The sequence below is a fragment of the Alloyangia pacifica genome (assembly GCF_003111685.1).
Classification (GTDB): Bacteria; Pseudomonadota; Alphaproteobacteria; order Rhodobacterales; family Rhodobacteraceae; genus Salipiger; species Salipiger pacificus_A.
On the sequence record NZ_CP022189.1, the window covers coordinates 1,004,142 to 1,061,069 of the forward strand.

53 protein-coding genes (2 of these 53 running past the window's edge) are annotated in these 56,928 nt (G+C 66.8%); 45 read left to right on the forward strand and 8 right to left on the reverse strand.

From position 1 onward, the window contains the following. The 7 genes in view from CEW88_RS04875 to CEW88_RS04905 are tightly spaced (at most 9 nt apart) and all read left to right on the forward strand, a layout consistent with a single transcriptional unit that may run on beyond the window. Nucleotides 1-553, forward strand: the 3' portion of a protein-coding gene (locus tag CEW88_RS04875) for a phage protein Gp27 family protein (RefSeq protein WP_108964940.1). It extends 2 nt beyond the left edge of the window; 553 of the gene's 555 nt are visible here — the last part of the coding sequence; only part of the start codon is in view: it crosses the left edge, with 1 base visible at nt 1; the stop codon is at nt 551-553. After that, on the forward strand, nt 550-849 hold the full coding sequence (locus CEW88_RS04880) for a DUF6527 family protein (protein WP_108964941.1): 300 nt from the start codon (nt 550-552) through the stop codon (nt 847-849). Before CEW88_RS04875 ends, CEW88_RS04880 begins: the two co-directional genes overlap by 4 nt. Beyond that, the gene (locus CEW88_RS04885) at nt 849-1,028 is read left to right on the forward strand and encodes a hypothetical protein (RefSeq protein ID WP_108964942.1); all 180 of its coding nucleotides are present in this window, start codon (nt 849-851) and stop codon (nt 1,026-1,028) included. Before CEW88_RS04880 ends, CEW88_RS04885 begins: the two co-directional genes overlap by 1 nt. Next, a complete protein-coding gene (locus CEW88_RS04890) occupies nt 1,028-2,677 on the forward strand; it encodes a terminase large subunit domain-containing protein (RefSeq protein ID WP_108964943.1) in 1,650 nt (549 codons plus the stop codon). Before CEW88_RS04885 ends, CEW88_RS04890 begins: the two co-directional genes overlap by 1 nt. 1 nt (nt 2,678) lies before the next feature. Further along, a complete protein-coding gene (locus tag CEW88_RS04895) occupies nt 2,679-4,325 on the forward strand; it encodes a DUF935 domain-containing protein (RefSeq protein WP_108964944.1) in 1,647 nt (548 codons plus the stop codon). After that, a complete protein-coding gene (locus CEW88_RS04900; protein ID WP_108964945.1) occupies nt 4,318-5,139 on the forward strand; it encodes a phage head morphogenesis protein in 822 nt (273 codons plus the stop codon). Before CEW88_RS04895 ends, CEW88_RS04900 begins: the two co-directional genes overlap by 8 nt. A gap of 9 nt (nt 5,140-5,148) precedes the next feature. Continuing rightward, entirely contained in the window at nt 5,149-5,661 is a 513-nt protein-coding gene (locus tag CEW88_RS04905) for a phage virion morphogenesis protein (protein WP_108964946.1), read from the forward strand. A gap of 22 nt (nt 5,662-5,683) precedes the next feature. Here the strand turns inward: CEW88_RS04905 and CEW88_RS24435 are convergent, their stop codons facing one another. Further along, nucleotides 5,684-6,052: a hypothetical protein gene (locus CEW88_RS24435; protein WP_159099557.1), complete on the reverse strand. Its 369-nt coding sequence runs from the start codon at nt 6,050-6,052 to the stop codon at nt 5,684-5,686. A 621-nt stretch (nt 6,053-6,673) separates the two neighbouring features. Here CEW88_RS24435 and CEW88_RS04915 point away from each other — a divergent pair. The 24 genes from CEW88_RS04915 (at nt 6,674) to murD (ending at nt 32,002) form a co-directional block, all read left to right on the forward strand. After that, nucleotides 6,674-7,705 carry a phage protease gene (locus tag CEW88_RS04915; RefSeq protein ID WP_159099558.1) on the forward strand — a complete coding sequence of 344 codons (1,032 nt, stop codon included), beginning with the start codon at nt 6,674-6,676 and terminating at the stop codon, nt 7,703-7,705. Beyond that, a complete protein-coding gene (locus tag CEW88_RS04920) occupies nt 7,702-8,136 on the forward strand; it encodes a hypothetical protein (RefSeq protein WP_108964949.1) in 435 nt (144 codons plus the stop codon). The genes CEW88_RS04915 and CEW88_RS04920 overlap by 4 nt, the downstream gene beginning before the upstream one ends. Before the next feature lie 21 nt (nt 8,137-8,157). Continuing rightward, nucleotides 8,158-9,051, forward strand: a complete 894-nt coding sequence (locus CEW88_RS04925; protein WP_108964950.1) for a Mu-like prophage major head subunit gpT family protein — start codon at nt 8,158-8,160, stop codon at nt 9,049-9,051. Nucleotides 9,052-9,066: 15 nt separating this feature from the next. Further along, nucleotides 9,067-9,579 carry a hypothetical protein gene (locus tag CEW88_RS04930; RefSeq protein ID WP_108964951.1) on the forward strand — a complete coding sequence of 171 codons (513 nt, stop codon included), beginning with the start codon at nt 9,067-9,069 and terminating at the stop codon, nt 9,577-9,579. Between the two features lie 80 nt (nt 9,580-9,659). Then, nucleotides 9,660-10,088: a gp436 family protein gene (locus tag CEW88_RS04935; protein WP_108964952.1), complete on the forward strand. Its 429-nt coding sequence runs from the start codon at nt 9,660-9,662 to the stop codon at nt 10,086-10,088. After that, entirely contained in the window at nt 10,088-10,519 is a 432-nt protein-coding gene (locus CEW88_RS04940; RefSeq protein ID WP_108964953.1) for a phage tail terminator protein, read from the forward strand. Before CEW88_RS04935 ends, CEW88_RS04940 begins: the two co-directional genes overlap by 1 nt. After that, entirely contained in the window at nt 10,516-10,656 is a 141-nt protein-coding gene (locus CEW88_RS24715; protein WP_193989055.1) for a hypothetical protein, read from the forward strand. Before CEW88_RS04940 ends, CEW88_RS24715 begins: the two co-directional genes overlap by 4 nt. After that, the gene (locus tag CEW88_RS04945; protein WP_108964954.1) at nt 10,657-11,595 is read left to right on the forward strand and encodes a phage tail tube protein; all 939 of its coding nucleotides are present in this window, start codon (nt 10,657-10,659) and stop codon (nt 11,593-11,595) included. It begins immediately after the preceding gene. A gap of 19 nt (nt 11,596-11,614) precedes the next feature. Then, nucleotides 11,615-11,923, forward strand: a complete 309-nt coding sequence (locus CEW88_RS04950; RefSeq protein WP_108964955.1) for a hypothetical protein — start codon at nt 11,615-11,617, stop codon at nt 11,921-11,923. A gap of 56 nt (nt 11,924-11,979) precedes the next feature. Next, complete coding sequence (locus CEW88_RS04955) at nt 11,980-12,276, forward strand: DUF1799 domain-containing protein (protein WP_254694440.1); 297 nt, start codon at nt 11,980-11,982, stop codon at nt 12,274-12,276. A 1-nt stretch (nt 12,277) separates the two neighbouring features. Next, on the forward strand, nt 12,278-14,875 hold the full coding sequence (locus tag CEW88_RS04960) for a phage tail length tape measure family protein (protein WP_159099559.1): 2,598 nt from the start codon (nt 12,278-12,280) through the stop codon (nt 14,873-14,875). Beyond that, nucleotides 14,872-15,294, forward strand: a complete 423-nt coding sequence (locus CEW88_RS04965; protein WP_108964958.1) for a hypothetical protein — start codon at nt 14,872-14,874, stop codon at nt 15,292-15,294. Before CEW88_RS04960 ends, CEW88_RS04965 begins: the two co-directional genes overlap by 4 nt. After that, nucleotides 15,291-15,815, forward strand: a complete 525-nt coding sequence (locus tag CEW88_RS04970) for a hypothetical protein (RefSeq protein WP_108964959.1) — start codon at nt 15,291-15,293, stop codon at nt 15,813-15,815. The genes CEW88_RS04965 and CEW88_RS04970 overlap by 4 nt, the downstream gene beginning before the upstream one ends. Nucleotides 15,816-15,928: 113 nt before the next feature. After that, nucleotides 15,929-16,216, forward strand: a complete 288-nt coding sequence (locus tag CEW88_RS04975; protein ID WP_302664669.1) for an NlpC/P60 family protein — start codon at nt 15,929-15,931, stop codon at nt 16,214-16,216. Further along, entirely contained in the window at nt 16,209-19,550 is a 3,342-nt protein-coding gene (gene gpJ / locus CEW88_RS04980) for a TipJ family phage tail tip protein (protein ID WP_108964961.1), read from the forward strand. The genes CEW88_RS04975 and gpJ overlap by 8 nt, the downstream gene beginning before the upstream one ends. A gap of 12 nt (nt 19,551-19,562) precedes the next feature. Then, nucleotides 19,563-21,791, forward strand: a complete 2,229-nt coding sequence (locus CEW88_RS04985) for a hypothetical protein (RefSeq protein WP_159099560.1) — start codon at nt 19,563-19,565, stop codon at nt 21,789-21,791. 933 nt (nt 21,792-22,724) lie between these two features. Then, complete coding sequence (mraZ, locus tag CEW88_RS04990; protein WP_108964963.1) at nt 22,725-23,243, forward strand: division/cell wall cluster transcriptional repressor MraZ; 519 nt, start codon at nt 22,725-22,727, stop codon at nt 23,241-23,243. 3 nt (nt 23,244-23,246) lie between these two features. Continuing rightward, nucleotides 23,247-24,236, forward strand: coding sequence for a 16S rRNA (cytosine(1402)-N(4))-methyltransferase RsmH (gene rsmH / locus CEW88_RS04995; protein ID WP_108964964.1), 990 nt, complete (start codon nt 23,247-23,249; stop codon nt 24,234-24,236). Further along, nucleotides 24,236-24,592, forward strand: a complete 357-nt coding sequence (gene ftsL / locus CEW88_RS05000) for a cell division protein FtsL (RefSeq protein ID WP_108964965.1) — start codon at nt 24,236-24,238, stop codon at nt 24,590-24,592. Before rsmH ends, ftsL begins: the two co-directional genes overlap by 1 nt. Next, the gene (locus tag CEW88_RS05005; RefSeq protein WP_108964966.1) at nt 24,589-26,382 is read left to right on the forward strand and encodes a peptidoglycan D,D-transpeptidase FtsI family protein; all 1,794 of its coding nucleotides are present in this window, start codon (nt 24,589-24,591) and stop codon (nt 26,380-26,382) included. Before ftsL ends, CEW88_RS05005 begins: the two co-directional genes overlap by 4 nt. 69 nt (nt 26,383-26,451) lie before the next feature. Next, nucleotides 26,452-27,945: a UDP-N-acetylmuramoyl-L-alanyl-D-glutamate--2,6-diaminopimelate ligase gene (locus CEW88_RS05010; protein WP_108964967.1), complete on the forward strand. Its 1,494-nt coding sequence runs from the start codon at nt 26,452-26,454 to the stop codon at nt 27,943-27,945. Beyond that, nucleotides 27,942-29,372, forward strand: a complete 1,431-nt coding sequence (locus CEW88_RS05015; RefSeq protein ID WP_108964968.1) for a UDP-N-acetylmuramoyl-tripeptide--D-alanyl-D-alanine ligase — start codon at nt 27,942-27,944, stop codon at nt 29,370-29,372. The genes CEW88_RS05010 and CEW88_RS05015 overlap by 4 nt, the downstream gene beginning before the upstream one ends. Before the next feature lie 18 nt (nt 29,373-29,390). Beyond that, on the forward strand, nt 29,391-30,473 hold the full coding sequence (gene mraY / locus CEW88_RS05020; RefSeq protein ID WP_108964969.1) for a phospho-N-acetylmuramoyl-pentapeptide-transferase: 1,083 nt from the start codon (nt 29,391-29,393) through the stop codon (nt 30,471-30,473). Between the two features lie 125 nt (nt 30,474-30,598). Beyond that, nucleotides 30,599-32,002: a UDP-N-acetylmuramoyl-L-alanine--D-glutamate ligase gene (gene murD / locus CEW88_RS05025; protein WP_108964970.1), complete on the forward strand. Its 1,404-nt coding sequence runs from the start codon at nt 30,599-30,601 to the stop codon at nt 32,000-32,002. A 21-nt stretch (nt 32,003-32,023) separates the two neighbouring features. Here murD and CEW88_RS05030 read toward each other — a convergent pair whose 3' ends face one another. Continuing rightward, nucleotides 32,024-32,692, reverse strand: coding sequence for a hypothetical protein (locus tag CEW88_RS05030; RefSeq protein WP_108964971.1), 669 nt, complete (start codon nt 32,690-32,692; stop codon nt 32,024-32,026). 68 nt (nt 32,693-32,760) lie between these two features. Beyond that, complete coding sequence (locus CEW88_RS05035; RefSeq protein ID WP_108967553.1) at nt 32,761-33,939, reverse strand: NAD(P)/FAD-dependent oxidoreductase; 1,179 nt, start codon at nt 33,937-33,939, stop codon at nt 32,761-32,763. Nucleotides 33,940-34,104: 165 nt separating this feature from the next. Here CEW88_RS05035 and CEW88_RS05040 point away from each other — a divergent pair, with 165 nt between their 5' ends. The 13 genes from CEW88_RS05040 to recN all read left to right on the forward strand — a co-directional run bounded on the left by CEW88_RS05040 (nt 34,105) and on the right by recN (nt 48,821). Continuing rightward, a complete protein-coding gene (locus CEW88_RS05040; RefSeq protein ID WP_108964972.1) occupies nt 34,105-35,271 on the forward strand; it encodes a peptidoglycan glycosyltransferase FtsW in 1,167 nt (388 codons plus the stop codon). A 156-nt stretch (nt 35,272-35,427) separates the two neighbouring features. After that, nucleotides 35,428-36,630: a UDP-N-acetylglucosamine--N-acetylmuramyl-(pentapeptide) pyrophosphoryl-undecaprenol N-acetylglucosamine transferase gene (locus CEW88_RS05045; RefSeq protein WP_108964973.1), complete on the forward strand. Its 1,203-nt coding sequence runs from the start codon at nt 35,428-35,430 to the stop codon at nt 36,628-36,630. 32 nt (nt 36,631-36,662) lie between these two features. Next, on the forward strand, nt 36,663-38,060 hold the full coding sequence (gene murC / locus CEW88_RS05050; RefSeq protein ID WP_108967555.1) for a UDP-N-acetylmuramate--L-alanine ligase: 1,398 nt from the start codon (nt 36,663-36,665) through the stop codon (nt 38,058-38,060). A 13-nt stretch (nt 38,061-38,073) separates the two neighbouring features. Next, nucleotides 38,074-38,301, forward strand: coding sequence for a hypothetical protein (locus CEW88_RS05055; protein ID WP_108964974.1), 228 nt, complete (start codon nt 38,074-38,076; stop codon nt 38,299-38,301). Between the two features lie 58 nt (nt 38,302-38,359). Beyond that, nucleotides 38,360-38,605 carry a DUF2484 family protein gene (locus CEW88_RS05060; protein ID WP_108964975.1) on the forward strand — a complete coding sequence of 82 codons (246 nt, stop codon included), beginning with the start codon at nt 38,360-38,362 and terminating at the stop codon, nt 38,603-38,605. Nucleotides 38,606-38,656: 51 nt separating this feature from the next. Next, nucleotides 38,657-39,586: a UDP-N-acetylmuramate dehydrogenase gene (gene murB, locus CEW88_RS05065; RefSeq protein ID WP_108964976.1), complete on the forward strand. Its 930-nt coding sequence runs from the start codon at nt 38,657-38,659 to the stop codon at nt 39,584-39,586. A gap of 207 nt (nt 39,587-39,793) precedes the next feature. Further along, nucleotides 39,794-40,708 carry a D-alanine--D-alanine ligase gene (locus CEW88_RS05070; protein WP_438839470.1) on the forward strand — a complete coding sequence of 305 codons (915 nt, stop codon included), beginning with the start codon at nt 39,794-39,796 and terminating at the stop codon, nt 40,706-40,708. Continuing rightward, nucleotides 40,696-41,616 (forward strand): cell division protein FtsQ/DivIB, encoded by a 921-nt coding sequence (locus tag CEW88_RS05075; protein WP_108964978.1) that lies wholly within the window; start codon nt 40,696-40,698, stop codon nt 41,614-41,616. Before CEW88_RS05070 ends, CEW88_RS05075 begins: the two co-directional genes overlap by 13 nt. Next, nucleotides 41,616-42,947, forward strand: coding sequence for a cell division protein FtsA (gene ftsA, locus CEW88_RS05080; RefSeq protein WP_108964979.1), 1,332 nt, complete (start codon nt 41,616-41,618; stop codon nt 42,945-42,947). The genes CEW88_RS05075 and ftsA overlap by 1 nt, the downstream gene beginning before the upstream one ends. Nucleotides 42,948-43,329: 382 nt before the next feature. Beyond that, nucleotides 43,330-44,985, forward strand: coding sequence for a cell division protein FtsZ (gene ftsZ / locus CEW88_RS05085; protein WP_108964980.1), 1,656 nt, complete (start codon nt 43,330-43,332; stop codon nt 44,983-44,985). 267 nt (nt 44,986-45,252) lie between these two features. After that, nucleotides 45,253-46,173, forward strand: coding sequence for a UDP-3-O-acyl-N-acetylglucosamine deacetylase (gene lpxC, locus CEW88_RS05090; protein WP_108964981.1), 921 nt, complete (start codon nt 45,253-45,255; stop codon nt 46,171-46,173). A gap of 113 nt (nt 46,174-46,286) precedes the next feature. Next, on the forward strand, nt 46,287-47,141 hold the full coding sequence (locus CEW88_RS05095) for an outer membrane protein assembly factor BamD (RefSeq protein WP_108964982.1): 855 nt from the start codon (nt 46,287-46,289) through the stop codon (nt 47,139-47,141). Between the two features lie 27 nt (nt 47,142-47,168). Next, nucleotides 47,169-48,821, forward strand: a complete 1,653-nt coding sequence (gene recN, locus CEW88_RS05100) for a DNA repair protein RecN (protein ID WP_108964983.1) — start codon at nt 47,169-47,171, stop codon at nt 48,819-48,821. Between the two features lie 216 nt (nt 48,822-49,037). Here recN and CEW88_RS05105 read toward each other — a convergent pair whose 3' ends face one another. Beyond that, entirely contained in the window at nt 49,038-52,118 is a 3,081-nt protein-coding gene (locus CEW88_RS05105) for a valine--tRNA ligase (protein ID WP_108964984.1), read from the reverse strand. Between the two features lie 789 nt (nt 52,119-52,907). After that, nucleotides 52,908-53,111, reverse strand: a complete 204-nt coding sequence (locus CEW88_RS05110) for a DUF1127 domain-containing protein (RefSeq protein ID WP_108964985.1) — start codon at nt 53,109-53,111, stop codon at nt 52,908-52,910. Nucleotides 53,112-53,358: 247 nt separating this feature from the next. On the opposite strand from CEW88_RS05110, the gene CEW88_RS05115 reads away from it, so the two are divergent. Next, entirely contained in the window at nt 53,359-54,423 is a 1,065-nt protein-coding gene (locus CEW88_RS05115) for an Mrp/NBP35 family ATP-binding protein (protein WP_108964986.1), read from the forward strand. 132 nt (nt 54,424-54,555) lie between these two features. On the opposite strand, the gene CEW88_RS05120 is transcribed toward CEW88_RS05115, so the two are convergent. The 3 genes in view from CEW88_RS05120 to CEW88_RS05130 are tightly spaced (each overlapping or abutting the next) and all read right to left on the reverse strand, a layout consistent with a single transcriptional unit that may run on beyond the window. Beyond that, nucleotides 54,556-55,674: a DNA polymerase III subunit delta' gene (locus tag CEW88_RS05120; RefSeq protein ID WP_108964987.1), complete on the reverse strand. Its 1,119-nt coding sequence runs from the start codon at nt 55,672-55,674 to the stop codon at nt 54,556-54,558. Continuing rightward, nucleotides 55,671-56,321 carry a dTMP kinase gene (gene tmk, locus CEW88_RS05125; RefSeq protein WP_108964988.1) on the reverse strand — a complete coding sequence of 217 codons (651 nt, stop codon included), beginning with the start codon at nt 56,319-56,321 and terminating at the stop codon, nt 55,671-55,673. The genes CEW88_RS05120 and tmk overlap by 4 nt, the downstream gene beginning before the upstream one ends. Further along, nucleotides 56,318-56,928 carry the 3' portion of a D-alanyl-D-alanine carboxypeptidase family protein gene (locus CEW88_RS05130; RefSeq protein ID WP_108964989.1) on the reverse strand. It continues 589 nt past the right edge of the window, so only the last 611 of its 1,200 coding nucleotides appear in the window; its start codon lies beyond the right edge, outside the window; the stop codon is at nt 56,318-56,320. Before CEW88_RS05130 ends, tmk begins: the two co-directional genes overlap by 4 nt.

Below are 56,928 nucleotides of genomic sequence, written 5' to 3' on the forward strand. Positions count from 1 at the left end.
GCCGGTCCCCGCCAAACTGGACCTCATGCCCGAGGAGCTGCGCACCTGGTTGCGTGAGGCGCTGGAAGCCCGCGGCTTCGGCGACATTGTCTCGGTCACCGAGGAGTTAAACTTCCGGCTGCAGGAGCAGGGGCTCGAGCTCAGCGTCGGCAAGACGGCCGTCGGCAAGTTTTCCAAGGCCCTGAAGGACCAGCGCGAGGCCTTCTCGCTCGCCGAGACGCTGCTTTCCGACATGGACATCGAGGCCGAGGGCGAGATGCACAAGGTCCTCATGCAGATGATCGCCACCTCCGCCGTCCACATGATGCAGGCCGTGCGCGAAGACGACGGACACCTCGAGCCCAAGGACCTGATGAACCTCGGCCGCATGCTCAAGGACCTCATGTCGAGCTCGGGCATGCGCGAGAAGCTTCTCGCCGACGAGCGCGCCCGCGTCTCGCGCCTGGCGAAAGAAGAGGCTGCCGAGAGCATCGAACAGAACGCTCGGCAACTCGGGCTCACCGCCGCGACGGTCGCGGGCATCAAGTCGCAAATCCTCGGAGTGCAAGCATGATCCGCGCCATCCATTTTGCCGACATCGGCGAGTTCCGCAAAGGTCGCGTGTCTGGCAGCGTGCTTTTCACCAACCACGTGGATCACCCGAACGAGCAGGGCACGCTTCTCTTCTTCTGCCCCTGCGGCTGTGGCGCGCAGAACCGGATCACCGTCGGCGAGGGTTTCAAGCCGAACATCCACGCGCCGTCCTGGCACTGGGATGGAAACCGCGTTGATCCGACCTTGAAGCCCTCTGTCAACGTGGAGGGCCACTGGCATGGCTGGCTGCGCGGCGGCTACTGGGAGGTCTGCTGATGCGGCGCATGTTCCAGAGTCTCGCGGCCTTCCTGATCTCCGATCACGCGCCGATCCGCCCGAGCTTTGCGCCGCGGCGCGCGGAGCCTCGGGTCACTGATCCCGCCAAGCGCAAGGCGCGCCAGGCGCAGAAGCGGGCGCGGAAAATCACGCGCTATTCACGCAAGCGGGGCAAGTGATGGCGGAAGCTCTCACCGACGCCGAATGGGACGAGCTGCGGGCCGAGAGCCGGCAGACGCTGCCCGAGGCACTCGACGCATCGCGCGGACTTCCGGCCGTGCTCCTGCGCTACCAGGCGAAGCTACTCGCCACCACGGCGGTCACCCAGCTGGTGGTCTGCGAGAAGTCGCGCCGGATCGGGATGACCTGGGCGGTGGCGGCCGACGCCACGCTCACCGCCGGCTCGCAGCGCGCGGCCGGGGGCATGGATGTGCTCTACATCGGCTACAACCTCGATATGGCGCGCGAGTTCATCGACACCTGCGCCATGTGGGCGCGGGCCTTCATTCCCGCGGCCTCGGGCGTCGAGGAGTTCCTCTTCAAGGACCAGGGCGAGGGCGGCGAGGACAAAGACATCAACGCCTTCCGGATCAAGTTCGCCTCCGGCTACGAGATCGTCGCGCTGACCTCCAAGCCGCGCTCGTTGCGCGGTCGCCAGGGCTTTGTCATCTTCGACGAGGCCGCGTTCCACGACGAGCTCGCCGAGCTGCTGAAGGCCGCCATGGCGCTGCTGATGTGGGGCGGCAAGGTGCTGGTCATCTCGACCCACGATGGCGCGGACAACCCCTTCAACCTGCTCGTGCGCGACATCCGCTCGGGCGAGCGCGCGGGCGAGGTGGTCACGGTCACCTTTGAAGACGCCATTGAAGACGGGCTTTACGAGCGCATCGCCCTGACCACCGGTAAGTCGGACACCGCCGAGGCGAAGCAGGCGTGGATCGACAGCATCATGGCCTTCTACGGCCAGGACGCCGACGAGGAGCTGCACTGCATCCCCAAGGCGGGCTCTGGCGTCTGGCTCTCGGCCCCGCTGATCGAGGCGCGCATGACGGCCGAGGCCCCGGTGCTGACGCTCGAGCTGCCCGGCGACTACCTTCAGCGCACCGATGCCGACCGGGCGGAGCTGATGCGGCCCTTCATGGCTGAGCTCGAGGCGGCACTCTCGCTCCTGGACCTCGAGCCGCACTATGCGGCGGGCTTCGACTTCGCACGCGTGGCCGACCTCTCGGTGCTCTCGCTGCTCTCGATCGAGAAGAACCTGCATCGCCGCGAGGCGCTCTCCATCGAGCTGCGCAACGTGCCCGGCCAAGAGCAGATCGCCATCGTCGGCGACGTGCTCTCCTCCGTCCGGCCGCGGCTCCTGGGTGCGGCCTTCGACGCTACCGGCATGGGCTGGATCGTGGCCGAAGAGATGGGCCGGCGCTTCGGCCTCCGCGAGAACGAAGACAGCGGCGGGCTGATCTGGGCCATCAAGTTCTCCGAGGATTGGTATCGCCAGCACATGCCGCCGCTGAAGAAGGCCTTCGAAGACGGCACGCTCTGGCTCGGCCCAAGCGACGATCACGTCACCGACCTGCGCATCGTCCGCGAACTCCGCGGTGTGCCGCGCGTGCCGCCAGTGCGCACTGGCGAGAAGGGCCTGAAGCGCCACGGCGACTATGCCATCGGCCTTGCCCTGGCGCACTTCGCCAGCCGCATGCGCTGGGTTCAATACGACTACCGCGCGGTCAGCGCCCCGACCTCGGCCGGCGATGTGCCGGATGAAGCGTACGCGCCGCGCCCCTGGTACCGCCAGCCGCTCGGCGCTGGCCTGAGAGGAGGCATTTGAGATGGTGAACCGACCCCAGCTCGTCGACCAGTGGGGGCGCCCGGTGAAGCGTGCCGAGCTCCGTAAGGAGGTCTCAGCGCCGACACTCAGCGGCGTGCGCTCGCCCATCTCGGGCTATCCCGGTAACGGGCTCACGCCCGACCGTTTGGCGGTGATCCTGCGCGAGGCCGATGCGGGCGATCCGATCCGTTACCTCGAGCTCGCCGAGACGATCGAGGAGCGCGATCCGCACTACGCCGGCGTGATCGCGACCCGGAAGCGCTCGGTCAGCCAGGTGGAGATGACAGTCGAGGATGGCGGCGAGACCTCGCATGATCTCGAGATGGCGCAGATGGTGCGCGACTGGCTCGATCGGGACGAGCTCGCCGACGAAACCTTCCATATCCTCGACGCGATCGGGAAGGGCTACAGCTTCACCGAGATCATCTGGGATACGTCCATGGGGCAGTGGATGCCCGAGCGGCTCGAGTACCGCGACCCGCGCTGGTTCCGCTTCGCGAGGCACGATCTTTCCACTCCGATGATGATCGGGGAGACCGGCCAGGAAGAGGAGATGGAGGCCTTCAAGTTCATCCATGCTCGGATCGCGGCCAAGAGCGGCCTGGCGCTGCGCAGCGGTCTTGCGCGGCTCGCGACCTGGAACTGGATGTTCAAGGCCTACACCCAGCGCGACTGGGCGATCTTCACCCAGACCTATGGCCAGCCGATCCGCATCGGCAAGTACGGCCCGGGCGCCGATCAGAAGGATCAGGACACGCTTTTCCGGGCCGTGGCGAACATCGGCGGCGATTGTGCAGCGATCATCCCCGACAGCATGATGATCGAGTTCGTCGAGGCGAAAAGCATCGGCTCGTCGACCGACCACTACGAGCGGCGCGCGGACTGGCTCGACAAGCAGATCTCGAAAGCCGTGCTCGGCCAGACCGCCACCACCGACGCCGAGACCGGCGGGCTGGGATCGGGCAAGGAGCACCGCGAGGTCCAGAAGGACATCGAGACGGCGGACTGCAGGGCGCTGGCCGCAATCCTCAATCGCGATCTGATCCGGCCCTGGATCGATCTGGAGTACGGTCCGCAGAAGCGCTATCCTCGTCTTCGGATCGCCCGGCCTGAGCCGGAAGACCTGAAGGCCTTCTCGGACGCCATCGCGCCGATGATCGATCGGGGGCTTCGCGTGTCTGCCTCGGATGTCCTCGACAAGTTCGGGATGCGCGAGGCACCCGCGAGCGCCAAAATCCTCACTCCGATGGCGGCAACCGCCGCGCAGCCGCACCCTGAGACCGGCGGATCGGGCGCAGTGCCCCCGGAGAGCGCCGTTCAATACCCATTCAATACCCGACTCGGTCAGCCGGGACCACGCGCCCCCCTCCAGACCCAAACGCGCTCTACGGGCCTCTCAGAGCCTCTGGGGGTTTCGGTGGATCGGCTGCAGCAGGAGGCCGCGCCGGACATCGAGCGCATGCTCGAGCAGATCGAGGTGATGCTCGAGGCCGCAACCTCGCTCGATGAGGCCAAGGCCATGCTGCTCGAAGCCTATCCCGATCTCGAAAGCGATGGGCTTGCCGATCTCTTCGCCGAGGCCTTCCTCGCGGCGGAAGCCGGCGGGCGGGCTCTGATCGAGGCCGAGGCGGAGGAAGCTGATGGCTGAGCTCTCGGGCGTCTTCCGCCGGCCGTTCGCGCAGCAGGTCGCGGCCTTCCGGCTGCGGCTGCGCAACCTGGTATCGACGTCGCGCTGGGATGATCTGCGCAAGGGCCAGCACGATCGTGGCTTCATGGTGGCGGGCGCGCTCAAGGCCGACCTGCTGGCAGACCTCGCCACGGCGGTGGACAAGGCGATCTCAGAGGGCACCACGCTTGACGAGTTCCGCCGCGACTTCCGCGCCATCGTCGAGAAGCGCGGCTGGCACGGTTGGACCGGCGAAGGCACCGAAGTGGGCGAGGCGTGGCGCACGCGAGTGATCTACCGCACCAACATGCGCACCAGCTACATGGCGGGGCGCTATGCCCAGCTCACCGAGGGCAACTTCGCCCTCTGGGTCTACTTTCATGGCGGCTCAACCGAGCCGCGGCTCAATCACCTGGCATGGAACGGCATCGCACTCCCGCCGGATCATCCATTCTGGGGCGAGCGCTTCCCGCCGAATGGCTGGGGCTGCAGCTGCTACGTCTCGGGCGCCAGGACCGCCGCCGGCGTGCGGCGTCTGGGCGGCGATCCCGACAAGGCGCTGCCCGATGACTGGAAGTCGATCGATCCGAAGACCGGCGAGCCGCAGGGCGTCGGCAAGGGCTGGGGCTACGCACCAGGGGCGAACACGGTCGAGGAGATCATCAGGCTCGCGGGCGAAAAGGCTGTGGCGCTGCCTCCCGAGCTCGCGCGGCCCTTCCTGCAGGAGCTGCTGGAGCGGTTCGAGGACACTGAGCTGGCACGCGCCTTGCGCGAGCTTCTCGATCGGCTCGGGTAGGGAGGCGCAATGATCCGCGTCGATCTCACCACAAACGAAATCTCGGCCGCTCTGAAGCGCGTCTCGGACGCTCTCTCGGACCTGTCTCCGCTGATGCAGGATATCGGCGAGTACATGGTGAAGAGCACGAAGGATAACTTCGCCGATGCCGAGAGCCCGGACGGCAAGAAGTGGGCACCGCGCAAGCAATCGACGATGGACGCCTATGCCAGACGCAAGGACACGCCGGGTCCGACGCCGCTCATTGGCCCGACCAAATCCCTCTCCGGAACGATCAGCTACGAGGCCAGCGGCGACAGCGTCGAATGGGGCTCGAAGATGATCTACGCGGCGGTCCAGCAGTTCGGCGCCGAGGCGGGCGAGTTCGGGGCGCGTATGGGCGTGAACAAGAAGGGCCAGCGGTTCTTCATGCCGATCCCCTGGGGAAACATCCCGGCGCGTCCCTTCCTAGGAATAGGACGCGAACAGGAGCTAGAAGTCATGGAGTTGGTCGCTGAGCACCTTGCCAATGCGGCCCGCTGAAAAGGTCCTCGAAGATAGAGGGTTATTTGAATGACGGGGCGATGTATTCTGAGATCATCTGCTGTACAGTGTCTTGGTCGGCTTCGATGAATGCGCTGCGGATTATTTCCTGGACCTCTTCTGAATACGCTTCAGACAGGCTTGCTGGACGGGGGAAACCTTGGTCTTTGACTTCTAAGATCTCAAATATCGCTTCGTCAGTAAGTTCTAGTGAAGCGCTCAGCGTTTCTAGCGGCACTGTTGTGGTCGTGACCGCGGCGCAGATATCAAAACATGGGGGATCGGGTTCGAAAGGATATGGCGTACAAGGGCACTGCGGACCATCTTGAGCAAGAGAGCTCAGCGGGGCTAGCGAAACGGCAACCCCCAATATTGCTTGAGCGATTTTCAAAGGCCTTACTCCTCTGCGACTTCTCTAAAATACATCCACCAAAAGACGTAGAGCGCAAGCCAAACGGCCATGATCCCGACAGACCACTTAAGCCACAGAATCTGGCTTCCGAAATTCTCGTTGATGCTGCGATGAACGTGCGTCGCCGTGTCGCTGCCCACGTAGATCAGTGAAATGGCGTGCCTGGCCACAAGGTCACCATAGTAGATCGAGATCCCTAACAGAAACCAAGCTGGAACAAAGAGCATATATATACTTCGGCCTGCGGCTGACTTCGGAGAAACATGCGATGTGCCAATGACTGTTGCAAGTGAGCCCCCCAGCAATGCGAGAGCCCAAGTCGTGTGTTGGGCCGTGCTGTTCAAGATTGGCTCAAGTTGATCGACACTAATGTTCATTGGGAATCTCTGAATCACGAAATGAATTTCCAACTACGCGCGCTCATCTTGGCACGTTTCTCACAAAGTTCAACGGGGCGCTCATAAGGGCTGAGAATCGTCTTCACTTCGAGCATTGACGGCACTGCCGGGGCGGCGCAGGCTGCCCGCATAGAACCTCGGGTCTTACCCCGCACCACGCGTGCGAATGTATCGGATCGGCGTGCTTCGGCAATCTCGCCTCATGACCGATACCGTCCTCATTCCTCTCTCCGCGCTCGAACTTCCCGGGGCATCCGCCGCCGGGCCTGTCCCCGAGTGGATCCACCTGGTCCCGAAGGGCCGGTTCAAGGCGCGTGATGGCCGCGGCCCCTGGAGCTACCAGGACGCCGCCGCCACGATCGAGGAGAGCTTCCGCCGCAGGGCCAAGCTCCACGTCGATCTCAACCACTCCACCGAGACCGCCGCCAAGCTTGGGCTCGAGGCCCCGGCCGTCGGCTACATCACCGAGATGGAAGAGCGCGAGAACGGCATCTGGGGACGCGTCGACTGGACGTCGCGCGGCACCGAGCTGCTCAGCGATCGCGCCTATTGGGGCGTCTCTCCGGTCATCGAGTTCGACGAGCGCACGAGGGAGGTGCGGGCCATCGCGCGCGCCGCACTGACCAACGACCCCTCGGTCGCAAATCTCACACCGCTCAGCACGAAGGAGACGGACATGTTCCTGAGCAAGGTGGCCAAGTCGCTTGGCCTCTCCGAGGATGCCTCGGAGGAAGACGTTCTCGCCGCCCTGGAAAAGGCGAAGGACCCGACCGAAGTGCCGAACGAGGCACTCTCGACCATCGGCTCCGCCCTGGGCATCGAAGGCGAGGCGAGCCTGACCGCCATCCTCGCCACCGCCAGCGGCCTGCGGTCCGCCAGCACGGACCAGGGCCAGGCGCTCGCCGCGCTGCAGACCGAGGTCACCGAGCTGCGCGAGGGCAACAAGAAGCGCGATGCCGAGGCCTTCGTTGACCAGGCGATCCGCGACAAGCGCGTCGGCGTGAAGGCGTCCCGCGAGAACTACGTCGCGCTGCACATGGAGAACCCCCAGCGTGCCCGCGACCTGATCGCCGCCCTGCCGACGCTTGGCGCCAGCCCGACCTCGATCGAGCCGCCGAAGCCCGCCGACGGTCAGGCCGCGCTCAGCACCGAGCAGCGCCAGATCGCCGACCTGATCGGCGTCGATCCGGCGGCTATGCAAAAGACCCTTCGTGAAGAGGAGAGCCAGCAATGACCGCGCTGACCCAGGGCCGTCTGACGCCCCGCCGCGATGGCGACTACCGCGCCGGCGCGGTTGCGGCATCCACCACCATCTACCCCGGCGCCATGGTGATGCGCGACGCATCGGGCAACCTGGTCGAAGGCCAGACCGCCACCGGGCTCACCGGCGTCGGCGTGGCCGAGGCACTGGCGGACAACGCCGCGGGCTCGGCAGGCGATCTGACCGTGCGCTACCGCCCGGGCGTCTTCCACATGGCGAACTCGGCGAGCACCGACGAGATCGCTGCCGCCGACATCGGGGCCGTCTGCTACGCGGTGGACGATCAGACCGTGGCGAAGACCGACGGCACCTCGACCCGTTCCCCGGCCGGCATCGTCGATGACGTGGACGCCGGCGGCGTCTGGGTCCGCTTCGACGAAGCGCTCACCGGCGCCTTCGCCTGATCCTGACAGGAGACCACTTCCATGTTCATCACCTCTACCGCAGTTGCGGCGCTCCGGGCCGGGTTCAAAACCGAGTTCCAGCGCGCCCTGGGCGAAGCCCCCACGATGCGCGATCGCGTCGCGATGACGATCCGCTCGAACACCGGCGAGAACACCTACGGCTGGCTCAAGCAGATGAGCGGCATGACCGAGTGGATCGGCCCGCGTCAGATCGATGGCATGTCCGAGGCTGGCTACACGATCCGCAACAAGCACTTCCAGAAATCCGTGGAAGTGAACCGCAACGACATCGAAGACGACAACCTCGGCGTCTACACGCCCATGTTCACCATGATGGGCGAGGCGGCGGGCAGCTATCCCGAGCAGCTGGTGTGGAACCTGCTGAAGGCGGGCTTCGAGACCGAGTGCTGGGACGGCCAGAACTTCTTCGACACCGATCACCCGATCACCGGCGAGGATGGCGAGGAGACGGTCTTCTCGAACTCCGGCGGCGGCTCGGGCACGCCCTGGTTCCTGCTCTGCACCAACCGCGCGCTCAAGCCGGTCATCCTGCAGGAGCGCAAGCCGATCACCTTCACCTCGAAGGATCGCGACACCGACGACAACGTGTTCACCAACAACACCTTCGTCTACGGCGCGGACTGGCGTGGCAACGTGGGCTTTGGCGTGCCGCAGATGGCCTATGGCTCGAAGCAGACGCTCGACGCCACCAGCTACGGCGCGGCCTATGCGGCGGTCGAGGGCATGAAGGGGGATGGCGGGCGTCCGCTCGGCCTCAAGCCCAACCTGCTCGTCGTGCCGCCGAGCCTGCGCTCCGCCGCTCAGAAGCTGCTCAACTCCGAGTATGCCGCCGGCGGTGAGAGCAACGAGTGGAAAGGCACCGCCGAGCTGCTCGTCGTGCCCTGGCTCGCCTGATCCGAGGGCTGAGCCATGAGCGAGAAAACCCCTGAACGCATCGCCCTGGAGGAGACGGCCAAAGAGCTTGGCCTCTCCATCCCGGGCAACATCGGCGACGCGAAGCTCGCCGATCGCGTGGCCAAGGCGGAAGCCAAGGCCAAGAAGACGCCACCCCCGGCCGCTGTCACTCCGGCGGCATCGGGAGCGGCCCCGGCGGGGGAGAGGGACGGCCTCCCCGCCGGCACCGATCCTGCGGGCGCAGAAGCGCAATCCGATGCAGGCGAGGCGCAGCCCATGGTCCCTGACGCCCAGGCCGCAGCCACTGGCGAGCAAGCCGGTGACGACGAGCAGGCGCAGGAGCTGACCGAGCGCACCGAAGGGCGCGAGCTCGAGGTGATCGGCCCGCGCAAGGGCCGGTGGCGAGGCGGCCGTAAGTTCGGCCAGGTCCCGACCCGCATTCCGCTCGAGGAGCTGACCGATGCTGAGATCGAAGCCCTGATGGGCGATCCGGCCCTCGTCGTGCTCCTCCCCGACGTGGACGAATAATCACTGCTCTCCTGCCTCGGAGACACCTTCCCGGCGGCGCGATCCGTCACGTCGCCGGGCCTTTCTTCAGGAGCTGACCCTTGGCCTACACCACGCAAGCCGATCTGACCGAGCGCTACGGCGAGGCGATGCTGATCGACCTCACCGACCGGGGCGAGACCGCCACCGGCACCGTGGACGCTGATGTCGTGAACCGGGCCATCTCCGATGCCGATGCGCTGATCGATGGCTACCTCGCAGGGCGCTACATCCTGCCGCTCTCGGTAACCCCGGCGATCATCGGCACGATCTCCCGCCAGATCACCATCTGGAACCTCTGCATCTACAAGCCGGACGACAAGATCGCAGCCGACTACAAGGAAGCGATCCGCCAGCTGCAGCAGATCGCCGCCGGCACGCTCAAGCTCGATGCCGCAGGCGTCACCCCGGCCACCACCGGCAGCGCCGGCGCGCGGGTGACGGACCGTGAGCGCCCGATGACCGAGACGAGCCTCAAGGGGTTCATCTGATGATCGACGCGCTCACCGATCGGCTGACTGCCCGGGTGCCGGACCTTGCCGGCCGCATCGACGGCGCGGCCGAGTTCGCGGACCTGATGCAGACCAAGCGCCTCCCGGCCAGCGGCGTGCGCGCCTACGTCCTGCCGCTTGGCCTTGCCGGCCTCGCTGCCGACGCGGCCACCGGTGTCTTCCGCCAGAGCGTGCGCCGGGCGATCGCCGTGGTGCTGCTCACCCGGTCGGTGGATGCCGCCGGAGAACGCGCGCTCTCGCGCCTTGCGCCCCTGGTCGACGAGATCGTCGGTGCGGTGGCGGGCTGGGCGCCCGGCGACGAGACGGGCGTCTTCGAGCTGAGCCGCGCCAACATCATTCCGACCGACAGTGGCCTCTTGGGCTACCAGGTCGAGTTCACCATCGAAGACCAGCTGAGGATCACGCCATGACCGCGCCGAAACTCCCCAGCTCGGGTGGCAGCTACACCCGGGATGAGAAGGGCGAGCTGACGCTTGCCCAGGACCCGAAACCCACCACGGCCGCCAAAGCGGCAAAGGCGAAACCCGCCGCGAAAAGGGAGGCTTAAATGGCCCTGTACTTCCGCAAGAAGGTGCTGCTCGCCGCCATCGAGGCGAGCTATGGCTTGGACGAGGTTCCGACCGGCGCGGCCAACGCGATGCTGGCCTCGGAGATCTCGATCAACCCGATGGAGGGCTCGGACCTCGAGCGCGGCCACGACACGCCGTTCCTCGGCGCATCCGGCACCATCCCGACAGACCTGCACGCCACCATGACGTTCCGCGTCGAGTTGGCGGGCTCTGGCACCGCCGGCACCGCGCCGGCCTGGGGGCCGCTCCTCCGCGCCTGCGGCGTGGCCGAGACGCTGAACGCCAGCACCAGCGTGATCTACAACCCGATCTCGGGCGGCTTCGAGAGCGCCACGATCTACCTCAACATCGACGGCACCCTCTACGCCCTGGTCGGCGCGCGCGGCGATTGCAACATCACCGTCAATGCCTCGGCGATCCCGCAGCTGGAGTTCACCTTTACCGGCCTCTGGGTGAAGCCGGTCGCGGCCGCGCTGCCCAGTGCCGACTACTCGGCCTTCCTCAAGCCGCTCGCGGGCTCGAAGGCCAATACCCCGACCTTCACCATCGGCGGCACCAACCACGTGATGCGCAACTTCCGCCTCGGCCTCGGCAACGATGTCCAGGGCCGCTTCCTGATCGGCCCGGATGCCGAGCAGATCGTCATCGTGGACCGCAGTGACATGGTCGAGACGCAGATCGAGGCGGTCGCCCTGGCAACGCTCGATCCCTTCGCCCTGGCGCGCGACCAGGAGACCGTCGCCATCGCGCTGGCCCACGGCAAGACCGCCGGCAACATCGCAACCATCGACGTGCCCCAGGCACAGATGCAGCGCCCCTCGGGTCTGACCGAAGGTCAGGGCATCAAGGAATGGTCGCTCAACCTCGTGCCGCTGCCAGACGCCGGCAACGACCAGTGGACCCTCACCCTGACCTGACCCTGAAAGGAGCCGTCCCATGGCTTTCAAGATCGCAACCGAGCGCCGCTTCTCTGCACCTGTCCAGGTCCGCAGCGACGACTTTACCGCCCACTACCGGGTGCTGCCCGATGAAACCATCGCTGGCTTCGACTTCAACACGGCCGAGGGGCAGCGGGACTTCCTGCGCGCCTCTATCGCGGACCTCGAGGACGTGCTCGGTGAGGGCGATGCGCCGCTTGCCTACAGCGCCCAACTGCTCGAGCAGTTGCTCGGCTTCTCGGACGTCCGGCTCGCGCTGATGCGGTCCTACAACCGCGGCTACTTCGAGGCCAAAGCGGGAAACTGAAGTGGGCCGGGCGCGCCTGGGCGCTCGGCACGCTGGATGACGATGGCCGGGTCACGGTGGAGCTCAATAGCGACGCCGCCTTCTTCGGGATCGACCCGGCCGTTCTCCAGGCGGAGCCCGCACCCTCCGAGGCGGTCTGGGAAGAGCACACCGCCGTTGTGCAGGCGTTCCTCGCAATCCAGACGCAATGGAAGGTGCTGCCCCGCTTCGGCGATCGGCCCGTGTGGATCGGGCTCGATCACGGAGCGGCGGAGGCGGGCCTGAGGCTCGCCGGGATCGAGATGACCTCCGAGCAGTGGATGGAACTGCGGGTCATCGAGGCAGGCGCGAAAGCGGTATTGAACGGGGATTAAAGTGGCGCTCAGGTTCTTCGCACTCCTGCAGGCGGACGGCAAACAGGCCAAGGCCGAGGTCGATGGCCTGCGCGCTCAGACCGACAAGCTGACTGTCGCCCTGGACGAAGTGAGCGCCGAGGGCGCCGAGGCCAAGCGCGCCATCGATGACCTTGGCAGCAGCACGCGCACGACCACCACCAGCGTCACCGATCTTGGGTCCGAGACGAACAAGCTCGACACCGCGCTCGACAAGGTGACGGTCGATGGCAAGGCCACAGGCGATGCCATCCAGAAGATCGGCACCGAGACCCGGCAAACCACCTCGCTCTTTGCCCGGCTGCGCAGCTCTGCCTCCGCGACCTGGGCGCGCATCCGCGGCGGGGCGCAGGGGGCGGGCGACAGCACCAAGATCGCCGCCGGCAGCGTTGCCAACCTCACCGCGCAGTTCAACGACATCGGCGTCATGATGGCGGCGGGGCAGAACCCGCTGCAACTGGCGCTCCAGCAGGGCACCCAGATCAGCCAGGTCATCGGTCCGATGGGCGCGGGGGCGGCGGTGCGCGCGCTGGGCACGGCCTTCATGGGGTTGATCAATCCCGTGACGCTGATCACGGTTGGCACAATCGCCGCGGCGAGCGCCATGTCGAACTGGCTGACCAGTTCAAAGGACGAAGCCGAGTCGATGGAGGACGTGCTCGACCGGCTTGGCACCTCGATCGAGGACTTCGCCGATCTGTCGACGATGAGCCTCGACGACATGCGTAAGGCCTTCGGCAGCGCTGGGCAGGGTGCGCGGGAGCTGCACCGGGAATTGAAGTCCCTGGCTCTTGATAAGATGCTGCTCGACGCGTCAAAGGCGGGCGACAGTCTGGCCGATAGCCTCGACAGCGGAGTGCTGCGCCGGGCCTTTGCAGACAGCAACCGCAAACTGGCGCGCACCGGACGCGACCCGCTCCTCGACCAGATCAAGGCACAGATCGGTACTCTTGGCAGTGCCGATGGTATCGATCAGCAAATCGCCGCGGTGAAGACCCTGCAGGACACGCTGAAGGAAGCGGCCGGCGGGTTCGATAGCATGTCGATCGAGCAAAGGGCGCTCTACGACAGCCTGGCGAATATCCTGCCGACGCTGATGCGTATCAAGGCCCTCAGCTCAGCCATCCCGCAGGACGTCCGCGACCAGGCGGATGCGGCGGCGAAGGCCTATCTGCAGCGTCAGAAGGACACCGCCGAGGCGCAGTCGCAGCTCGACATCATGCGCGACCAGAACGCCGTTCAGCAGGCCTCGCTGCGCTATGGCGCGGACAGCGTCCAGGCCGAAAATGCCAAGGCGGATGCGGCGCGGCGGACGCTGGAAGAGCAGATTGCCGGTTGGAACGTCTCTGAGGACACGAAGAACGAACTGCGCGATGCGCTCGAGCACCAGCTCGACATGGAAGCCGCTGTTCGCAACACCGACCTGCTCGGCCTGTCGGATCAGGCACGACTGCTCGCCACCAACATGGGTATCGCTGCCGACGAGGCCGAGCGCTACAACGCCGCGCTGAACCAGAGCGCCGGCATGTCCGACGTGACGCCCGACGACGGCGGTCTCGGCTTCGGCGGTATCGGCTCGATCGAGGACCAGCAGAACTGGACCGGCTTCAACAACCTCGGGTACGGCAACCTCGACGGGCGCCCGCCGCGCAGCCGCACCGGCCTGCCGAAAGTGGACAAGAAGACCAAGACCCGGAAGGGCGGCAAGTCGGACCGAGATGCCGTCGCCGAGCTGATCGCCCGCGAGCAGGAAGAGCTCGACATCCTGCGCGAGATCGATCCCGTGCAGAAGGAGCTGATCCGCAACCGCGAAGTGCTGAAGGACGCCACCGAGGCCGAGCGCACGGCACTGGCCGAAGTCATCGGAACACGGATCGAGGAACAGGCGGCGCTCGACGACACCCAGGCGAAATACGATTCCTTCCGCAGCACCGGGGCGGATTTCTTCGCGGACATGGCGAAGGGCGGGGACGCGGCCACCGCCGCCGTCGCGCGCCTCGGCGACGCGCTGTATGACGCCGCGATGCAAGCGTTGCTCCTCGGGGAGGGGCCCTTCGCCTCGCTCCTCGGGGGCGGCGACAGCGGCGGTCTCATGGGCCAGCTCGCGAGCGCGATCGGGCTCGGCAAGGGCGCAGATGCGGGGGCAGCAGCTGCAGCCATCCCGGCGAACGCCGATGGCGGCATGCAGTATGGCCCTGGCGCCAGCCGCGCCGACAAGGGGCTCACCTGGATCAGCTCGGGCGAATTCATCGTCAACGCCCGGTCAACCTCCCGCCACCGGGCGCTGCTCGAGGCGATCAACTCCGGCAGCATGGGCAGCATTCCGGCCATGGCCAATGGCGGCATGTTCGGCGCCAGAGGTCGCACGGGCGCTGCTGGCCTCGCCGCGCCGGTGATCCAGACCCCGCCGGGCAAGCCGATGACCGCCAAGGTCGAAGAGGAGACCTTGCCCTCCGGCCAGCGCCGCGCCCGCTACGTGCTCTCCGATGCCGTCGCCGATGGCCTCACCGCGCCGGGCGGCAAGGGGCGCCGCACCATGCGCAACGCCTTTGGTCTGACCCCGAGGAGGCCGCGCCGATGAGTGTGCTTACTTGGCCCTCCAGCCTGCCGCGCCCGCTCCGGAGCGGTTACCAGGCGCAGAACGCCGATCCGCGCCTGCGCAAGCAGGCCGACGCCGGCCCGCCGGGCTTCCGTCGCCGCTATTCGAGCGTTGCGCGCGGGCTCTCGCTCTCGGTGGTGCTCTCGCGCTCCGAGAAGGCGCAGTTCGATCGCTTCTACGAGCAGGACGCCCGCCACGGCTCGCTGCCTTTCTGGATGCCGGACCCGGTCACCGACGGCTGGCCGATGCTCACCGAGAGCGGCGCCTACGTGCTGACCGAGAGCGGCCAGCCCATCTTGCTGTCGAAGCAGCTGCTCTGTCTCTTCGGGGATGAGCCGCCGGTCGAGACCATCCAGGGCATGAGCTTCACCATCGGGTTCTCGGTCTGGGTGATGCCATGAGACGCGTCTCCCTCAACGCCCGCACCGCCTTCGACGCGGCCACCACCTCCGAGGTCGAGGTGGTGCTCTTCCAGTTCGAGCACAGCGCGCTGCCCGCGCCGATCCGCATCTCGACGGACCCCACGGTGCGGCTCTCGGCCGACCCGCTCATGTACGGCACGCGCTCGACTTGGCTGGGGTCCAATCCCACCACCGAGCCCTTCCTCTTCGTGCTCGCCTCGGCCGAGCTGCCGGGCGACCAGGAGGACGCGCCGCCGGCGGCGCAGCTCGTCCTGGAGAACGTCGACAACCGCATCGCCGACCAGCTGCGCTCAGTGGTCCGCCGCGCGACCGTCCACATGGCGGTCGTCCTCGCCTCGAGCCCGAATGACGTCGAGGTCGAGTACCGCAACCTCAAGCTCATCTCGAGCGAGGGCGATGCCGGTGAGATCACCCTGCAGGTTTCCCGCCAACCCATCGAAGAGGAGGTGGTCCCCATGGACCGTTTCACCCGCGACCGTTTCCCGGGACTGCACCGATGAACTGGACCATCGACTATCTCGGCATCCCCTACGCCCAGGTCGGCCGCACCCGCGCTGGATGCGACTGCTGGGGCCTCGCACGCCTCGTCTAGCGCGACCTCCTGCAGGTCGAGCTGCCGAGCTACGCTGCCTCGGTCTGCGCCTCTGGCGCGGCCGACGTGGCGGCGCTGATCGGCGAGACCGCCGCCGCGCATCCGTGGCTCGAGGTGACCGAGCCGCTGCCGTTCGACCTGCTGCTCTTCCGCCGTGGCAGCTACGCCCAGCACCTCGGAATCTGCGTCGATCGGCATTGGATGCTGCACATGGATCGCACTGGCTCCAAGCTCGCGCGCCTCGCCGACAGCTACTGGGTTTCGCGGTCCCTGGGTGCATGGCGCCACGCGGAGGTGCGCAATGGCTGAAGCCGCCACCAAGCTGCTCTTCGCGCCAATTATCGACCCCGGCGCGGCCCGCCAGGAGCTTGAGATGCCTGCCGGCGGCACGCTTGCCGATGCGGTCAATCTGGCGCTGCCAGGGCACACCGAAGTGGACCGTGCGCAGCTGCGCGTCACGCTGATCAGCGAGGCCGGCGCCGCGCTGATCGATCCGCGCTACTGGGGGCAGGTTCGCCCCCGGCCGGGCGTGCGCGTGGTGATCCGCCTCGTGCCCGGCAGCGACGGGTTCCGGAGCGTGATGCTGGCTGTGGTGACCATCGCCGCCATCGCTCTCGCGCCCTGCATCGCGCCCATGATCGGGGTCACCAGCCAGCTCGGTGTCAGCCTGGTCGCCATGGGGCTCAACATGGTTGGCGCCGCCCTGATCAACTCGCTGATCCCGGTGGAGCCGGCTACCGAGCGCGATGCCACGCGCAACCGCTACACGCTCTCTGGCTGGCAGAACTCGATCCGGCGCGACGAGCCGGTGCCGTACCCCCTCGGGCATCACCGCTACGGCCCGCCCTTCGCGGCGACTTCCTATTCCCAGATCACCGGCGACGAGCAGGACGTCGTGGCGCTCTTTTGCTTCGGTTACGGACCACTCGACATAAGCGACATCCGGATCGGCGATACGCCGATCTCGGAGTTCCGGAACGTCGAATACGAACTGCGCGAGGGTAGGCCGGGCGACTATCCCGTCACGCTCTATCCGCGCCAGGTGATCGAGGATCCCGAGCAGGTAGAGCTGGTCCGCCCGCAGCCTCGAGATGACGCGGGCGAAATCATCGGCGAGGAAGGGGTGGAGACACCCGTCGTCCGCATGACAGCAGGGGGTGCCGAGAGCGTCTCGCTGGTGTTCTTCTTCCCCTCGGGCCTCATCCGCTACAGCCGCGAATACGACGAGCGGCAGATGGGGGTGTCCGTGCGCATCCGCCAGCGGCTGAACGACGGCGATGCCTGGCAGGAGGTCACGACGATCGACTTCCTGGCCAAGCGGGCCGACCCGTTCTTCCGCCAGCACACCTGGGAGCTGCCGAGCCGCGGGCGGTGGCAGATCGAGGTCACGAAGATCTCGAACGACAGCACGAACTCGCGGTACATCAACAAGGTCATGCTGGCGGGCGTGCAGTCGATCCGGCCCGAGTATCCGATCAATAGCGACAAGCCGCTGGCGCTGCTCGCCATGCGCGTGCGCGCGACCTACCAGCTGAACGGCCAACTCGATGCGGTGAACGCCCTGGTGAAGCGCTACGCCCTCGACTGGGACGGCGACGCCTGGGCGGAAGGCCTGCCGCGCAACCCCGCCTCGGCCTATGTCGCGGCCCTGACCGGCCCGGCCAACCCCTATCCCGTGACCTCGGCCGAGATCGACTGGGACCAAGTCCAGGAGTGGCACGAGTACTGCTCCCTGAAGGGCCTGAAGTACGACCGCATCCATGAGAGCGCCGAGAGCCTCGGGGACATGCTACGCGCGATCTGCGCCGCGGGCCGCGCCTCCTATCGCCACGATGGGTTGAAATGGGGCGTGGTGGTCGATCGGCCGCGGGAACTCGCCGTCGATCACCTCAACCCGCGCAACAGCTACGACTTCCGCTGGTCGCGCCAGTACATCGACCCGCCGCACGGGCTGCGCATTTCCTTCAACGACGAGACGAATAGCTACGAGCTCGCCGAGCGAGTCGTGCCCTGGGTCGGGCATTCCGGCGACATCACCCTGACCGAGGAGCTGGCACTGCCTGGCAAGACGGACCCCGTCGAGATTTGGACCGAAGCGCGCCGGCGCATGTACGAGATCGAGCATCGGCCTGACACCTTCACCTGCATGCAGGACGGTGCCGCCCGCGTCGCCACGCGCGGCGATCTGGTGATGGTCTCGCACTACGTGCTGGATCAGACGCAGATCGCCGCGCGGGTGATCGACGTTGACGATGCGACGGTGTTTGTCGACGAGGAGCTGGAGGTCGAGATCGGCGAGCAGTACGGCTTGCGCTTCCGAGTCTTCGAGGACGCGCAGGATGTCATCGGTGCCTCGGCGGTCGTGGCCGTCGAAGTCGTCGAGGTCGAGGGTGAGATTGGCCTCTTGATCGGTGGCAGCACTGAGCGGCCCGAGGTGGGAAGCCTGGTGCATTTTGGAACGCTCGGGACCGAAAGCTTGGCGGCTCGAGTTCTTGACGTGGAGCCTGGTGAAAACCTCTCGGTGCAGATGCGCCTCGCTGCAGAGGCAACCGTCATCGACGACCTGACCGACGCAGAGGTGCCGAGCGAATGGGATGGCATCGTGGGTGAGGTCATCAGCTTTTCCGCGGGCGTGCCGCTGATCCCGCGCTTTGTCTTCATCGACAGCTCGGTCTACGGATCATCCTTCTATAGCGGATCGAGCTCCGATCTTGCGGTGACCGTACGACTCACGCCTGGCTCGGGGGAGACCAGCTACATCGCCCAGTATCGCTTGCAGCACCGGCTCCTCGGCGCCGGGAGCTGGACATCGGTGCTGGCACCGCAGGCGTCCGGCGGCTTCGAGGTTGCGGGCTATGTCGATGGTGAGACCATCCAGCTCCGAGCGGTGGCGATCGCGCGCGATGGCACTGAGGGAAGCTACACGTCGATCATCGAGCACTTGGTCGGCTCGGGCGCTGAAGCGCTGCCCACCTCGCTGGACGCCAGCGCGATCACGGCTGTCGGCGGTCTTGGGCACGCCCGGCTCACGCTGGGTATCCCGCCGGGCGGTACCACGGAAGTCCAGCTCTACCGCGTCCCGGCCGGGGGCACACTCGATGTGCAGGCGCATGCTGTTGGCGCGCCTATCCCGGTTATTTCCGGGGTTTCGGTCACCGTCATCGACGGCGATGAAACCCGCGTTACACAGCTGGTCAACGGCGAGTTTTCGATCGATAGCGACTGGACGAAAGGCACCGGTTGGACGATCAGCACCGGCGTTGCAGGGCATGCGGCAGGCGTGGCCAGCAGCCTCAGTCAGGGTATCTCGATCGCGGCGGGCAAGACGGCCCGTGTGGCCTTCGCCGTCTCGGGGCGGACGCAGGGCAGCGTGACGCCGCGGCTGACCGGGGGCTCGACGGTGTCCGGCGATGCGATCAACTCGAACGGCTGGCACGCGGCCGAGCTGCTGGCGGTTAGCGGCAATAACACAGTGGCCTTCGCCGCCAGCGCGGACTTCGACGGCGCGATCGACGAGATCACCTTCTACGTCCTGACCGCTGCCTGCGCCCCGCAGGGCAGCTGGGACTACTATTTCAAACCCCTCAACAGCGACGGACAGGAGGCCGCAGTCAGCGGCCCGGTGGCCGCCGTGATCAGCTAGGAGCGTGACAAGATGCCCAGCAATGGCGTGAGATCAGTTGACCTGGACGAGCTGGAAGACCTCGACGAGCTGATCGGGAACAAAGACGGCACTGTCGGGCGGGTCTCGAAGGACACGCTGAAGCAGCCAGGTATGATCGTTGAGCGCGTCTACGACGACACGCTCTCGCTTCAGACGTCGCTTGACGAGGATCGCGGAGACGGCGCGCTCTATCAGACCAAAACCGGCCGGAATTACCTTCGCTCTTCAACTGGTCACCTTGCGACCGGTCTCGGCTTCAAGGTGAAGTACAATCCAGACCACGAGGTCAATGTTCAGGCGATGATCTCTGCGGCGGATGGCGGGGATATCTGCCTCGCGCTGCGGCGGTCGGCTTCCGAATTCCCTGGGCGTCTGATCAGGCTCCCCTCGGGTCTCTACAGTGCGGCCACCATTTTCGAGGTTGGTGATCTCGACAGTGCCCTGATCTGGGCGCATGGGGGTGAAATCACTGTCGAGGATGATATCACGTTCTTCCGCGCGGCTCCTCCGGCATGGGAAGAAATCCAGACGATCAATACAATCGACGGGGATGATTACTGGGGGCCGCGCAAGGCAATCACAGTGACAGATGGGACCGCATATGCGGTTCGCGATCTGGTCAAAGTCGTTAGTGACGATAAGCAGAGGTGCACTCGGGCAGCACCTGGAGATGGCACCGACTATCGGCGTGGATTCATGGCCTACATCGAGGCTATCAGCGGTAACGTCGTCACCCTTGATCGGCCCGTGCCATGGGATATGACGACAAAGCCCCGCATTGGACGGATGCCCAAACGTCGGTTCGCCTGGAAAGGTGGTCTCATTCGGTACGAGGAAGGTCACGATGCTGATTGGCATGGGAGCCCGATGCATCTTTATGGTGTCTCTGATCTTTCCATAGATGTGGAAATCGGGCACTCCTACAACTCTGCGATCAACGCTACCGGATGCATGGAGCCGATCGCTCGTGCGGTAGGCAAAGACCTTAGAAACGACGAATATAATGCCCAGTACGGCTATCTCATCAACAATGGTGGGTCGCAGGGTCTCCGTGCCGATATTGACTCCGGCGCAAACCGGCACGGGTTCACCACCAACATGCCTCTTGTTGCTGCCGACAGCGATGACCTGCATTTTTACGGCGCTGCATATGGTGGTCTCGTCACCGGCCAGTCAAACGGAAATTCACAGGCAGGCTTTGACACGCACCATGGTTCGGAGAACATCACTTTCGCCAGCTGCGTGTCTTCCGGCGGAACCACTGGAGGGGGTCAGTTTGTTCTTCGTGGCATAGGCCATAAGCTGATCAACCCCCAAGCCTACAACGGCAAAGACGGCATCTTGTTCTTCACCGAGGATGGCGTCACCGATCCGTCATCGGCAATTATTGAGAGTGCTAATGTCGATGTAGACCGTTATCCGCTCCTCTCGTGGGGCGAGGTAGATGTGGAGATCCACGGTGGATCGTTCCGGTCGCGGAAATATGGCCGCGTTGTATCAAGTATCGCCGGATCACTGAAGCTCAGAGGAACTGTGAGTATCAAAGCCGGAGGTCCGGCAGAGGCCAACTATTATCGTGCACTCAATCTCAGTGATTGTGCGGTCGATGCGCGCGGCGCCAAGGTGATTTTCGATCTTCAAGATGTGAACCCAGCGGCGATCAGTTATGGGGCTATTCAGGGGGATGGAGATACCGCGTGCAGCTGGATCGGCGGTGAAGTACGGACGTTTAATGATTCCTATCTGAATGCCGTGTTTTACAAGGCAACTGCCGCAACTGCGGTATGTTCTTTCGCGCCAGACGAAGTCGTGACCGAGAAGTTGGGAGTGGACCCAACTACCAATATGATAACCGGCGCTGGCGGCGTTGGGTTCACTGGGCCGGTAAAATGGCGCGCTGAAGACGGGACTGGCCGGTCTGCACACATGACACGGCAACTGGCAGGCAACAACCAGTCCGTCGATCTTCTCAGCCGGGGTGATGACCACATTGTCTGCGAAATCAACGCAACAGGCGCAGCGCGCATCTTTGGCGTGATGCCTGATGGGGTCGTCGCTGGGCAGAAGGTCACTTTCGTCTCATCGACCGCAGGGAGTTGGGACATCACCTTCCAGGACGGCGCAGCTTACAACATGGAGCTTGGCGGCTCTGACGTTGTTCTTTCTGCGTTGGGCTCCTTGACCCTGGTCTGGCTCGGGTCGACCTGGATGAAGGTTTGATCAAGGGAGCGTTGGGCGCGACTTTGGATCTGCTGTTGCTGCTTGGCTTCAGTGCCAAGGAAATTGAGGTTCCAAAATGGTGCTGGAGTAGGGGCGGCACTGGCGCCACCTCTCCGTGTCTCGCTGTACGGCGATGGTTCGGCGCGAGGAGGGGGGTGGTCTTCAACCGCTGTTGAACGACCCGTTCAAACCCGCTCGAAACGCCCGTTGTTCAAAAGTCGTTTGCTGCAAGTTTGGCTGTAATTCACTGCAAGTTTACCTGTCACGCTACAGCTGCCCGGACGCGCGGCGCGATGGGAATGCATGGGATGGGATTTCATGGGTGGCATGGGAAAACGTGGGACCGGGCTGACCGGAGCGTTTGTGGCCCCGCGGGCGCAGGTCGCAACGGCAAGCAAACCAGCGCTGATTCAAGGGTTGAAGCACTCTACGCGCCATGACACATGCTCACGAAACCGCGATTCCGCCGGTCGTTGAAAAATTTTTTGGGATTTTGTGGGAGTTTTTTTCTCACGCTGGCGTTACCACATCTTGTGATGGGTGGGTTCCCGCTTACCACATATTCGTGAATGAGGTGCAAATTTGCCTCAATATGTTGTTCCGCAGGGGTCTGCAGGACAACATGCAGTGGGATTCTCCCGCAGATTTCTATTGCTTCCCATGAAATCCCATGACATACCATTAATCACGACGAAGGGACGGGATAAGGGGCAGCAAACGACCCCGGCGAACATCCCAGAAATATAAAACGAGCAGGTTCATACAGGCACCCGCCCTTCGTTGACATGAAGAATCCAGCGCGTGAGCGAGCAGACATCCCCCCAGGTGGCGTGCGTAGCTGGACCAGCCCGTAACACGGGTCAAGGCGGCGGGTTGATCGGTGGCAGCAGATCAACCCGCCGTATTTCGTTCTAGGGGGCGAGAGTAGGGACAGTGGGCCGCAGGCTAAGGTTCAGAGGCGAGAGCCGCAACAAGGTGGACAGCAAGGGGCGGGTGTCGATCCCAGCCTCTTTTCGCCGTGTGCTCGAAGCTGGTGATCCTGATTGGTCTGCCGGGAACAACCCGAATTTCGTGATCGTCTACGGCGATCACCGCCGCCAGTATCTCGAATGCTACACGATCGAGGAGATGGAGGCCGTCGAGGACCGCATCTCGGCGATGAAGCGCGGCTCGCAAAAGCGCCGCCTTCTGGAGCGTCTCTTCTCGACTCAATCCGTCACTACCAGCGTTGATGAAACTGGACGCATCGTGCTTCCGGCCAAGCTGCGTGATAAGATCGGTCTCGAGGACTGGGCGTATTTCGCCTCCAACGTAGACACCTTCCAGATCTGGAAGCCCGAGACCTTCGAAGAGATCGAGCTTGGCGGCACCGCAGAATTCCTCGACGAGATGCCGGCGGACTTCGATCCGCTCGAGCTGCTCGACGAAAACGACGAAACCGAGGAGGCCTGAGCCATGGCGGCGCCCAAAGACCCCAACGCCGCTCCGCATGTCCCAGTCCTGCTGCGGCCGCTGCTGGACGCCGTGGCCCCGGTGCGCGGCACCTGGATTGACGGAACCTTCGGGGCAGGGGGCTATTCGCGCGGATTGCTCGAGGCCGGCGCCGACAAGGTGATCGGCATCGACCGCGATCCGCTGGCGCACCAGATGGCGGAAAGCTGGATCGGCGAGTACGGTGGACGGCTCGAGCTGGTGCTCGACAATTTTGCCAATATGGACGCGCACGCGACGGACGTTGACGGCGTTGTGCTCGATCTTGGCGTGTCGTCGATGCAGCTCGACCGGGCCGAGCGGGGCTTCTCCTTCCAGAAGGACGGGCCGCTCGACATGCGCATGGAGCAGTCGGGCGAGACCGCGGCGGACCTGGTGAAACGGCTCGATGAGACCACGCTGGCGGATGTGCTTTACACCTTCGGCGAAGAGCGCGCCTCGCGCCGGATCGCCAAGGCCATCGTCAAGGCCCGCGCTCTGGAGCCGATCGAGACCACGGCGCGGCTCTCGTCCATCGTCGAGGCCTGCCTGCCGCGTCCCAAGCCCGGCCAGTCCCACCCCGCGACGCGCTCGTTCCAGGCGCTGCGCATTGCGGTCAACGACGAGTATGGCGCGCTCTGGCGCGGCCTGATGGCCGCCGAGCGGGCGCTGAAGCCGGGCGGTCTGCTGGCCGTGGTGACCTTCCATTCGGTCGAGGACCGCATGGTCAAACGCTTCCTGCAGGCGCGCTCGGGCCGGCTGTCCTCGGTCAGCCGTTACGAACCCGAGGTCGAAACCGAACAGCCGCGCTTCGAGCTGGTCACCCGCAAGGCTGTGGGGCCGGACGACGTGGAGCTGGCGCAGAACCCGCGGTCGCGCTCGGCGCGGCTGCGCGTCGGGCGCCGCACCACGGCCGAGGCCGGAGATATCGAGTCGGGGGTGCTTTCCATGCCCCAACTGAGAGGAAAGAGCTGATGCGAACGCTTCTCTATGTCACCACCTTCATGGCGATGATCGGGCTGGCCTTCTGGGCCTACCACGAGAACTACAAGACCCAGGCCTCGCTGGACCACGTGCGCCAGCTGCAGCGCGACATCGGTGACGCCCGCGCCCGGCTGTCGATCCTGCGCGCCGAATGGGCCTATCTCAATCGCCCCGACCGGCTGCGCGATCTCGCCGAATTGAACTTCGAGCGGCTCGGCCTCTTGCCGATGCGCCCTGAGCAGTTCGGCCGCATCGACCAGGTGAACTACCCCGACAACCGTGCGCTGGTGTTCAACGACCTCGTTGATGTGACCAGCGCCGGAGCAGGGACGGGGGCGCTGCAATGAACGGCCGCATCCCGCTTCGCCCGCTGGCCCGCGTTCTTGACGCCCGGCGCCGCGGCGAGAACCCGGATGCGATCGAACGCGAAAACCTGCGCATCCGGCACGAACAGATGCGCGACAAGGCCCGCACGCGGGCCGAGGGCCGGCTGCTGGTGCTTGGCCTTGTTTTCTTCTGCGCCTTCGTGGTGATCGGCCTGCGCATGGGCATGCTGGCCCAGTCCCAGGCCGAGGAGCCGCAGGCCGCTGCCTCCGGTGCCTCGATCCTCGCCTCGCGCGCCGATATCGTGGACCGCCACGGCCGGATTCTGGCGACGAACATGGAGACGCATTCGCTCTACGCCCACCCGCACCAGATGATCGAGCCGGTGCGCGCGGCGGACGAGCTGATGAAGATCTTCCCCGATCTCGACCGCGAGCGGCTGCTGAAGGACTTCACCAACCCCAAGCGCAAGTTCATGTGGGTCAAGAAGAAGATCAGCCCCGAGCAGATGCAGGCGGTGCACGACATCGGCGAGCCGGGCTTGCTGTTCGGCCCGCGCGAGATGCGGCTCTATCCCAATGGCAAGCTGGCCTCGCACATCCTAGGTGGCGCCAGCTTCGGCCGTGAAGGCGTTGCCTCTGCCGAGGTGATCGGCACCGCGGGGATCGAACGCTACTTCGACGAGGAACTGCGCGATCCGGCCCGCGGCGGCGCGCCGCTGGAACTTTCGATAGACCTGTCGGTTCAGGCTGCGGCCGAGTCGGTGCTTCGCTCCGGCATGAAGCTGATGAACGCGCGTGGGGCGGCCACGGTTCTGCTGGACGTACACACCGGCGAGGTCCTCTCGATGGTCTCCTTGCCCGACTTTGATCCCAACGACCGTCCTCATCCGCCGGTCTCGGGGCGCCCGTCCGACAGCCCAATCTTCAACCACGCGGTGCAGGGCGTCTATGAGCTGGGCTCGACCTTCAAGATCTTCGCCGCTGCGCAAGCGATGGAGCTGGGTCTGGTCAATGCAGATACGGTGATCGACACCTCGCCGCCTATGAAGGTTGCGGGCTTCCGGATTGGCGAGTTCGAGGGCCACAACTACGGCAAGCAGACCGTCGAGGGAATCATCACCCACAGCTCGAACCGCGGCACCGCCAAGATCGCGCTCGCCGTCGGCGGAGACCGGCAGCAAGACTTCCTGAAATCGCTCGGCTTCTTCGAGCCCACTGGGGTCGAAATCTCCGAGGCGCAGTCCGGCAAGCCGCTGTTGCCGCGGCGCTGGACGGAGTTGAGCACGGTGACTGTCTCCTACGGGCACGGGCTGTCGGCGTCGCCGCTGCACCTGGCCGCGGGCTATGCGACGATCGCTAACGGTGGTCACAAGATCCAACCGACACTCATAAAGCAGGACGGTCCGCATTACGGTCCTCGGCTGCTTTCCGAGAAAACGGCGGCGAGCGCTCGGCGCATGCTGCGCAGCGTCGTGACCGAGGGCACTGCCAGCTTCGGCGATGTGCCCGGCTACCACGTGGCGGGCAAAACCGGATCGGCTGACAAGCCCAAGGAAAACGGTGGCGGCTACTACAAGGACAAGCTGATTTCCACATTCGCGGCGATGTTCCCGGCCGACGCTCCGCGCTACGTGCTGATCCTCACCCTCGATGAGCCGGTCGAGACTTCGGGCAACCGTCCGCGCCGCACTGCCGGTTGGACCGCGGTGCCGGTTGCTGCCGAGATGATCACCCGGATCGCGCCGCTTCTGGGCTTGCGTCCGGACTACGATGTGCCAGAAGAGGAGGAGGTCACGCTGGTTCGCAACTGATCCGGCGCCGGCCTCCGGCCCGTTTTTCGGGGCCGTGTATATCCGGAATACAAAGATGAAAGGGCCGTCATGGGCGCCGTCATTGGAGAGGGCAAAAGCCTCAGCGAGCTGGGTTTGACCGCACGGGGCGGTCGCGAGGCGCGGGTGACGGGACTGTCGGTCGACAGTCGCGAGGTGACCTCGGGACACCTCTTTGCCGCGCTGCCGGGCACCAAGGTGCACGGCGCGGCCTTCATCCCCACGGCGCTTGAACAGGGCGCCTCTGCCATTCTCACCGATGCCGAAGGCGCTGCGATGGCCGCCGAGGCGCTCGCGGGCTCCGAGGCCGCGCTGGTCATCGCTGCGGATGCGCGGCAGACGCTGGCCTATGCCGCCGCGCTCTGGTTCGGCGCGCAGCCCGAGGTCACCGTGGCGGTGACCGGCACCAACGGCAAGACCTCGGTCGCCACCTTCCTGCGCCACATCTGGCAGGACATGGGCTTTCGCGCCATCAACCTCGGCACAACCGGGGTCGAGGGCGACTGGCAGGCGCCGCTCAAGCACACCACGCCCGAGCCGATCACCCTGCATCGCGCGCTTGCCGGTGCCGCCGAGGCGGGCGTCGATCACTGCGCCATGGAGGCCTCAAGCCACGGGCTCGACCAGCGCCGTCTCGACGGGGTGCAACTGAAGGCCGCGGGCTTTACCAACTTCACCCAGGATCACCTCGACTACCACGCGGATTTCGAAGAGTATTTCGCCGCCAAGGCCGGACTTTTCGCGCGCGTTCTGCCCGATGAGGGCGTCGCGGTGATCAACATCGACGACCCGTGCGGCATCGACATGATGGCCATCGCCCGCGCCCGCGGCCAGGAGGTGATCTCGGTCGGCGAGGCGACGGGCTGCGACCTTCGCATCCTTGGTCAGCGCTTCCATGCCACGGGGCAGGATCTGCGGCTCGACTGGCGCGGCGCGGTGCAGCAGCTCCGGCTCGGCCTCATCGGTGGCTTCCAAGGCCAGAATGCGGCGCTGGCAGCCGGTCTCGCGCTGGCCTGCGGCGCCGATCCCGAGCAGGTCTTCCCGGCGCTGGAACGGCTCGAGACGGTGCGCGGGCGCATGCAGCTTGCCGCGACCCGCGACAATGGCGCGGCGGTGTATGTCGACTTTGCCCATACGCCCGATGCGGTCGCGACCGCGCTGCAGGCGCTGCGCCCGCATGTCATGGGCCGGCTGATCGCCATCGTCGGCGCGGGCGGTGACCGCGACCCGGGCAAGCGCCCGCTGATGGGCGCGGCCGCCACCGAACACGCCGACATGGTGATCGTGTCGGACGACAACCCGCGCTCCGAGGAGCCCGGCTCGATCCGCGCGCAGGTGCTGGGCGGCGCGCCCGGCGCGCTTGAGGTCGGCGACCGTGCCGAGGCGATCCTGCGCGGCGTCGACATGCTGCAGCCCGGCGACGCGCTGATGATCCTTGGCAAGGGTCACGAGACCGGCCAGATCGTCGGCGACACCATTTACCCCTTTGACGATGTCGAGCAGGCAAGCGTTGCCGTGGCGGCACTGGACGGGAGAGGCCTGTGACGCTCTGGACGGCAGAAGACGCGGCGCGCGCCACAGGCGGGCGTGCCATCGGAGATTGGACGGTCCGCGGTGTGTCGATCGACACGCGGACGATTCAGAAGGGTGACCTTTTCGTCGCGTTGAAGGCGGCACGGGACGGGCATGAGTTCGTCGCGCAGGCGCTGGAAAAGGGCGCCGCCGCTGCCCTCGTCAGCCATATTCCCGAAGGGGTTCCCGAGGGCGCACCGCTCTTGCTGGTGGACGACGTGCTGACCGGGCTCGAGGCGCTGGGGCGCGCTGCGCGTGCCCGCACCCGGGCGCAGGTGGTGGCGGTGACCGGCTCGGTCGGCAAGACCTCGACCAAGGAGATGCTGCGCACCGTTCTGAGCGCGCAGGGCACCGTGCATGCCGCCGAGAAAAGCTACAACAACCATTGGGGCGTGCCGCTGACGCTGGCGCGCATGCCCGCCGACGTTGATTTCGCGGTCATCGAGATCGGCATGAATCACCCGGGCGAGATCGCGCCGCTGTCGCGCATGGCGCGGCCGCTTGTGGCGATGATCACCATTGTCGCGCCGGCGCATCTGGCGGCCTTCGAGAGCCTCGAGGGCATCGCCCGCGAGAAGGCGGCGATCTTCGAGGGGCTGGAGCCGGGCGGCATCGCGGTGGTCAACGGCGACCTCGAGGTTTCGCCACTGCTGATCGAACTGGCCGAGGCGAGGGCCGAGCAGGTCATCACCTTTGGCGAGGCGGCGGGCAACCATCACAGGGTCGAGCAGGTTACCATCTGCGACGCGGCCACCGTGGCGCAGGGCCGCGCCTGGCGGACGCATGTTCTCTACAAGGTCGCAGTGCCGGGCCGTCACTTTGCCGTCAACGCCATGGGCGTTCTGGCGGTGGTACACGCGCTGGGGCTGGACCGGGCCATGGCGATCACCGCGCTCGGTCAATGGGAGCCCGGGGCGGGCCGTGGCCTGCGCGAGGTCATCACCCTCGACCCGGTCGAGACGCAGTTGACGCTCGAGCTCATCGACGACGCCTACAATGCCAACCCCGCTTCGCTTGGCGCCTCGCTCGAAGTTCTTGCCGGGGCCAAACCCAAGGACGGCATCGGGCGTGTCGATCATGGTCGGCGCATCGCCTATCTCGGCGATATGAAGGAGCTTGGCGCACAGGAGCACGCGCTGCACGCGGCGCTGGCCGAGCACCCTGCGATGGCAAACATCGACATCGTGCATTGCGTGGGGCCGCTCATGCGCGACCTCTGGGAGGCGCTGCCCGAGCGCAAGCGGGGCCATTGGGCCGAGACCAGCGTCGCCATGGCCCAGCGGGTGCGCCACGACCTCGACGCCGGCGACGTGGTGCTGGTGAAGGGCTCGCTCTCGATGGCGCTGGCGCGCGTGGTTGACGCGATCCACAAAATGGGTCATGCGCCCGCCACGATCTGACAAGAAGGACCGGGGCTCATGCTCTACTGGCTGACTGGACTGAGTGACGGCGGCGATGTCTTCAATCTCTTCCGCTACATCACTTTCCGGGCGGGCGGGGCGTTTCTGACCGCGCTGATCTTCGGCTTTCTCTTCGGGCGCCCGCTGATCGACGTGCTGCGCAAGCGGCAGGGCAAGGGCCAGCCGATCCGCACCGACGGCCCCGAGGGGCATTTCGTCAAGGCCGGTACCCCGACCATGGGCGGCCTGCTCATCGTCGGCGCGCTGCTGACCTCGACGCTGCTCTGGGCGCGGCTCGACAACGGCTTTGTCTGGATGGTGCTCTTCGTCACCATGGGCTACGCGGCGATCGGCTTCGCCGACGACTATGCCAAGGTGAAGAAGCAGAACACAGACGGCGTCTCGGGCAAGGTGCGCCTTGCCATCGGCTTTGGCATCGCGGCGATTGCGGCGACCTGGGCGGCCTGGCTGCACCCTGCGGATCTGACCGGCCAGCTGGCGTTTCCGGTGTTCAAGAACGCGCTGCTGGATCTGGGCTGGGTCTTCGTGCCCTTCGCGATGATCGTCATCGTCGGTGCTGCCAACGCGGTGAACCTGACCGACGGGCTCGACGGGCTCGCGATCATGCCGGTGATGATCGCCGGCGGCACGCTCGGCATCATCGCCTATGCCGTGGGGCGCACGGACTTCACCGAGTACCTCGACGTGCACTACGTGCCCGGCACCGGCGAGATCCTGATCTTTACCGCCGCGCTGATCGGCGGCGGGCTCGGTTTCCTGTGGTACAACGCGCCGCCCGCGGCGGTCTTCATGGGCGACACCGGCTCGCTGGCATTGGGCGGCGCGCTCGGCGCCATCGCGGTGGCCACCAAGCACGAGATCGTGCTGGCCATTGTCGGTGGGCTCTTCGTGGTCGAGGCGCTCTCGGTGATCATCCAGGTGCTCTACTTCAAGCGCACCGGCAAGCGGGTGTTCCTGATGGCGCCAATCCACCACCACTACGAGAAGAAGGGCTGGGCCGAGCCGCAGATCGTCATCCGCTTCTGGATCATCTCGCTGATCCTGGCGCTGATCGGCCTCGCCACGCTGAAGCTGCGCTGAGGCGGGGGCGCACCCTCGTTCAAAGGAGGGTGCAAATCTCGTTTGAGATTTGCCGCGCTCTGGTGCGCGCCGCGCCGATGCGCTAGCCGTGAAGCAAGGGCAATCGCAGGCATGAGGGCAGTGGCATGATTCCGGTATCCGGTTTTGAGGAGCGCACCGTCGCGGTGCTTGGGCTCGGGCGCTCGGGGCTTTCGGCGGCGCGGGCGCTGCGTGAGGGCGGCGCCTCGGTTCTGGTCTGGGACGACAACGCCTCTGCGCGCGAAACGGCCGAGGCCGAGGGCTTCGAAAGCCGCGAGCTGGGCCGGGAGGGCGGCTTCGACGGCGTCGACTGGCTGGTGGTCTCGCCGGGCATCCCGCATCTCTACCCCGAGCCGAACCCGGTGATCGCCGCTGCCTGGGCGGCGGGTGTGCCGGTGGACAACGACATCGGCCTGTTCTTCCGCGCGCTCTCTGCCGCCGGGTCCGACTGGGACATGTACGACATGCCGCCGCGCGTCGTGGCGGTGACCGGCTCGAACGGCAAGTCGACCACCTCGGCGCTGATCCACCATATCCTCCAGAGCTCGGGGCGTGAGAGCCAGCTCGCCGGCAATATCGGTCGCGGCGTGCTCGACATCGACCCGCCGGGGGACGGCGGCATCGTCGTGCTGGAGCTGTCGAGCTACCAGACCGATCTCGCGCGGGCGCTGACGCCGGACGTGGCGGTCTTCACCAACCTCTCGCCCGACCATCTCGACCGGCACGCCGGCATGGGCGGCTACTTCGCTGCCAAGCGCCGGCTCTTCGCCGAGGGCGGGCCGGACCGCTGCGTCATCGGCGTGGACGAGAAGGAGGGGCTCTACCTCGCCAACCAGCTTGCCGAGGCGGCGACCGACGACCGGGTGATCCGCGTGTCGTCCGGCACCAAGCTCGGCGGGCCGGGCTGGCTGGTCTATGCGCGCAAGGGGTTCCTCACCGAATGGCGCAAGGGGCGGCAGGTGGCGTCCATCGACCTGCGCCCCGTCAAGGGGCTGCCGGGGGCGCACAACCACCAGAACGCCTGCGCCGCCTATGCGGCCTGCCGGACGCTCGGTGTGGCGCCGCGGCAGATCGAGGCGGCCTTCCACAGCTTCGAGGGGCTGCCGCACCGCAGCCAGATCGTCGCCGAGGCGGATGGGGTGAGCTACGTCAACGACAGCAAGGCCACCAACGTCGACGCGGCGGTGAAGGCGCTTCAGGCGTTCAGCAACATCCGCTGGATCTGCGGCGGGTTGATGAAGGAGGGCGGGCTTTCGGGCCTTGCGCCGGGTCTGGGCAACGTGACCAAGGCCTATGTGATCGGCCGCGAGGCCGCGACTTTCGCGCTCGGGTTGCCGGGGGTCGAGGCCGAGATCTGCACCGACATGGCGACCGCGGTGGGCAAAGCCCGCGCCGAGGCGCAGCCGGGTGACGTGGTGCTTCTGGCGCCGGCAGCGGCGAGTTTTGACCAATACGACAGCTTCGAGAAGCGCGGCGAGGATTTCGCGGCAAAAGTGCGCGCCGCGCTCTGAGCCCCGCCGGGGCAAGGGGCGTCAGGCCGCGCGCAGTTCCGCCAGCAGCCCGCCGTTATAGGCCTGCGGGTGCACCACGCCAAGTTGCGCGGGGATCCTCTTGAGGTTGAGGATTCGCGCGATGGCAAAACGGTGCGCGCCGCCACCGGCGCGCAGCAAGGTGCCATCGCGCCCCACATGCAGCAGGATGCCGCCGTGCTCGCGGCGGAAGTACTCTGGCAATTCGGCGCGCGACAGCAGGCGGCCAAGGCGGCGCGTCTGCTCGAAGACCGCGTCGAGGCGCTGGTAGCGCGTCACCAGCTCCTCTTCCGTGGCGCAATCGTCGGGCGTTTTGCCCGCGGCGATCTCGGTCAGCAGCTTCTGGAAGAGCGGGGTGTCGCGCCAGGGGGTGCCGCCTTCGAAGTGCAGGCGGCAGCTCTGTAGCTTGCGGCTCTCTTCGACCGACTGCCGCGGCAAGTCCCAGTCACCGCCGAGGATCATCCCGCTCTGCTGGCGGCGCAGTCGCGGCTTGCCGGCATAGGTGAAGTTCACGTCGCAGGCGTCGACCCGGATCAACTCGTCCGACAGTGGCGCCCCGGCGCCGTAGCGCAGGCGGTTCCAGACATCCCGCGCGACCTTGCGCGGCACCTGCGCGTGCAGGTCCCGGAGCCAGTTGCTGGGATAAAGAGTCGGGTGGTCGGTGAAGGCCATGACGCTGCCTGTTGTGACAATCGCATGACAAAATGTAACGAGCGGGTGACAAATTCAAGAGCCAGGCCTCAGCCCGCAGCAAGGCTCCGCCCGGCTGCCGCGCCCGAGGCCCAGGCCCATTGGAAGTTGTAGCCACCGAGCCAGCCGGTCACGTCCACTGCCTCGCCGATGAAATGTAGTCCGGGCACGGTTTTCGACGCCATGGTCTTGCTGTTCAGCCCGTTCGTGTCGACCCCGCCAAGCGTGACCTCGGCGGTGCGCCAGCCCTCGGAGCCCGAGGGGCGCAGGGTCCAGTTGCGCAGCGAGTCAGACAGCGTCTCGGCGCGCTTGTCCGAGAGATCCGCGAGGTTGCCCGAGAGGTCGAGCTGATCGGTGAGGTGTGCGACCAGCCGCTCGGGCAGAATCTGTCGCAGCTCGGTGGTCAGCGACCGCTTTCCGGCGCCCTTGCGCGCTGCGCGCAGGTGGGCGGCGGGATCAAGGGCCGGCGAGAGATTGACGGTGATCTCCTCGCCCTCGTGCCAGTAGCTCGAGGCCTGCAGGATCGACGGCCCCGAAAGGCCGCGGTGGGTGAAGAGCAGCGCCTCGTCAAAGCTGGTGCCATTCGCCGTGACCCGCGCGGGCAGCGACACCCCGGCGAGACCCGCAAAGCGCCCCTCGGGGAAGGTCAGCGGCACGAGGCCCGGGCGGGGCGTCACCAGCGCGTGGCCGAATTGGCTGGCGATCTCATAGGCGAGGCCGGTGGCCCCCATCTTGGGAATCGAGCGCCCGCCAGTGGCAACCACAAGGTTCGCGGCCCGGATCACGGTCTCGCGGCCGTCGCGCTCGACGCGGGCGGTGTAGACGCCGTCGGCGTGGGTCAGCTCGCGCAGCGAAGTCTGCAGCCAGAGCTCGGCGCCGACTGCTTCCATCTCGCGCAGCAGCATGGCGACGATCTGCGTTGCCTTGCCGTCGCAGAAAAGCTGGCCGAGGGTCTTTTCATGCCAGGCGATGCCATGGCGCGAAACCAGTTCGATGAAGTCCCACTGGGTATAGCGCGCCAGCGCCGATTTGCAGAAATGCGGGTTTTGAGACAGGAAGCGCGCGGGCTCGGTCCCGAGGTTGGTGAAATTGCACCGCCCGCCGCCCGAGATGCGGATCTTCTCACCCGGCGCCCGGGCATGATCGATGACCAGAGTGCCCGGCCCCGCGTGGGCCGCGCACATGAGACCGGCCGCGCCGGCGCCGAGGATGAGCGTCTTGATCTGCATGGTGCCCTGAAACACCGGATCGCCGCGCGCTGCAAGGGTGGGCGGCTGCAGCACGTCGCACGGGTTGGCGGAGCCCCGCGCTCTTCCCAAAGGGCAGCGCAGGTGCTAGCCTCGCCGCAAGATCCGGGAAAACCCGGGCGATCAGGCAAATTGAGCGGTATTCCCATGACGGAAATGGTCTACGGCGCGGTCTCCGTGCGCGATGGCGAACCTGTCCTGCCCAAGTGGTGGCGGACGGTGGACAGATGGTCTCTGTCCTGCGTGCTGATGCTCTTCGGGGTAGGTATCCTGCTGGGGCTGGCGGCCTCGCCGCCTCTGGCCGAGCGCAACGGCTTTGCGCCCTTCCATTACGTCCAGCGGCAGGCTTTCTTCGGCGGGCTGGCGCTGGCGGCGATGTTCTTCACGTCGCTGATGACCCCTGTTATGGTCCGCCGCGCGGCGGTGATCGGCTTTGCCTGCGCCTTCGCCTCGCTGCTGGCGCTGCCGGTGCTCGGCACCGACTTCGGCAAGGGGGCGGTGCGCTGGTACTCGCTGGGCTTTGCCTCGGTGCAACCCTCGGAGTTCCTCAAGCCGGTCTTCGCCGTTGTCGCCGCCTGGCTGATGGCCGCGAGCCAGGAGATCGGCGGCCCGCCGGGCAAGAGCTGGTCCTTCGCGCTCACCTGCGCCATCGTCCTCACGCTCGCGCTGCAGCCCGATTTCGGACAGGCCTGCCTCGTGCTTTTCGGCTGGGGCGTGATGTGGTTCGTCGGCGGCGCGCCGATGTTCCTGCTGCTTGGCCTCGCCGGGCTCGTGGTGCTGAGCGGCACCTTCGCCTACAACAACTCCGAGCACTTCGCCCGCCGTATCGACGGCTTCCTGACGCCCGACGTCGACCCAACCACGCAGCTCGGCTACGCCACCAACGCCATCCGCGAGGGCGGATTCTTTGGCGTCGGCGTGGGGGAGGGGCAGGTGAAATGGTCGCTGCCGGACGCGCATACGGACTTCATCATCGCCGTCGCCGCCGAGGAATACGGGCTGGTGCTGGTCATGGTCATCATCGCGCTCTACGCCACGGTGGTCGTGCGTTCGATGCTGCGACTGATGCGCGAGCGTGACCCCTTCATTCGGCTGGCCGGCACCGGCCTTGCCGCCATGTTCGGCGTGCAGGCGATGATCAACATGGGCGTCGCGGTGCGCCTGCTTCCGGCCAAGGGCATGACGCTGCCCTTCGTCAGCTATGGCGGCTCGTCCCTTATTGCGGGCGGCATCGCCGTCGGCATGCTGCTGGCGTTCACCCGCACCCGTCCGCAGGGCGAGATCGGCGAGATCCTGCGCGCAAGAATGCGCTGATCCCGGAGCAGGGCCGGGGCGCTTTCGCACCCGGTCCCGCTGCGATAGACGGGCGCGAAACCATGTCACCGCGCCCGAGTCACGAGACGAGTGCCCTCGCGGTGACGAGCTGAACCAGCGGGGCAAAAGATCCCGCGCAGGAACGAGGTCGAGCACATGGCGCAACACGGCGGGCCGGACCAAGGCAGGCAACCGCTTCTGGTCATCGCGGCCGGCGGCACCGGCGGGCACATGTTCCCGGCACAGGCACTGGCCGAGATCATGCTGCGGCGCGGCTGGCGGGTGAAGCTCTCTACCGATGCGCGCGGCGCGCGCTACACCGGCGGATTTCCCCATTCCACCGAGATCGAAGAGGTCTCCTCTGCCACCTTCGCCCGCGGCGGCCTCATTGCCAAGGCCATGGTGCCGCTGCGCATTGCCAAGGGTGTGCTGTCCATGGCGCGGCGTTTTCGCCGCGACCGGCCGAACGTGGTCGTGGGCTTCGGTGGCTACCCGTCGATCCCGGCGCTCGGCGCGGCGCGGCTGCTGAAGCTTCCCGCGATGATCCACGAGCAGAACGGCGTGCTGGGCAAGGTGAACGAGAAGTTCGCCCACAAGGTGGACGCCGTGGCCTGCGGCACATGGCCGACGCGCCTGCCCGAGGGTGTTGAGGGCATTCCTGTCGGCAACCCGGTGCGCAGCGCCGTGCGCGAGCGGGCAGGGGCGGGCTACATCCCGCCGGGCGATTACCCGATGTCGCTGCTGGTGATCGGCGGCTCGCAGGGCGCTCGCATCCTGTCCGACGTGGTGCCCCCGGCGATCGAGCGCCTGCCGATGGAGCTGCTGCGGCATCTGCGCATCAGCCATCAGGCGCGCGACGAGGACGGCGAGCGGGTGGCGAAGTTCTATTACGAGCACGGAATCGACGCCGAGGTGCAGCCCTTCTTCAACGACGTGCCCGCACGCATGTCCGAGGCGCAGCTGGTGATCTCGCGCTCGGGGGCGTCCTCGGTGGCCGATATCTCGGTGATCGGGCGTCCGTCGATCCTCATCCCCTACGCGGCGGCGCTGGCGGATCACCAGACGGTCAACGCGCAAGGGCTTGTCGATGCTGGCGCGGCGATCCGTATCCCCGAGAGCAAGCTCTCGGTCGAGGCGATGACCGAAGCGATGATGGCCGTGCTCTGCAACCCCGAGGGCGCGGCGCAGATGTCGCGCGCCGCGCTGTCGGTCTCGCATCCTGACGCTGCGCTGGGTCTGGCGCAGATGGTCGAGGAACTGGCAGGATTCGGATCCGACGATACATACGACGCGGAGCCGGAAGCCTATGAGCCCGGCGACGAAGAACAGGCGTATGAGCAGGAGACGGGGCAGAGATGAAACATGAGAACTTCACCGAGGAAGGCGCGCGCATGAGCCCGGCAACCAAGCTTCCGGGCGATGTCGGCCCGATCCATTTCGTCGGCATCGGCGGCATCGGCATGTCGGGCATCGCCGAGGTGCTGCTGAACCACGGCTATGCGGTGCAGGGCTCGGACCTCAAGTGCTCCAAGATCACCGAACGGCTGGTCTCGCTGGGTGCAGTGGTCTTCGAGGGCCAGCGCGCCGAGAACCTCGAGAACGCGCAGGTGGTGGTGATCTCCTCGGCGATCAAGCCGGGCAACCCCGAGCTCGACGAGGCACGGCGGCGCGGCCTGCCGGTGGTGCGCCGGGCCGAGATGCTGGCCGAACTGATGCGGCTCAAGTCGAACATCGCGGTGGCGGGCACCCACGGCAAAACCACGACGACCACCATGGTCGCGACACTGCTCGACGCCGGGGACCTCGACCCCACGGTGATCAACGGTGGCATCATCCACGCTTACGGCTCGAACGCCCGCGTCGGCCTCGGCGAGTGGATGGTGGTCGAGGCCGACGAGAGCGACGGCACCTTCAACCGTCTGCCCGCGACCATCGCCATCGTCACCAATATCGACCCCGAGCACATGGAGCACTGGGGCTCGATCGAGAAGCTGCGCGACGGCTTTTACCAGTTCGTTTCGAACATTCCCTTCTACGGCGTTGCCGTCTGCTGCACTGACCATCCCGAGGTGCAGGCCTTGGTCGGCCGGGTGACCGACCGCCGAGTGATCACCTACGGGTTCAATGCGCAGGCCGACGTGCGCGCGGTAAACCTGCGCTATGAAAAGGGCGTGGCCCATTTCGACGTCGCCTTCCAGGCCGAAGACATGGTGATCGAGGGCTGCACCCTGCCGATGCCCGGCGATCACAACGTCTCGAACGCGCTCTCGGCCATCGCCATTGCGCATCACCTCGGCATGACCGCCGACGAGATCCGCGCGGCTCTGGCCAGCTTCGGCGGGGTCAACCGCCGCTTCACGCGCGTCGGCGAGGTCAACGGCGTCACCATCATCGACGACTACGGCCACCACCCGGTGGAAATTGCTGCCGTGCTGAAGGCGGCGCGGCAGGCATCGGAAGGCCGGGTCATCGCCGTGCACCAGCCACACCGCTACTCGCGGCTGCACACGCTGTTCGACGATTTCTGCACCTGCTTCAACGAGGCAGACGTGGTCGCCATCGCCGAGGTCTACGGCGCGGGCGAGGACCCGATCGAGGGCGCGACCCGCGACGATCTCGTCGCCGGGCTGATCCGCCATGGCCACCGCCATGCCCGCGCGATCCTGTCCGAGGACGACCTCGAGCGGCTGGTGCGCGAGCAGGCGCGTCCGGGCGACATGGTGGTCTGCCTTGGCGCGGGCACGATCTCGGCTTGGGCCAACAACCTGCCCGCGCGGCTGGAAAGCTGAGAAGGGGGCGCTGGTGAGCGTGCTCTGGGCCATCGCGGGGGTGATCGTCCTTCTTTCGGCGGTGGCGGTGCTGGGGATCCTGCGCCGCCTCGTCTTCTTCTTCGCGCTGGCCTTCTTCGCGGGGCTGGCGCTGCAGATCCACCACGACCCCTCGGGCAGCGCCGCCTTGCTGGCGAGCACCGGAGGAGGGCTGCTGGTGGCCTGGCCGGTGCGACGCTTCCTGACCGGAATGCTGATCTGAGCGGCTTGTGAGCTGGCGGGGCCTCCGCCACTCTGGTTCCGACCGCCGGAGATGCTGCATGACCCCATCGCTCTTTCTTGCCTGCCTGTGGCTGGTGCTGGCCAATGTGCTCGGCATGCTGCCCTCGCGCGACAATCACTGGACGCGTGCCTATGTGCTGATCGCGCTCGGGGTGCCGCTGATCGGTTGGGTCTGGTGGCAGAGCGGGCCCTGGGTCGGGATGGTTGTTCTGCTGGCCGGGATGAGCGTGCTGCGCTGGCCGATGCTCTATCTGATCCGCTGGCTGCGCGCCCGGCTGGGCTGAGCTGCTCGCAGGGCCTTTACCCGCGCTTCGGAACGCGGCAGAACCCTGAGCATGATTGACCAGCTTCCCCCCGTCCGTGGCCGCCTCACCGAGGGCCGCCTGCTTTCCGAACTGACCTGGCTGCGCGTTGGCGGACCCGCCGAGGTGCTGTTTCAGCCCGCCGACCTTCAGGACCTGCAGGACTTCCTGGCGGCGCTGCCTGCCGAAGTGCCGGTCTTCCCGATGGGGGTCGGGTCGAATCTCATCGTGCGCGACGGCGGCATGCGCGGCGTGGTGATCCGCCTCGGGCGCGGCTTCAACGGCATCGAAGCCGAAGGCACCCGTGTCACAGCTGGCGCGGCGGCGCTCGACGCCCATGTGGCGAAGCGCGCGGCGCAGGCGGGGGTGGATCTCACCTTCCTGCGCACCATTCCCGGCTCGATCGGCGGGGCGGTGCGGATGAACGCGGGCTGCTATGGCACCTATGTCGCGGACCGCCTGGTCGAGATTCGCGCCGTGACCCGGCAGGGCGCGCTGGTGACCCTTCCGGCCGCCGAGCTGAACCTGCAGTACCGCCAGTCCGAGCTGCCCGAGGGCGCGGTGGTGGTCGAGGCGGTTTTCGAGGGGCCGCAGGGCGATCCGGCGGGACTCGACGCCCGCATGGAGGCGCAGCTGAAGAAGCGCGACGAGACTCAGCCGACCAAGGACCGCACGGCGGGGTCGACCTTCCGCAATCCGGCGGGCTTCAGCTCGACCGGGCGCGAGGACGACACCCATGAGATGAAGGCCTGGAAGGTGATCGACGAGGCCGGGATGCGCGGTGCCACGCAGGGCGGGGCGCAGATGAGCCCGATGCACTCCAACTTCCTGGTGAACACCGGCGAGGCAAGTGCCGCCGATCTCGAAGGGCTGGGCGAGGAAGTTCGAAAAAGGGTTTTCCAACACAGTGGTTTGCAGCTACAGTGGGAAATCATGCGGGTCGGCGATCCGCTTGAAAACTGAGGGCGTTACGCGCCCCAACTATAAAAGCAGCGCCCCCAGGCAGGGCGCGGTGAACGAGGCGGCAGTCTTCCCAGAATCAACTCAGGGTCGCACGCCGTGGTGAATCAGGTTCGCGCGCCGAATTGAGCGGCACGCGGGCAGCTGACCGGGGCAAACCCCGGCGGCAGGCATGGCGGGCATGGCCCGCGCAACGAGGCGGTTTTGGGGATGTCGAGCAGGGCAGCTCCCAAAGTGGCGGTATTGATGGGCGGACCTTCGGCTGAGCGCGAGGTCTCGCTGAGTTCCGGTCGGGAATGTGCCGCCGCTTTGCGGAATGAGGGATTTGAGGTGATCGACCTAGACGCGGGGCCCGACTTGGCCGCGCGGCTTGTGGACCTGTCTCCCGACGTCGTTTTCAACGCACTTCATGGCCGCTGGGGCGAGGATGGCTGCGTGCAGGGCCTGCTCGAGTGGATGCGGATCCCCTACACCCATTCCGGCGTGCTGGCCTCGGCCGTGGCGATGGACAAGGAACGCTCCAAGCAGGTCTACCGCGACGTGGGTCTGCCGGTGGTCGACAGCCTGCTGGCCTCCAAGGCCGAGGTTGCCGCCAGCCACCTGTTGCCGCCCCCCTATGTGGTGAAGCCCTACAACGAGGGCAGCTCGGTCGGCGTCTACCTTGTGATGGATGGCGCCAATCAGCCGCCGCAGCTCTCCGAGGAGATGCCCGAGACGGTGATGGTCGAGACCTATGCGCCGGGCCGCGAGCTGACCACTACGGTGCTCGGCGACCGCGCGCTGACGGTGACCGACATCATCACCGAGGGCTGGTACGACTACGACGCCAAGTACAAGGCCGGCGGCTCACGCCACGTGGTGCCCGCCGAGATCCCGCAGCAGATCTTCGATGCCTGCCTCGATTACGCGCTGCGCGCTCACAAGGCGCTTGGCTGCCGCGGCCTCAGCCGGACCGATTTCCGTTGGGACGAGAGTCGCGGTCTGGATGGGCTGGTGCTGCTCGAGACGAACACCCAGCCGGGCATGACGCCCACCTCGCTGGCCCCTGAGCAGGCGCAGGCCTGCGGCATGACCTTCGGCGCGCTCTGCCGCTGGATGGTGGAGGACGCCTCATGCGACAGGTAGGAGCCGCGCCCGCCCGCGCGCCACAGGCGCAGGCCGGTCGCGCACAGGTATTCCGGTCCGATCCGGCGCCGTCGCGGCTGAAGTACCGGCTCGAGCGGCTCATGCTGACGCCGCTCTTCCGCTTCTCGCTGCGCTTCGGGCTGCCGTTCCTGGTCGGGCTCGGCGGCGCGAGTTGGTATTTCTCGATCGACAGCAACCGCGAGGCCTTTATCGGCGCGGTGCAGTCGGTGCGTGACCAGATCGAGGGCCGCCCGGAGTTCCGCGTCAACCTCATGGCCATCGACGGCGCCAGCGAGAGCGTCGCGGAGGACGTGCGCGAGATCCTCTCGTTGGACTTCCCGCTCAGCTCCTTCGACCTCGACCTCGAAGAGATGCATGGCATCGTCACAGGGCTCGACGCGGTCAAATCGGCGAGCCTGCGGATCAAACAGGGAGGGGTGCTCGAGGTCTCCGTTGTCGAGCGGGTTCCCGTGGTGCTCTGGCGGGGTCTGCGCGGGCTCGAGTTGCGGGACGAGACCGGCGTTTTCGTCGGTCCGGCGGGCACCCGTGCCGCGCATCCTGAACTGCCGGTGATCGCCGGGGCAGGGGCCGAGGCCGACGTGCCCGAGGCGCTTGAACTCTTCGCTGCCGCGGCGCCGCTGGCGGGCCGTCTGCGCGGGTTGGAGCGCATCGGCAACCGGCGTTGGGACGTGGTTCTGGACGAGGGGCAGCGGATCCTGCTGCCCGAAGAGGGCGCCGTGCAGGCGCTCGAACGGGCGATGGCGATGGATGGCGCCGTCGACATGCTTTCACGCGACATCGCGGCGGTGGACCTGCGGCTGGCGCAGCGCCCGACGCTGCGGCTGCATCAGGACGCGGCACAGGAATACTGGCGGATCAAGTCCATCGAGACCGGGGAAAAACGATAATGTTCGAGCTTTACGAGTCCCAGCGCGCGATGCGCAACATGCGCAAGGCGGCGATGCAGCGCGGTGTCGTTGCGGTGCTGGATGTGGGCAGCTCGAAGATCGCCTGCCTGGTGCTTCGCTTCGATGGCACCGAGCGCGGCACGGACAGCGGCGTCGGCTCGCTGGCTGGTCAGGCGGGCTTTCGGGTGATCGGTGCGGCCACCACCCGCTCGCGCGGGGTGCGCTTCGGGGAGATCGCCGCGATGAGCGAGACGGAACGCGCGATCCGCACCGCGGTGCAGGCGGCGCAGAAGATGGCGGGCATCCGGGTCGACCACGTCATCGCCTGCTTCTCGGGCGCCGAGCCGCGCAGCTACGGGCTCGACGGCAAGGTGAGCATCGACGGCAGCATGGTGACCGAGCAGGACGTGGCACGGGTGCTCTCGGCCTGTGACGTGCCCGACGTGGGCCATGGCCGCGAGGTGCTGCACGCGCAGCCGGTGAACTTCGCGCTCGACCATCGCTCGGGCCTCAGTGACCCGCGCGGGCAGATCGGCCGCGAGCTGACCTGCGACATGCATATGCTGACGGTCAACGCCCAGGCGATCCAGAACCTCGCCCATTGTGTCAAGCGCTGCGATCTCGAGCTCGCAGGCATCGCCAGCTCGGCTTACGTGTCGGGCGTCGCGGCGCTCGTCGAGGATGAGCAGGAGCTGGGCGCGGCCTGCATCGACATGGGCGGCGGCGCCACCGGCGTGTCGATCTTCATGAAGAAGCACATGATCTACGGCGACGCGGTGCCGATGGGCGGCGATCACGTCACCGGCGACATCTCGATGGGGCTGCAGATCCCCATGGCCATGGCCGAGCGCATCAAGACCTTCTACGGCGGCGTGCATGCCACCGGGATGGACGACCGCGAGATGATCGAGATCTCGGGCGACACCGGTGACTGGCACCACGACCGCCGGCAGGTGAGCCGTGCCGAGCTGATCGGCATCATGCGCCCGCGGGTCGAGGAAATCCTCGAGGAGGTGCGCGCCTGCCTCGACGCGGCGGGCTTCGAGCATCTGCCGAGCCAGCAGATCGTGCTGACCGGCGCGGCGAGCCAGATCCCCGGTCTCGACGGGCTGGCGAGCCGGATCCTCGGCAGCCAGGTGCGCCTTGGCCGTCCGATGCGCGTGCACGGGCTGCCGCAGGCCGTCACCGGGCCGGGCTTTGCTTCGGCGGTGGGCATGTGCCTCTTCGCGGCGCATCCGCAGGACGAATGGTGGGACTTCGAAATTCCGATCGAGCGCTATTCCTCGCGGTCGCTCCTGAAAGCGGTGAAGTGGTTCCGCGACAACTGGTAAGCGCATTTCTTGCCGCAGAAAACGCTCTGTTCACGAAGAGTTCGGGGTGACGCCGCGCAGAGAAACCGCGTAATGTGAAGGCTGATCCGCGCGCAAGACGCGGTCAGGGAGAGGCGAGCAGGCATCTCCGACACAGACAAAGAGATTCGGCTGCGCCTTCTGCCAAGCAGGGGGTGTCCCTGAGGTGTGTTGTATTACCGCCAGCGTCAGACGCAAGACTTGGTAGGGACTGGCGAAATCTCGCGCGAATAGTCAATCCTAAAGCCATATTTCGTGGTGGATCTGTGTTTTTTACGTGACCCAGCGCTAGGATCCCGGTAATAATTGTCGCAAGGCGCAGGACAGGCGCGAAACAAGTCATAAACGACAGGCGGAACATCACATGGCACTCAATCTCTCGATGCCCGGCCAGGAAGAGCTCAAGCCCCGGATCACCGTATTCGGCGTCGGCGGCGCTGGTGGCAACGCAGTCAACAACATGATCACCAAGCAGCTCGAAGGCGTGGACTTCGTGGTTGCCAACACCGACGCGCAGGCGCTGCAGCAGAGCCTGTCGACCGCCAAGGTCCAGCTTGGCGTGAAGGTGACCGAGGGTCTTGGCGCAGGCGCCCGCCCGTCGGTTGGCTCGGCGGCCGCCGAAGAGAGCATCGAGCAGATCGTCGATCACCTCGCGGGCGCGCATATGTGCTTCATCACCGCCGGCATGGGCGGCGGCACCGGCACCGGCGCGGCCCCGATCATCGCGCAGGCCGCGCGTGAGCTCGGTGTGCTGACTGTCGGCGTGGTGACCAAGCCCTTCCAGTTCGAAGGCGCCAAGCGCATGCGCCAGGCGGAAGACGGCGTCGAGCACCTGCAGAAGGTGGTCGACACGCTGATCATCATCCCGAACCAGAACCTGTTCCGTCTGGCCAACGAGAAGACCACCTTCACCGAGGCTTTCAGCCTTGCCGACGACGTGCTCTACCAAGGCGTCAAGGGTGTGACCGACCTCATGGTTCGCCCGGGCCTCATCAACCTCGACTTCGCCGACGTGCGCGCGGTGATGGACGAGATGGGCAAGGCGATGATGGGCACCGGCGAGGCGGACGGCGAAGATCGCGCCATCCAGGCCGCCGAGAAGGCCATCGCCAACCCGCTGCTCGACGAAATCAGCCTCAAGGGCGCCAAGGGCGTGCTCATCAACATCACCGGTGGCCACGACCTCACCCTGTTCGAGCTTGACGAGGCGGCCAACCGCATCCGCGAGGAAGTGGACGCAGACGCCAACATCATCGTGGGCTCGACCCTTGACGACACGATGGAAGGCCGCATGCGGGTTTCGGTCGTCGCGACCGGCATCGACGCTTCGGGCTCGCAGGGTGAAATGCCCGTGCCGCGCCGTCCGCTGTCGCAGCCGCTCGCCCAGCCGGAAGAACAGCCCGTTGCCGCCGCCCCGGCGCCGCAGCAGCCCGTCGCCCCGCAGCCGGTGGCCGCACAGGCCGCGCCGCAGCACGCTCCGGTGGCAACCCAGCAAACCTACGAAGAAGACGAACCGTCGCTCTTCGGCGAGATGGGGGGTGCCCAGCAGGAGGTGGCCGAGACCGATGACGGTCTGCCGCCGCCCGCCTACCGCCCGCAGCCGGTCCAGCGCCAGCCCGACCACGCGCCTCTCGACGTCGCGCCCGACAGCTTCGTGGCGCCGCGCGCCCCGGGTCAGCCTTCGGCCGACACGATGAAGCGCCTGCACGCCGCGGCGGCCCGCAACAACCGCCAGGGCCAGCCCGCCGGGGCGCGTCCGCAGCAGGCCGAACCGCAGCGCGCGCCGGAAGCCGAGAAGCCCCGCTTCGGGATCAACTCGCTGATCAACCGCATGACTGGCCACCACGCCCACGAACAGCAGGCCCAGCCCGCTGCGCCGGCAGCGCCTCAACCGCAGCCGCAGGCCCGCCGCCAGCCGCCGATGCAGGCCCAGCGTCCGGCGCCCGCCCCGGCCCCGGAAGAGGCGCCCGAGCAGGACCGGATCGAGATCCCGGCCTTCCTGCGCCGCCAGGCAAACTGACATATTTCACCCGCGCGGGCTCGCGCGGGTGCACGATCTGCGCAAGGCGCGTCGGAACACCCTCTCGGAAGAGAGGGTGTTTTTCGTTGTAAACCAAGTATTTGGCGGAGGTTCGCGAAGGTCCGGCGTGCATCCGCCCATTAGGAAACCCGCATGTTTCACTTCGTTGCAATACTTGATTTGAGAACTTGTCCCCCTGTGAGTATCTCCCTCCCAGCAAAGGTGCGCGCCGCTGGGGAGGGGGCGCTCCAGACAAAGGTGACCAAAGTGCAAACGACGATCCGCAGTGCAGTGAGCTTCCAGGGCGTGGGCCTTCATTCCGGCGCGCCTGTCCGGATGACCATTTGCCCGGCCGCCGCCGAGCACGGCATCTGGTTCAAGCGCACGGACATCGAAATCGGCGACGCCCTCGTCCCCGCCCGCTTCGACGCGGTCGAGATCTCGCCGCTCTGCACCCTCATCAAGAACCGCGCCGGCGTCTCGGTGTCGACCATCGAACACGTGATGGCCGCGCTCGCCGGTTGCGGCATCCACAACGCGCTGATCGAGATCGACGGTCCCGAGGTTCCGATCGTCGACGGCTCCGCCGCACCCTTCGTTCGCGCGATCCTCGCGCGCGGCGTGCGCGAATTGCGTGCTCCGGTCCGCGCCATCGAGATTCTCAAGACCGTCGAGGTCGAGACCCCAGGTGGCTGGGCGCGCCTGTCTCCGGGACAGGGCACCACGATGGAGTTCCACATCGATTTCGCCGACGCCGCGATCGGCACCCAGGACAAGGCGATCAACCTCGCCAACGGCAGCTTCGTGCGTGAGCTCTGCGACAGCCGCACCTTCTGCCGCCAGGCCGATGTCGACGCGATGCAGGCCAATGGACTGGCGCTCGGCGGCACCTACGAGAACGCCGTCGTGGTCGATGGCGACAAGGTCCTTTCGCCGGGTGGCCTGCGCCACACCGACGAGGCCGTGCGCCACAAGATGCTCGACGCCCTTGGCGATCTCTACACCGCTGGCGCGCCGATCATCGGCCATTATACCGGCTTCAAGGCTGGCCACGCGATCACCAACAAGCTGCTGCATGCGCTCTTCTCGACAGACGGTGCTTACCGGCTGACAGTGTGCGATGCGCAGATGTCCGCGCGCCTTCCAGGCGCCGGTGTCGAACGCGACGAGATCCCCGCGGTTGCCTGACAGCGGCGGCGTGCTCAAATCGCCGTTAAGGCGTTTTGCCCCGGAAATTTCTGTGCTAGGACCGAGCCAAGGCCCCGGAGGGGGCTTGGCAAGGAATGTGAGGTAAGTCGGGCATGGCAGGCGGCAGGTCGCGAAATGCGGTGATCGGGGCGGCTTTCTCCGCGATTCTCCTGGTAGGCTGCTCGGCTCAAGAGCAGCCCGGAACCGGCCCTGGCGGGGTTCCGATCGAGAACTACACCGCCGAGCAGATTTTCGAACGCGGCGAGTTCGAGATGGAGCGTAGCGACGCCGAGCGCGCTGCGTACTACTTCGGCGAAGTCGAGCGGCTCTATCCCTATTCGGACTGGGCCAAGCGGGCGCTGATCATGCAGGCCTACAGCTACCACCGGGCCAAGGATTATGAAAATTCCCGCTCGGCGGCACAGCGCTACATCGACTTCTATCCCAGCGACGAGGATGCCGCCTATGCGCAGTATCTTCTGGCGCTGTCCTATTACGACCAGATCGAGGAAGTCGGTCGCGACCAGGGGCTGACCTTCCAGGCGCTGCAGGCGCTGCGCACGGTGATCGAGCGCTATCCCGACAGCGAATACGCGCGCAGCTCGATCCTGAAGTTCGACCTCGCCTTCGACCACCTCGCGGCGAAGGAGATGGAGATCGGGCGCTACTATCTCAAGCGCGAGAATTACGGTGCCGCGATCAGCCGCTTCCGCGTCGTGGTCGAGGATTTCCAGACCACCACCCACACCGCCGAGGCGCTGCACCGGCTGGTCGAGGCTTATCTTTCGCTGGGGCTGGTTGAAGAGGCGCAGAGTGCCGGGGCGATCCTTGGATACAACTACCGAGGCACGCAATGGTACCAGGACAGCTACAAGCTGCTGACCGGTCGCGGGCTGGAACTTGAGGCCGCCGGCGACAGCTGGCTGGCACAGGTGTACCGCCAGATGATCAAGGGCCAGTGGATCTGAGGGAGAGCGGCTCGACCGCCTGAATGGATGCTCCGAGCGCTTGAAATCCGAGATCTGCTGATCATCGACCGGCTGGACCTGAACTTCCAGCCGGGCCTCAACGTGCTCACCGGCGAGACCGGGGCAGGCAAATCCATCCTTCTCGACAGCCTCGGCTTCGTGCTTGGCTGGCGCGGTCGTGCCGAGTTGGTGCGTGCCGGTGCCGCGCAGGGCGAGGTGACCGCCGTCTTCGAGCTGTCTCCCGGCCATGCCGCCCGCGCGGTGCTGAACGAGGTCGGGCTGCCGGTCTCGGACGAGCTGATTCTGCGCCGGGTGAACAGCGCCGACGGTCGCAAGACCGCCTGGATCAACGACCGCCGCGCCAGCGGCGAGGTATTGCGGCGCCTGTCCGAAACGCTGGTGGAACTGCACGGCCAGCACGACGACCGCGGCTTGCTGAACCCTTCGGGGCACCGCGACATCCTTGACACCTATGCCGCGGTGACCGCCGAGCTCGCCGCCGCCCGCGCGGCCTGGGCCGAGCAGCGCAGCGCCCGCAAGCGGCTTTCGGAGGCCGAGGCGGCGCTCGAAGCGGTGCGCGCCGAGGAGGACTTCCTGCGCCACGCCGTGGCCGAGCTCGACAAGCTCGCGCCCGAGGCCGGGGAAGAGGCCGAGCTGGACGCGCGCCGTCGCATGATGCAGGCCGCCGAGCGCATCCGCGCAGACATCGCCCGTGCCGGCCACGCGCTCGGCAGCGACGGGGCAGAAGGCGCCATGGCCGATGCGCTGCGCTGGCTCGACGGGGCTTCCGAGGGCGCGGAGGGGCGACTCGACGCGGCAATCTCGGCGCTGACCCGTGCCATGGCCGAACTCGACGAGGCCGCGCGCGAAGTGGAAGACACGCTCGAGGCGCTCGACTTCGATCCGCGCGCGCTGGAGGACACCGAGGAGCGGCTCTTCGCCATCCGCGGCCTTGCCCGCAAGCACAACGTGCTGCCCGACGAGCTGGCCCCGCTGCGCGAGACGCTCTCGGCACGGCTGTCGGCGCTGGACAATTCCGCCGAGGAGCTGGACACGCTTGGCGCCGAGTTGCGCCGGACAGAGAAAGCCTATGACGCCGCTGCCGCCGCGCTGACCGAGGCCCGGCGCGAGGCCGCTGGCCGGCTCGACGCCGCCGTGGCCGCGGAGCTGGCGCCGCTCAAGATGGAGCGCGCGGTCTTCCGCACCGAGATCATCGAGGCCTCCGAGGGCCCAGAGGGGCGCGATGCCGTGGCCTTCACCGTCGCCACCAACCCGGGCGCGCCCTCCGGCCCGCTCAACAAGATCGCCTCGGGCGGCGAGCTGTCTCGCTTCCTCTTGGCGCTCAAGGTGTGCCTCTCGGAGGAGCAGGGCGGCGAGGTCACGATGATCTTCGACGAGATTGACCGGGGCGTCGGTGGCGCCACCGCCGCCGCCGTGGGCCGCCGTCTCGCGGCGCTGGCCGAAGGTGGGCAGGTGCTGGTCGTCACCCACTCGCCGCAGGTCGCCGCGCTCGGCGCGCATCACTGGCGCGTGGCGAAACGGGTGGAGAACGACGTCACCCTGTCGTCGGTCACCCCGCTGGGCGCAGGCGAGCGCGAGGACGAGATCGCGCGGATGCTCGCGGGGGACACGGTCACCCCCGAGGCGCGGGCGGCGGCGCGGGCGCTTCTGGTCGGCTGAGGCGCGGGCGTCCCACGGGATTTTGCGTATCTGGAAATCGAAGAAGGGACGGGCGCGGCGCGCCGTCCCAATCGTTTTTGGTGCACTTCGCCTCTTTCCAAATACGCATAAGCTTCCACCTGCCACGCGCGCGGCGCCGGGGGAGAGGCACCGGCAATGAAAAAGGCCCGCCCGGAGCGTTCCGGGCGGGCCTTTCGGTTTCGCTGCCTCGAGGCGTCAGCCGAGCTCTGCGAGCCGTGCCAGCGCGTCGCGGAGCTTTGCCTCTTCCTCCTCGCGCGCGGCGAGGTTGTCGCGGGTCTCCTGCACCACCTCTTCCGGCGCGCTCTCGGCGAACTTGGGGTTCTTCAGCCGGCCGCGCAGGCCGCCGAGTTCCTTGGCGAGCTTCTGCAGCGCCTTCTCGAGCCGGGCCTTTTCCTCCTCGACATCGATGATCCCCGCCAGCGGCAAACCAAAGGTGCCGCCGCTCAGTGCCAGGGCCGCGGTGCCCTTGGGCATCTCCTCGACCTCGGTCAGGTCCTCGATCCGCGCGTAGCGCTTCACGAAGGCCTCGTTGGTGGCATAGGCGGCGCGGGCCTCCGGCGTCAGCCCCTTGACCACGCAGGGCACGTAGGCGCCGGCGGGCACGTGCATCTGCGCGCGCGCCGAACGGATCGCCTCGATCATGCGGATCACCCAGTTGAGCTCGGCGTCGGCCTGCGCGTCGACCATCTCGGCCGCGGTGTACTCCGGCCAGTCGGCGTGGATCAGCATCTTCGGCCGCGCGCGCTGCGCCCAGAGCTCTTCGGTGACGAAGGGCATGATCGGGTGCAGCAGGATCAGGCACTGGTCGAAGGCCCAGGCGTAGGTGGCGCGGGTCTCGGCCTTGGCGGCCTCGTCCTCGCCGTGGAACACCGGCTTGGTGAACTCGAGGTACCAGTCGCAGAAGGTGCCCCAGACAAAGGCGTAGAGTGCCTGAGCCGCGTCGTTGAAGCGGTAGTCGGCCAGCGCCGCGTCCACCGCCTCGCGGGTCTTGGCGACCTCGCCCTTGATCCAGCGGTTGAGGGGCAGGGTGGTCTCGGGCACCGCATCGCTGTGGGCCAGCTCGAAGACGCCGTTCATCTGCGCGTAGGAGGCGGCGTTCCACAGCTTGGTGCCGAAGTTGCGGTAGCCGGCGATGCGCTGCATGTCGAGCTTCAGCACCCCACCGAGCGAGGCCATCGCGGCATTGGTGAAGCGCAGCGCGTCGGCACCGTACTCGTCGATGATCTCCAGCGGGTCGACGACATTGCCGAGCGATTTGGACATCTTCTTGCCCTTGGCGTCGCGCACGAGGCCATGCAGGTAGACGTCCTTGAAGGGGATCTCGTCCACCACGGCGAGCTGCATCATCATCATCCGGGCGACCCAGAAGAAGAGGATGTCCTGCCCGGTGACCAGAACGTCGGTCGGGAAGTACTTCTTCAGCTCCGGCGTCTGTTCGGGCCAGCCGAGCGTGCCGATCGGCCAGAGACCCGACGAGAACCAGGTGTCCAGAACGTCGGGATCGCGGAACACCGGGATCGCCTGCGGCCGGCGGCGCTGGTCGACGCCGGTGTAATCCATGCCCTGCGACAGCAAGTCGGCAAGGTGATCCTCGGCGGCGGCGGCATCCTCGACGATCAGGAACTCGGCATCCTCGCCAAAGACCGCCTTCATCTTCTCGATCGCCTCATCTTCCGAGGCGGCGCAGAACGAGCGCCATTCGTCGCCCATGCCCGGGGTGTGCCAGACCGGGATCTGGTGGCCCCACCACAGCTGGCGCGAGATGCACCAGGGCTCGATGTTCTCGAGCCAGTGGTAATAGGTCTTCTCGCCGCTCTCGGGCATGATCCGCACGCGGCCCTCGCGCACGGCGTCGAGCGCCGGGCCGACGATTTGCGCGGTGTCGACGAACCACTGGTCGGTGAGCATCGGCTCGATCACCACCTTCGAGCGGTCGCCGAAGGGTTGCATGATCGGCTTGGACTCGACCAGCGGCACCCATTGTGCGGGCTCGTCCAGCGCCTCGCCGCCTTCCTCGGGCGCGACCGGAGCCTTGCCCGCGGCCTTTCCGAGGCGCGGGTCGGTCGCTTCGGTCATCACCGCGAGACCCTCGGCGGTGATCTCGGCGATCACCGCTTCGCGCGCCGCGAAACGGTCGAGGCCGCGCAGGTGGTCGGGAACGAGGTTCAGCTTGTCCGCCTCGTGCTCGTCGAGGTCCAGCTCGCCGCGGGCGACCTGCTGGGCGATCTCGGCGGCCTCGGCGTAAGGGTGTCCGTCCTCGCGCATGGCCCCGCGGGTGTCCATCAGCCGGTAGCAGGGGATGCCGCCGCGCTTGGCCACGCCGTAGTCGTTGAAGTCATGCGCGCCGGTGATCTTCACCGCGCCCGAGCCGAAGGTGGGATCGGGGTATTCGTCCACGATGATCGGGATCAGGCGGCGGTGCTCTTTCGGACCCACCGGGATTTCGCAGAGCTTGCCGACGATGGGCGCATAGCGCTCATCCGAGGGGTGCACCGCGACCGCGCCGTCGCCGAGCATGGTCTCGGGGCGGGTGGTGGCGATGGAGATGTAGTCCCGCTCCTCGGAGAAGAGCACGTTGCCGTCCTCGTCCTTCTCGACGTAGGTGTAGGTCTCGCCGCCCGCGAGCGGGTACTTGAAGTGCCACATGTGGCCCGGCACCTCGATGTTCTCGACCTCGAGGTCGGAGATCGCGGTCTCGAAATGCGGGTCCCAGTTCACCAGACGCTTGCCGCGGTAGATCAGGCCCTTGTCGTACATGTCGACGAAGACCTTTATCACCGCGTCGTGGAAGTTCCCTTCCTCGCCCGCCGGCGCGCCCTCGGCCCCCGACATGGTGAAGGCGTTGCGCGACCAGTCGCAGGAGGCGCCGAGGCGCTTGAGCTGGTTGATGATCGTGCCGCCGGACTGCTGCTTCCACTCCCAGACCTTCTCGAGGAAGGCCTCGCGGCCCATCTCGCGGCGGGTGGCGTTGTTCTTGTCCTTGGCCAGTTCGCGCTCGACGACCATCTGCGTGGCGATGCCCGCGTGGTCCTGCCCGGGCTGCCAGAGCGTGTCGAAGCCGCGCATCCGGTGCCAGCGCACGAGGATGTCCTGCAGCGTGTTGTTGAACGCGTGGCCCATGTGCAGCGAGCCGGTCACGTTCGGGGGCGGGATCATGATGCAGAAGCTTTCATCGCGCGAGGCGTTGGCCCCGGCCTTGAAGGCTCCGCTGTCTTCCCACGCCTTGTAGATGCGCGCCTCGGCCTCGGCCGCGTTGAAGGTCTTTTCCATCGCCATGGCTGCGTTCCCATGCCTGCTTTGTGCTGTTGTCCGAACCCTCCTACCGAAAGGCTCGGCAAAGGGAAAGCGCCGCTTGCGCCCGGAGGGGCGTGGCGGGGCGCGCTTTTCGGCGCGGGGCAACTTGGCGGGAGTGGGAAACGGAAAACGGCGGTGCCAGGGAGGAGGAGAGGCACCGCCGTTCCGTGTCACGAAAGCCCGAGGAGGAGGAGAAGAGGGGCTTCCGATCCGGGCGGGCCCGAGACAGGCCCTATGTAGGGTGCGGCGATCTCAGGGAGGAGGAGAGAGATCGCCGCTGCATCGACGCCCCAGGGAGGAGGAGAGGGGCTCCGAAGCTTCTGGAGCGGCCTTTGTCAGGCGCCCCGTTATCTGGTGCGGCGGTCTCAGGGAGGAGGAGAGAGACCGCCGCTGCATCGACGCCCCAGGGAGGAGGAGAGGGGCTCCGAAGTTCTGGGGCGACCTTTGGCAGGAAGCCCCGGTATCTGGTGCGGCGGTCTCAGGGAGGAGGAGAGAGACCGCCGCTGCATCGACGCCCCAGGGAGGAGGAGAGGGGCTCCGAAGTTCTGGGGCGACCTTTGGCAGGAAGCCCCGGTATCTGGTGCGGCGATCTCAGGGAGGAGGAGAGAGATCGCCGCTGTATCGATGCCCCAGGGAGGAGGAGAGGGGCTGTCGATGTCTAGGCCTTGCGGCCCTTGTTCGTGTGGCGGTGACCTCAGGGAGGAGGAGAGAGGTCACCGCCGTAACGAACCGGCTCAGGGAGGAGGAGAGAGCCGGGACGTGTTCGAATTCTTATGCCTCGTAGGCGGCCTGGTAGGCGATCCGGCGGATCATCGAGCGGTGCAGCCCAAGATCGCCCAGTTCGCGGTTGCTCAGCGCGGACAGCTCGCTGAAGGTCTGCTTGTACAGGCGGCGACGAGCGAGGGCAGTGCGGAAGCGCTCGACGAGTCCTTCGGAGCGGCCTGCGATGCGGGTGGTGTCGGTTGCGTATGCCATTTGCGTCTGTACCCGTGTGGCTGGAGGGTTGCGTCTGTCTTTCGTTGACCCATAGATGGGCCAGATGCTGCGGTTGCACAATCCCGGGAGGGTTCAATGCCGCTATGCGCGAAATGCATGGGAAAAAGCGCTTTGGATTGCGCAAACATGCGGGCTCGCGCACAAGATTTGGGCGGACCATGTCTGCGGTTTGCGCCTGGCGCAAGGTGACGCAAGGGTGGCATGCGCCCGAGGAAAGGAAGTGACCATGACCCAATTGTCCGACGCCATCACCGAGCTGCTTGGCAGCTTCGATCTGCCCGGCGGGGGGACTCTGATCTCGCGTGACATGATTCGAGCGATGCGCGTCGAGTCCGGGCAGGTGGCCTTCGTGATCGAGGCGCCGAGCCCCGAGATCGCCCGCCAGATGGAGGGCTTCCGCGCCATGCTCGAGGCGCGCATCGCCGAACTGCCCGGGGTGGAGACTGCCTCGGTCGTGCTCTCTGCGCCGACCCAGGCCCCCAAGGCGCCCTCGCTGAAACTCGGCGGCCACGCCAAGCCGCAGCAGGGTCGCATGATCCCGCCCGGGGTGAAGAAGCTTATCGCCATCGGCTCGGGCAAGGGCGGGGTCGGCAAATCGACGGTTTCCTCCAACCTCGCGGTGGCGCTGGCGCGCGCGGGCAAGACGGTCGGTCTGCTGGATGCCGACATCCATGGCCCGTCGCAGCCCCGGATGTTCGGCGTCTCGAAGCGCCCGGCCTCGCCCGACGGCAAGACGATCATCCCGCTCGAGGCGCATGGCGTTACCCTCATGTCCATCGGCTTCATGCTGCCCGAGGACAAGGCGGTGGTCTGGCGCGGCCCGATGCTGATGGGGGCGCTGCAGCAGATGCTGATGCAGGTAGAGTGGGGCGAGCTCGACGTGCTGCTCATCGACCTGCCGCCGGGGACCGGTGACGTGCAGCTCTCGCTGGGTCAGAAGTCCGAGCTCGACGGCGCCATCGTCGTCTCCACGCCACAGGACGTGGCGCTGATCGATGCCAAGAAGGCGCTCGACGCCTTTGCGACGCTGAACGTGCCGGTGCTGGGGATGATCGAGAACATGTCTGCCTTCGTCTGCCCGGGCTGCGGCCTCGAGAGCCATATCTTCGGACATGGCGGCGTCGCGGCCGAGGCGGCGCGGTTGAACCTGCCGGTTCTGGCGCAGCTGCCGATCGACCTCGACACCCGCCTCGCGGGGGACGGCGGCGCGCCCGTGGCGCTTGGTGACGGCGTTATGGCGCAGGCCTACGCCAAGCTGGCGCAGGAGTTGATCGCCAAGGGCGCGGTCTGACCCTGCAACCCGTCACCCGCGGGTCTTTCAGGAAGGCATTTCCAGCGGGAGGCGCGGCGAGAGCAGCGCCTCCCGCTTTCGTGGCAGCCTGGCGCTTGCCACGCGGGGCCACTTGGCCCCCGACCGCAGAGCTTAGTCCACCTTGCGCAGCTGCAGCAAAAGATCGAGCACCAGCGCCGCGGGATCGACGTTCACCGCCCGCGCGTGGCGGGCGCGCTCGCCGGCGTCCTGTGCGAGCTGCGCCCAGGCCCGTCCGGCGGCGGGGTGGGGGGCGAGGCGCTTCAACACCTCTGCCTCCTGCGGGGCGGCCTCGGCGCGCGGCGCCATGCCGGTGACCCCGGCACGAGCAAGGCGGGCCATCAGCCGGTCCGCCAGCGTCAGCATCAAGTCGAGCCGCGCTTCCTGGCCGCGTCCGGCGGTGCTTTCGCCAAGCGCGATGGCGCGCGGCCGGTCGAGCCGGGGCAGGGTGTCCGCCAGCGACACGAGATCGGCATAGAGCTTCAGCCCGCCGAGATTGAGCAGCCGCAGCGCCTCGCCGACCGAGCCGGCGGAGAGCTCCGCCAGCGCAGCGGCTTCCTGCGGCGCCACCTGCGCCCCGGCCTGGTCGAGCGCGCGCGCCATGGCCTCCGGCTGCAGCGGCGAGAGCCGCAGCTCGCGGCAGCGCGAGCGGATCGTCGGCAGGAGGCGCGAGGGCTGGTGGCTGACCATCAGCAGCACGGTATTGGCGGGCGGCTCCTCGAGCAGCTTGAGGATGGCGTTGGCCGCGTTGGGGTTCATCTCGTCGGCACTGTCGATGATCACCACGCGGCGCCCGCCGTCGGCCGACGACAGCGAGAAGAACCGTTTCAGCGCGCGCACTTCTTCGACGGTGATGACGCTGCGCAGCTTCTTGGTCTTCGGATCCCAGCCCCGGCGCAGCAGGTGCAGCCGCGGCTCGGAAAGCGCGTGCACGCGGTGTGCCACCGGGTGCTCGGGGTCGATGCGCAGATCGCTGGGCGGGGGCGGCGCGCCGAAGAGCCCACCGTCGTCCTCGGGCGTGGCCAGCAGGAAGCGCGCGATGGTCCAGGCCAGCGTCGCCTTGCCGAGCCCGCGCGGCCCGGTGATCAGCCAGCCGTGATGCAGCCGGCCCGAGGTGAAGGCGGTGAGGAAATCTTCCTGCGCCCGGTCCTGGCCATAAATCGTGAAGGTCTCGCGCGGATGCGGGGCGCCTTCGATCCTATCGGCCTCGGGGATTTCCTCTTCGGCACTCATGCCGGGCACCGCTCATTCAGTCGGGCACGGATGTCGGCGGCCACCTCGTCCTGCGGGCGGTTGCCGTCGATCACGATGAAGCGCTCGGGGAACTCCCCAGCCAGCGCAAGGTAGCCCGCGCGCATGCGCTCCTGCAGCGCCAGGCCGAAGTCCTCGAAGCGCTCTTCCGCGGTGGCGCGGGCCTTGGCGCGCGCAAGGCCCGCCTCCGGGTCCATGTCGATGAGGAAGGTGAGGTCAGGCTCGGTGCCGATCATTAGCTCGTGCAGCGCATCGACCTTGTCGCGCAGATCGCCACGAGAGAGGCCCTGATACATGCGGCTGCTGTCGGCGAAGCGATCGCAGATCACCATCTTCCCCATCTCGAGGGCAGGGCGGATCAGCCGCTCGAGGTGATCGCGGCGGGCGGCGGTGAAAAGCAGCAGCTCGGTCTCGGCGGACCAGCGGTCGGGATCGCCCTGCAGCACCAGGGCGCGGATCTCCTCCGCGCCCGGCGAGCCGCCGGGCTCGCGGGTGAGCACCGCCTGCCGCCCCTCGGCCAGCAGATCGACGTGCAGCCGCCGCGCCTGGGTGGACTTGCCAGAGCCGTCGATGCCTTCGAAGCTGATGAAGAGGCCCTTCGGCTGGGCCCCGCCTTCTGGCTTGGTCACATGGCCTCCGGCGAGGCGGCGGGGGTCTGCAGGCGGCCGATCAGGTTGCTGCTGACCACCATCATGCGCTTGACGAACCCGCTGGAGGGGACGTCCTCGGCGGCAAACAGCGGCACACGGTGCTCGGGCAGCCCTTCGGGGGTGATGATCAGCTCTGCGAGCTGCTGCCCGGCGGTGATCGGCGCCTTGAGCGGGCCGGTATAGACGACCTCGGCGCCAAGCTCGGTGCCCGGGGTCACCGGGATCAGCATCTCGATGTCATCGCGTGCCACGAGGCCGACGGTCTCGGTGTTGCCAAGGAAGACCTGTGCGCGGGCCACTTCCTTGCCCTTCTCGACGAGCTTGCGCTCGGCGAATTGGCGGAAGGCCCAGTTGACGATGGACTCGCTCTCCTCGGCGCGGGCGCGTTCGCTCTCGAGCCCGGAGATGGCAAAGATCACCCGGCGGTCACCCTGCTTGGCCGAGCCGACAAGGCCGTAGCCCGCTTCCGAGGTGTGGCCGGTCTTAAGGCCATCAGCGCCGATGTCGAGGCGTAGCAGCGGGTTGCGGTTGCGCACGTTCTGCGGCGCGCGACCGTCGAAGGCGAACTGCTTTTCCGAGAAGATCG

What these genes read in the sequence shown, in the direction of transcription:
- CEW88_RS04880 (WP_108964941.1), top strand. Translation starts at nt 550, where the DNA reads ATGATCCGCGCCATCCATTTTGCCGACATCGGCGAGTTCCGCAAAGGT.
- CEW88_RS04885 (WP_108964942.1), top strand. Translation starts at nt 849, where the DNA reads ATGCGGCGCATGTTCCAGAGTCTCGCGGCCTTCCTGATCTCCGATCAC.
- CEW88_RS04890 (WP_108964943.1), top strand. Translation starts at nt 1,028, where the DNA reads ATGGCGGAAGCTCTCACCGACGCCGAATGGGACGAGCTGCGGGCCGAG.
- CEW88_RS04895 (WP_108964944.1), top strand. Translation starts at nt 2,679, where the DNA reads ATGGTGAACCGACCCCAGCTCGTCGACCAGTGGGGGCGCCCGGTGAAG.
- CEW88_RS04900 (WP_108964945.1), top strand. Translation starts at nt 4,318, where the DNA reads ATGGCTGAGCTCTCGGGCGTCTTCCGCCGGCCGTTCGCGCAGCAGGTC.
- CEW88_RS04905 (WP_108964946.1), top strand. Translation starts at nt 5,149, where the DNA reads ATGATCCGCGTCGATCTCACCACAAACGAAATCTCGGCCGCTCTGAAG.
- CEW88_RS04915 (WP_159099558.1), top strand. Translation starts at nt 6,674, where the DNA reads ATGACCGATACCGTCCTCATTCCTCTCTCCGCGCTCGAACTTCCCGGG.
- CEW88_RS04920 (WP_108964949.1), top strand. Translation starts at nt 7,702, where the DNA reads ATGACCGCGCTGACCCAGGGCCGTCTGACGCCCCGCCGCGATGGCGAC.
- CEW88_RS04925 (WP_108964950.1), top strand. Translation starts at nt 8,158, where the DNA reads ATGTTCATCACCTCTACCGCAGTTGCGGCGCTCCGGGCCGGGTTCAAA.
- CEW88_RS04930 (WP_108964951.1), top strand. Translation starts at nt 9,067, where the DNA reads ATGAGCGAGAAAACCCCTGAACGCATCGCCCTGGAGGAGACGGCCAAA.
- CEW88_RS04940 (WP_108964953.1), top strand. Translation starts at nt 10,088, where the DNA reads ATGATCGACGCGCTCACCGATCGGCTGACTGCCCGGGTGCCGGACCTT.
- CEW88_RS24715 (WP_193989055.1), top strand. Translation starts at nt 10,516, where the DNA reads ATGACCGCGCCGAAACTCCCCAGCTCGGGTGGCAGCTACACCCGGGAT.
- CEW88_RS04945 (WP_108964954.1), top strand. Translation starts at nt 10,657, where the DNA reads ATGGCCCTGTACTTCCGCAAGAAGGTGCTGCTCGCCGCCATCGAGGCG.
- CEW88_RS04950 (WP_108964955.1), top strand. Translation starts at nt 11,615, where the DNA reads ATGGCTTTCAAGATCGCAACCGAGCGCCGCTTCTCTGCACCTGTCCAG.
- CEW88_RS04965 (WP_108964958.1), top strand. Translation starts at nt 14,872, where the DNA reads ATGAGTGTGCTTACTTGGCCCTCCAGCCTGCCGCGCCCGCTCCGGAGC.
- CEW88_RS04970 (WP_108964959.1), top strand. Translation starts at nt 15,291, where the DNA reads ATGAGACGCGTCTCCCTCAACGCCCGCACCGCCTTCGACGCGGCCACC.
- gpJ (WP_108964961.1), top strand. Translation starts at nt 16,209, where the DNA reads ATGGCTGAAGCCGCCACCAAGCTGCTCTTCGCGCCAATTATCGACCCC.
- CEW88_RS04985 (WP_159099560.1), top strand. Translation starts at nt 19,563, where the DNA reads ATGCCCAGCAATGGCGTGAGATCAGTTGACCTGGACGAGCTGGAAGAC.
- rsmH (WP_108964964.1), top strand. Translation starts at nt 23,247, where the DNA reads ATGGCGGCGCCCAAAGACCCCAACGCCGCTCCGCATGTCCCAGTCCTG.
- ftsL (WP_108964965.1), top strand. Translation starts at nt 24,236, where the DNA reads ATGCGAACGCTTCTCTATGTCACCACCTTCATGGCGATGATCGGGCTG.
- CEW88_RS05005 (WP_108964966.1), top strand. Translation starts at nt 24,589, where the DNA reads ATGAACGGCCGCATCCCGCTTCGCCCGCTGGCCCGCGTTCTTGACGCC.
- CEW88_RS05010 (WP_108964967.1), top strand. Translation starts at nt 26,452, where the DNA reads ATGGGCGCCGTCATTGGAGAGGGCAAAAGCCTCAGCGAGCTGGGTTTG.
- mraY (WP_108964969.1), top strand. Translation starts at nt 29,391, where the DNA reads ATGCTCTACTGGCTGACTGGACTGAGTGACGGCGGCGATGTCTTCAAT.
- murD (WP_108964970.1), top strand. Translation starts at nt 30,599, where the DNA reads ATGATTCCGGTATCCGGTTTTGAGGAGCGCACCGTCGCGGTGCTTGGG.
- CEW88_RS05030 (WP_108964971.1), bottom strand. Translation starts at nt 32,692, where the DNA reads ATGGCCTTCACCGACCACCCGACTCTTTATCCCAGCAACTGGCTCCGG.
- CEW88_RS05035 (WP_108967553.1), bottom strand. Translation starts at nt 33,939, where the DNA reads ATGCAGATCAAGACGCTCATCCTCGGCGCCGGCGCGGCCGGTCTCATG.
- CEW88_RS05040 (WP_108964972.1), top strand. Translation starts at nt 34,105, where the DNA reads ATGACGGAAATGGTCTACGGCGCGGTCTCCGTGCGCGATGGCGAACCT.
- CEW88_RS05045 (WP_108964973.1), top strand. Translation starts at nt 35,428, where the DNA reads ATGGCGCAACACGGCGGGCCGGACCAAGGCAGGCAACCGCTTCTGGTC.
- murC (WP_108967555.1), top strand. Translation starts at nt 36,663, where the DNA reads ATGAGCCCGGCAACCAAGCTTCCGGGCGATGTCGGCCCGATCCATTTC.
- CEW88_RS05060 (WP_108964975.1), top strand. Translation starts at nt 38,360, where the DNA reads ATGACCCCATCGCTCTTTCTTGCCTGCCTGTGGCTGGTGCTGGCCAAT.
- murB (WP_108964976.1), top strand. Translation starts at nt 38,657, where the DNA reads ATGATTGACCAGCTTCCCCCCGTCCGTGGCCGCCTCACCGAGGGCCGC.
- CEW88_RS05070 (WP_438839470.1), top strand. Translation starts at nt 39,794, where the DNA reads ATGTCGAGCAGGGCAGCTCCCAAAGTGGCGGTATTGATGGGCGGACCT.
- CEW88_RS05075 (WP_108964978.1), top strand. Translation starts at nt 40,696, where the DNA reads ATGCGACAGGTAGGAGCCGCGCCCGCCCGCGCGCCACAGGCGCAGGCC.
- ftsA (WP_108964979.1), top strand. Translation starts at nt 41,616, where the DNA reads ATGTTCGAGCTTTACGAGTCCCAGCGCGCGATGCGCAACATGCGCAAG.
- ftsZ (WP_108964980.1), top strand. Translation starts at nt 43,330, where the DNA reads ATGGCACTCAATCTCTCGATGCCCGGCCAGGAAGAGCTCAAGCCCCGG.
- CEW88_RS05095 (WP_108964982.1), top strand. Translation starts at nt 46,287, where the DNA reads ATGGCAGGCGGCAGGTCGCGAAATGCGGTGATCGGGGCGGCTTTCTCC.
- recN (WP_108964983.1), top strand. Translation starts at nt 47,169, where the DNA reads ATGCTCCGAGCGCTTGAAATCCGAGATCTGCTGATCATCGACCGGCTG.
- CEW88_RS05105 (WP_108964984.1), bottom strand. Translation starts at nt 52,118, where the DNA reads ATGGCGATGGAAAAGACCTTCAACGCGGCCGAGGCCGAGGCGCGCATC.
- CEW88_RS05110 (WP_108964985.1), bottom strand. Translation starts at nt 53,111, where the DNA reads ATGGCATACGCAACCGACACCACCCGCATCGCAGGCCGCTCCGAAGGA.
- CEW88_RS05115 (WP_108964986.1), top strand. Translation starts at nt 53,359, where the DNA reads ATGACCCAATTGTCCGACGCCATCACCGAGCTGCTTGGCAGCTTCGAT.
- CEW88_RS05120 (WP_108964987.1), bottom strand. Translation starts at nt 55,674, where the DNA reads ATGAGTGCCGAAGAGGAAATCCCCGAGGCCGATAGGATCGAAGGCGCC.